Annotated in this window: 55 protein-coding genes and 2 pseudogenes (1 of these 57 only partly in view); 27 read left to right on the top strand and 30 right to left on the bottom strand. The window is 69.7% G+C overall.

Translation table 11 applies throughout. The features are described from left to right. Positions 1 to 864 carry the 3' portion of an amidase gene (locus ACYVF3_RS30140; RefSeq protein ID WP_461157667.1) on the top strand. The gene continues 552 nt to the left of window position 1, outside the view, so only the last 864 of its 1,416 coding nucleotides appear in the window; the start codon falls outside the window, past its left edge; its stop codon occupies positions 862 to 864. A gap of 94 nt (positions 865 to 958) precedes the next feature. Here the strand turns inward: ACYVF3_RS30140 and ACYVF3_RS30135 are convergent, their stop codons facing one another. Then, on the bottom strand, positions 959 to 1,621 hold the full coding sequence (locus ACYVF3_RS30135; protein ID WP_461157666.1) for a hypothetical protein: 663 nt from the start codon (positions 1,619 to 1,621) through the stop codon (positions 959 to 961). Positions 1,622 to 1,892: 271 nt separating this feature from the next. Here ACYVF3_RS30135 and ACYVF3_RS30130 point away from each other — a divergent pair, with 271 nt between their 5' ends. Together ACYVF3_RS30130 and ACYVF3_RS30125 are read left to right on the top strand one after the other, a co-directional pair. Next, positions 1,893 to 3,344, top strand: coding sequence for an MFS transporter (locus ACYVF3_RS30130; RefSeq protein ID WP_461157665.1), 1,452 nt, complete (start codon positions 1,893 to 1,895; stop codon positions 3,342 to 3,344). A 10-nt stretch (positions 3,345 to 3,354) separates the two neighbouring features. Next, positions 3,355 to 3,927: a TetR/AcrR family transcriptional regulator gene (locus tag ACYVF3_RS30125; RefSeq protein ID WP_461157664.1), complete on the top strand. Its 573-nt coding sequence runs from the start codon at positions 3,355 to 3,357 to the stop codon at positions 3,925 to 3,927. Between the two features lie 192 nt (positions 3,928 to 4,119). On the opposite strand, the gene ssuE is transcribed toward ACYVF3_RS30125, so the two are convergent. Continuing rightward, positions 4,120 to 4,680 carry an NADPH-dependent FMN reductase gene (ssuE, locus tag ACYVF3_RS30120; protein ID WP_145735547.1) on the bottom strand — a complete coding sequence of 187 codons (561 nt, stop codon included), beginning with the start codon at positions 4,678 to 4,680 and terminating at the stop codon, positions 4,120 to 4,122. Between the two features lie 314 nt (positions 4,681 to 4,994). On the opposite strand from ssuE, the gene ACYVF3_RS30115 reads away from it, so the two are divergent. From ACYVF3_RS30115 to ACYVF3_RS30095, 5 genes are all read left to right on the top strand, one after another. After that, positions 4,995 to 6,245, top strand: a complete 1,251-nt coding sequence (locus ACYVF3_RS30115; RefSeq protein WP_461157663.1) for an aminotransferase family protein — start codon at positions 4,995 to 4,997, stop codon at positions 6,243 to 6,245. A 393-nt stretch (positions 6,246 to 6,638) separates the two neighbouring features. Beyond that, positions 6,639 to 7,148, top strand: a complete 510-nt coding sequence (locus tag ACYVF3_RS30110; RefSeq protein ID WP_461157662.1) for an ATP-binding protein — start codon at positions 6,639 to 6,641, stop codon at positions 7,146 to 7,148. Positions 7,149 to 7,233: 85 nt separating this feature from the next. After that, entirely contained in the window at positions 7,234 to 7,725 is a 492-nt protein-coding gene (locus ACYVF3_RS30105) for a hypothetical protein (RefSeq protein ID WP_461157661.1), read from the top strand. Positions 7,726 to 7,771: 46 nt separating this feature from the next. Further along, positions 7,772 to 9,592, top strand: a complete 1,821-nt coding sequence (locus ACYVF3_RS30100; RefSeq protein ID WP_461157660.1) for a transketolase — start codon at positions 7,772 to 7,774, stop codon at positions 9,590 to 9,592. Between the two features lie 65 nt (positions 9,593 to 9,657). Further along, a complete protein-coding gene (locus ACYVF3_RS30095) occupies positions 9,658 to 9,855 on the top strand; it encodes a DUF2795 domain-containing protein (RefSeq protein ID WP_461157659.1) in 198 nt (65 codons plus the stop codon). Between the two features lie 15 nt (positions 9,856 to 9,870). On the opposite strand, the gene ACYVF3_RS30090 is transcribed toward ACYVF3_RS30095, so the two are convergent. Together ACYVF3_RS30090 and ACYVF3_RS30085 are read right to left on the bottom strand one after the other, a co-directional pair. Next, positions 9,871 to 10,149, bottom strand: a complete 279-nt coding sequence (locus tag ACYVF3_RS30090; RefSeq protein ID WP_461157658.1) for a DUF3040 domain-containing protein — start codon at positions 10,147 to 10,149, stop codon at positions 9,871 to 9,873. Between the two features lie 177 nt (positions 10,150 to 10,326). Next, positions 10,327 to 11,343, bottom strand: coding sequence for an MBL fold metallo-hydrolase (locus ACYVF3_RS30085; RefSeq protein WP_461157657.1), 1,017 nt, complete (start codon positions 11,341 to 11,343; stop codon positions 10,327 to 10,329). 238 nt (positions 11,344 to 11,581) lie between these two features. On the opposite strand from ACYVF3_RS30085, the gene ACYVF3_RS30080 reads away from it, so the two are divergent. From ACYVF3_RS30080 to ACYVF3_RS30060, 5 genes are all read left to right on the top strand, one after another. Continuing rightward, positions 11,582 to 12,223 (top strand): FadR/GntR family transcriptional regulator, encoded by a 642-nt coding sequence (locus ACYVF3_RS30080; protein ID WP_461157656.1) that lies wholly within the window; start codon positions 11,582 to 11,584, stop codon positions 12,221 to 12,223. 50 nt (positions 12,224 to 12,273) lie between these two features. Beyond that, positions 12,274 to 14,124, top strand: coding sequence for a CocE/NonD family hydrolase (locus ACYVF3_RS30075; RefSeq protein ID WP_461157655.1), 1,851 nt, complete (start codon positions 12,274 to 12,276; stop codon positions 14,122 to 14,124). Beyond that, positions 14,124 to 14,969, top strand: coding sequence for a HalD/BesD family halogenase (locus ACYVF3_RS30070; RefSeq protein ID WP_461157654.1), 846 nt, complete (start codon positions 14,124 to 14,126; stop codon positions 14,967 to 14,969). Before ACYVF3_RS30075 ends, ACYVF3_RS30070 begins: the two co-directional genes overlap by 1 nt. 65 nt (positions 14,970 to 15,034) lie before the next feature. Next, the gene (locus tag ACYVF3_RS30065) at positions 15,035 to 16,795 is read left to right on the top strand and encodes a choline/carnitine O-acyltransferase (RefSeq protein WP_461157653.1); all 1,761 of its coding nucleotides are present in this window, start codon (positions 15,035 to 15,037) and stop codon (positions 16,793 to 16,795) included. Next, positions 16,792 to 17,601: a class I SAM-dependent methyltransferase gene (locus ACYVF3_RS30060; protein WP_461157652.1), complete on the top strand. Its 810-nt coding sequence runs from the start codon at positions 16,792 to 16,794 to the stop codon at positions 17,599 to 17,601. The genes ACYVF3_RS30065 and ACYVF3_RS30060 overlap by 4 nt, the downstream gene beginning before the upstream one ends. A gap of 204 nt (positions 17,602 to 17,805) precedes the next feature. On the opposite strand, the gene ACYVF3_RS30055 is transcribed toward ACYVF3_RS30060, so the two are convergent. The 4 genes from ACYVF3_RS30055 to ACYVF3_RS30040 all read right to left on the bottom strand — a co-directional run bounded on the left by ACYVF3_RS30055 (position 17,806) and on the right by ACYVF3_RS30040 (position 22,921). Continuing rightward, a complete protein-coding gene (locus ACYVF3_RS30055; RefSeq protein WP_461157728.1) occupies positions 17,806 to 19,569 on the bottom strand; it encodes an acetyl/propionyl/methylcrotonyl-CoA carboxylase subunit alpha in 1,764 nt (587 codons plus the stop codon). A gap of 70 nt (positions 19,570 to 19,639) precedes the next feature. Further along, positions 19,640 to 19,879 (bottom strand): acyl-CoA carboxylase subunit epsilon, encoded by a 240-nt coding sequence (locus tag ACYVF3_RS30050; RefSeq protein ID WP_461157651.1) that lies wholly within the window; start codon positions 19,877 to 19,879, stop codon positions 19,640 to 19,642. A gap of 13 nt (positions 19,880 to 19,892) precedes the next feature. Then, positions 19,893 to 21,533, bottom strand: a complete 1,641-nt coding sequence (locus tag ACYVF3_RS30045; RefSeq protein ID WP_461157650.1) for an acyl-CoA carboxylase subunit beta — start codon at positions 21,531 to 21,533, stop codon at positions 19,893 to 19,895. A gap of 206 nt (positions 21,534 to 21,739) precedes the next feature. Then, the gene (locus ACYVF3_RS30040; protein WP_461157649.1) at positions 21,740 to 22,921 is read right to left on the bottom strand and encodes a TetR/AcrR family transcriptional regulator; all 1,182 of its coding nucleotides are present in this window, start codon (positions 22,919 to 22,921) and stop codon (positions 21,740 to 21,742) included. Positions 22,922 to 23,152: 231 nt separating this feature from the next. Here ACYVF3_RS30040 and ACYVF3_RS30035 point away from each other — a divergent pair, with 231 nt between their 5' ends. Beyond that, a complete protein-coding gene (locus ACYVF3_RS30035) occupies positions 23,153 to 24,499 on the top strand; it encodes a DUF2252 domain-containing protein (protein WP_461157648.1) in 1,347 nt (448 codons plus the stop codon). 4 nt (positions 24,500 to 24,503) lie between these two features. Here the strand turns inward: ACYVF3_RS30035 and ACYVF3_RS30030 are convergent, their stop codons facing one another. The 4 genes from ACYVF3_RS30030 to ACYVF3_RS30015 all read right to left on the bottom strand — a co-directional run bounded on the left by ACYVF3_RS30030 (position 24,504) and on the right by ACYVF3_RS30015 (position 28,536). Next, entirely contained in the window at positions 24,504 to 24,857 is a 354-nt protein-coding gene (locus tag ACYVF3_RS30030) for a GNAT family N-acetyltransferase (RefSeq protein WP_461157727.1), read from the bottom strand. Positions 24,858 to 25,256: 399 nt separating this feature from the next. After that, positions 25,257 to 26,633: a type I glutamate--ammonia ligase gene (locus ACYVF3_RS30025; protein WP_461157647.1), complete on the bottom strand. Its 1,377-nt coding sequence runs from the start codon at positions 26,631 to 26,633 to the stop codon at positions 25,257 to 25,259. A gap of 203 nt (positions 26,634 to 26,836) precedes the next feature. Further along, positions 26,837 to 27,439: an FMN reductase gene (locus ACYVF3_RS30020; RefSeq protein ID WP_461157646.1), complete on the bottom strand. Its 603-nt coding sequence runs from the start codon at positions 27,437 to 27,439 to the stop codon at positions 26,837 to 26,839. Then, entirely contained in the window at positions 27,436 to 28,536 is a 1,101-nt protein-coding gene (locus ACYVF3_RS30015; RefSeq protein ID WP_461157645.1) for an LLM class flavin-dependent oxidoreductase, read from the bottom strand. Before ACYVF3_RS30015 ends, ACYVF3_RS30020 begins: the two co-directional genes overlap by 4 nt. A gap of 195 nt (positions 28,537 to 28,731) precedes the next feature. Here ACYVF3_RS30015 and recQ point away from each other — a divergent pair, with 195 nt between their 5' ends. Both recQ and ACYVF3_RS30005 read left to right on the top strand, forming a co-directional pair. Continuing rightward, positions 28,732 to 30,597: a DNA helicase RecQ gene (gene recQ, locus ACYVF3_RS30010; RefSeq protein ID WP_461157644.1), complete on the top strand. Its 1,866-nt coding sequence runs from the start codon at positions 28,732 to 28,734 to the stop codon at positions 30,595 to 30,597. Positions 30,598 to 30,658: 61 nt separating this feature from the next. Beyond that, positions 30,659 to 31,462, top strand: coding sequence for an SAM-dependent methyltransferase (locus tag ACYVF3_RS30005; protein ID WP_461157643.1), 804 nt, complete (start codon positions 30,659 to 30,661; stop codon positions 31,460 to 31,462). 7 nt (positions 31,463 to 31,469) lie between these two features. Here ACYVF3_RS30005 and ACYVF3_RS30000 read toward each other — a convergent pair whose 3' ends face one another. Beyond that, entirely contained in the window at positions 31,470 to 32,459 is a 990-nt protein-coding gene (locus ACYVF3_RS30000; RefSeq protein WP_461157642.1) for an aldo/keto reductase, read from the bottom strand. Positions 32,460 to 32,559: 100 nt separating this feature from the next. Here ACYVF3_RS30000 and ACYVF3_RS29995 point away from each other — a divergent pair, with 100 nt between their 5' ends. Continuing rightward, entirely contained in the window at positions 32,560 to 33,417 is an 858-nt protein-coding gene (locus ACYVF3_RS29995) for a helix-turn-helix transcriptional regulator (RefSeq protein WP_461157641.1), read from the top strand. A gap of 12 nt (positions 33,418 to 33,429) precedes the next feature. Here ACYVF3_RS29995 and ACYVF3_RS29990 read toward each other — a convergent pair whose 3' ends face one another. The 3 genes from ACYVF3_RS29990 to ACYVF3_RS29980 are packed head-to-tail and all read right to left on the bottom strand — an operon-like array spanning position 33,430 to position 35,553. Continuing rightward, positions 33,430 to 34,464, bottom strand: a complete 1,035-nt coding sequence (locus ACYVF3_RS29990; RefSeq protein WP_461157640.1) for a phosphotransferase family protein — start codon at positions 34,462 to 34,464, stop codon at positions 33,430 to 33,432. Further along, complete coding sequence (locus ACYVF3_RS29985) at positions 34,461 to 35,066, bottom strand: LLM class flavin-dependent oxidoreductase (protein ID WP_461157639.1); 606 nt, start codon at positions 35,064 to 35,066, stop codon at positions 34,461 to 34,463. The genes ACYVF3_RS29990 and ACYVF3_RS29985 overlap by 4 nt, the downstream gene beginning before the upstream one ends. 49 nt (positions 35,067 to 35,115) lie before the next feature. After that, positions 35,116 to 35,553 carry an LLM class flavin-dependent oxidoreductase gene (locus tag ACYVF3_RS29980; protein ID WP_461157638.1) on the bottom strand — a complete coding sequence of 146 codons (438 nt, stop codon included), beginning with the start codon at positions 35,551 to 35,553 and terminating at the stop codon, positions 35,116 to 35,118. 500 nt (positions 35,554 to 36,053) lie between these two features. Between ACYVF3_RS29980 and ACYVF3_RS29975 the strand changes: the two genes are divergently transcribed. Further along, positions 36,054 to 36,230 (top strand): hypothetical protein, encoded by a 177-nt coding sequence (locus ACYVF3_RS29975; protein ID WP_461157637.1) that lies wholly within the window; start codon positions 36,054 to 36,056, stop codon positions 36,228 to 36,230. Between the two features lie 66 nt (positions 36,231 to 36,296). Here ACYVF3_RS29975 and ACYVF3_RS29970 read toward each other — a convergent pair whose 3' ends face one another. After that, positions 36,297 to 36,479, bottom strand: coding sequence for a DUF4236 domain-containing protein (locus ACYVF3_RS29970; RefSeq protein WP_461157636.1), 183 nt, complete (start codon positions 36,477 to 36,479; stop codon positions 36,297 to 36,299). A gap of 267 nt (positions 36,480 to 36,746) precedes the next feature. On the opposite strand from ACYVF3_RS29970, the gene ACYVF3_RS29965 reads away from it, so the two are divergent. Then, complete coding sequence (locus ACYVF3_RS29965) at positions 36,747 to 37,364, top strand: acyltransferase (RefSeq protein WP_461157635.1); 618 nt, start codon at positions 36,747 to 36,749, stop codon at positions 37,362 to 37,364. 64 nt (positions 37,365 to 37,428) lie between these two features. Here ACYVF3_RS29965 and ACYVF3_RS29960 read toward each other — a convergent pair whose 3' ends face one another. Both ACYVF3_RS29960 and ACYVF3_RS29955 read right to left on the bottom strand, forming a co-directional pair. Then, positions 37,429 to 38,628, bottom strand: coding sequence for a DUF445 domain-containing protein (locus tag ACYVF3_RS29960; protein WP_461157726.1), 1,200 nt, complete (start codon positions 38,626 to 38,628; stop codon positions 37,429 to 37,431). A 100-nt stretch (positions 38,629 to 38,728) separates the two neighbouring features. After that, entirely contained in the window at positions 38,729 to 39,556 is an 828-nt protein-coding gene (locus ACYVF3_RS29955; RefSeq protein ID WP_461157634.1) for an Abi-alpha family protein, read from the bottom strand. A gap of 198 nt (positions 39,557 to 39,754) precedes the next feature. On the opposite strand from ACYVF3_RS29955, the gene ACYVF3_RS29950 reads away from it, so the two are divergent. Beyond that, positions 39,755 to 40,120: a DUF488 domain-containing protein gene (locus ACYVF3_RS29950; RefSeq protein ID WP_461157633.1), complete on the top strand. Its 366-nt coding sequence runs from the start codon at positions 39,755 to 39,757 to the stop codon at positions 40,118 to 40,120. A 41-nt stretch (positions 40,121 to 40,161) separates the two neighbouring features. On the opposite strand, the gene ACYVF3_RS29945 is transcribed toward ACYVF3_RS29950, so the two are convergent. Then, the gene (locus ACYVF3_RS29945) at positions 40,162 to 40,878 is read right to left on the bottom strand and encodes a helix-turn-helix transcriptional regulator (protein WP_461157632.1); all 717 of its coding nucleotides are present in this window, start codon (positions 40,876 to 40,878) and stop codon (positions 40,162 to 40,164) included. A 118-nt stretch (positions 40,879 to 40,996) separates the two neighbouring features. Here ACYVF3_RS29945 and folE point away from each other — a divergent pair, with 118 nt between their 5' ends. Then, entirely contained in the window at positions 40,997 to 41,596 is a 600-nt protein-coding gene (folE, locus tag ACYVF3_RS29940; protein ID WP_461157631.1) for a GTP cyclohydrolase I FolE, read from the top strand. Between the two features lie 7 nt (positions 41,597 to 41,603). Here the strand turns inward: folE and ACYVF3_RS29935 are convergent, their stop codons facing one another. Beyond that, positions 41,604 to 41,801 (bottom strand): hypothetical protein, encoded by a 198-nt coding sequence (locus tag ACYVF3_RS29935; RefSeq protein ID WP_461157630.1) that lies wholly within the window; start codon positions 41,799 to 41,801, stop codon positions 41,604 to 41,606. A gap of 203 nt (positions 41,802 to 42,004) precedes the next feature. Here ACYVF3_RS29935 and ACYVF3_RS29930 point away from each other — a divergent pair, with 203 nt between their 5' ends. Beyond that, complete coding sequence (locus ACYVF3_RS29930) at positions 42,005 to 42,499, top strand: enoyl-CoA hydratase/isomerase family protein (RefSeq protein WP_461157629.1); 495 nt, start codon at positions 42,005 to 42,007, stop codon at positions 42,497 to 42,499. A 72-nt stretch (positions 42,500 to 42,571) separates the two neighbouring features. On the opposite strand, the gene ACYVF3_RS29925 is transcribed toward ACYVF3_RS29930, so the two are convergent. The 7 genes and pseudogenes from ACYVF3_RS29925 to ACYVF3_RS29895 form a co-directional block, all read right to left on the bottom strand. Continuing rightward, positions 42,572 to 43,330: a TCP-1/cpn60 chaperonin family protein gene (locus ACYVF3_RS29925; protein ID WP_461157628.1), complete on the bottom strand. Its 759-nt coding sequence runs from the start codon at positions 43,328 to 43,330 to the stop codon at positions 42,572 to 42,574. 248 nt (positions 43,331 to 43,578) lie between these two features. Next, positions 43,579 to 44,673: an amidohydrolase family protein gene (locus ACYVF3_RS29920; protein ID WP_461157627.1), complete on the bottom strand. Its 1,095-nt coding sequence runs from the start codon at positions 44,671 to 44,673 to the stop codon at positions 43,579 to 43,581. Between the two features lie 93 nt (positions 44,674 to 44,766). After that, complete coding sequence (mimD, locus tag ACYVF3_RS29915) at positions 44,767 to 45,117, bottom strand: propane 2-monooxygenase effector subunit MimD (protein ID WP_461157626.1); 351 nt, start codon at positions 45,115 to 45,117, stop codon at positions 44,767 to 44,769. Next, a pseudogene (locus tag ACYVF3_RS29910) lies at positions 45,114 to 46,225 on the bottom strand (aromatic/alkene monooxygenase hydroxylase subunit beta). The gene mimD and the pseudogene ACYVF3_RS29910 overlap by 4 nt, the downstream one beginning before the upstream one ends. Before the next feature lie 60 nt (positions 46,226 to 46,285). Beyond that, entirely contained in the window at positions 46,286 to 47,335 is a 1,050-nt protein-coding gene (locus ACYVF3_RS29905) for an FAD-binding oxidoreductase (protein ID WP_461157625.1), read from the bottom strand. Between the two features lie 110 nt (positions 47,336 to 47,445). After that, a complete protein-coding gene (locus ACYVF3_RS29900; protein WP_461157624.1) occupies positions 47,446 to 48,027 on the bottom strand; it encodes a hypothetical protein in 582 nt (193 codons plus the stop codon). Positions 48,028 to 48,072: 45 nt separating this feature from the next. Beyond that, a pseudogene (locus tag ACYVF3_RS29895) lies at positions 48,073 to 48,959 on the bottom strand (ferritin family protein). Here ACYVF3_RS29895 and ACYVF3_RS29890 point away from each other — a divergent pair. Both ACYVF3_RS29890 and ACYVF3_RS29885 read left to right on the top strand, forming a co-directional pair. Next, a complete protein-coding gene (locus ACYVF3_RS29890) occupies positions 48,958 to 49,896 on the top strand; it encodes a GAF domain-containing protein (protein WP_461157623.1) in 939 nt (312 codons plus the stop codon). The pseudogene ACYVF3_RS29895 and the gene ACYVF3_RS29890 sit on opposite strands and share 2 nt — an antisense overlap. A 91-nt stretch (positions 49,897 to 49,987) precedes the next feature. Next, a complete protein-coding gene (locus ACYVF3_RS29885) occupies positions 49,988 to 50,743 on the top strand; it encodes a helix-turn-helix domain-containing protein (protein ID WP_461157725.1) in 756 nt (251 codons plus the stop codon). Between the two features lie 78 nt (positions 50,744 to 50,821). Here the strand turns inward: ACYVF3_RS29885 and ACYVF3_RS29880 are convergent, their stop codons facing one another. Further along, complete coding sequence (locus ACYVF3_RS29880) at positions 50,822 to 52,162, bottom strand: serine hydrolase domain-containing protein (protein WP_461157622.1); 1,341 nt, start codon at positions 52,160 to 52,162, stop codon at positions 50,822 to 50,824. A gap of 19 nt (positions 52,163 to 52,181) precedes the next feature. Here ACYVF3_RS29880 and ACYVF3_RS29875 point away from each other — a divergent pair, with 19 nt between their 5' ends. After that, complete coding sequence (locus tag ACYVF3_RS29875; protein ID WP_461157621.1) at positions 52,182 to 52,883, top strand: TetR/AcrR family transcriptional regulator; 702 nt, start codon at positions 52,182 to 52,184, stop codon at positions 52,881 to 52,883. Further along, complete coding sequence (locus ACYVF3_RS29870) at positions 52,883 to 53,119, top strand: helix-turn-helix domain-containing protein (protein WP_461157620.1); 237 nt, start codon at positions 52,883 to 52,885, stop codon at positions 53,117 to 53,119. Before ACYVF3_RS29875 ends, ACYVF3_RS29870 begins: the two co-directional genes overlap by 1 nt. Positions 53,120 to 53,160: 41 nt before the next feature. Here ACYVF3_RS29870 and ACYVF3_RS29865 read toward each other — a convergent pair whose 3' ends face one another. Further along, on the bottom strand, positions 53,161 to 53,628 hold the full coding sequence (locus ACYVF3_RS29865; protein WP_461157619.1) for a helix-turn-helix domain-containing protein: 468 nt from the start codon (positions 53,626 to 53,628) through the stop codon (positions 53,161 to 53,163). Between the two features lie 259 nt (positions 53,629 to 53,887). Here ACYVF3_RS29865 and ACYVF3_RS29860 point away from each other — a divergent pair, with 259 nt between their 5' ends. Beyond that, positions 53,888 to 55,066: a CoA transferase gene (locus tag ACYVF3_RS29860; RefSeq protein WP_461157618.1), complete on the top strand. Its 1,179-nt coding sequence runs from the start codon at positions 53,888 to 53,890 to the stop codon at positions 55,064 to 55,066. Positions 55,067 to 55,101: the final 35 nt, after the last annotated feature.

Here is a 55,101-nt window from a genome sequence, read left to right as displayed (position 1 = left end):
GCTTCGTTCTGCAACGTCGTGGGGCTGCGCCCGGCTCCGGGCCGGGTGCCCACCTGGCCGGACGTCGCGGCGTGGTCGACGCTGTCGGTCCAGGGCCCGATGGCCCGCACGGTCGCCGACGTGGCGTTGATGCTCTCGGCGATCGCAGGACCCGACGACCGCAGCCCGATCTCGATCACCGAACCCGGCTCGGCGTTCCGGGGATCGCTGGACACCGATCTGTCCGGACTGCGGGTCGCGTTCTCGCTCGACCTCGGCGGAGAGCTGGTCGTGGATCCGCAGGTGCGCGCGGTGCTGGAACCGGCCGCGCAGGTGCTCGCCAACATCGGCGGCCGGGTCGAGGAGACCGCGCCGGACCTGACGGGCGCCGACGAAGTGTTCCGCACGTTGCGCGCCTGGCAGTTCGAGCTGGCCCTCGGCGAGCTCCGCGACGCCCACCCGGAGGAGATCAAGCCGAGCCTCCGCGACAACATCGACGCCGGACGGGCCCTCACCGGTGCCGAGGTGGGCCGCGCGGAGCGGCTGCACACCGAGCTCTACCACCGGGTCCGCGAGTTCTTCACCCATCACGACGTGCTCGCGCTGCCGGTGAGCCAGGTGCCGCCGTTCGACATCGACCTCGAATTCCCGACCGAGATCGGCGGGGTCGCCATGACCTCCTACCTCGACTGGATGCGCTCGGCCTACTGGATCTCGGCGACCGGGTGCCCGGCGATCTCCGTGCCCGCGGGCTTCACCCCGGACGGCCTTCCGGTCGGCCTCCAGCTCGTCGGACCGCACCGAGGCGAGCGGCGCCTGCTCGAGATCGCGCACGCCTTCGAGCAGGCCACCCAGCACGCCCGAACCCTCCCCGCCCTGAGCTGAGGAGGGACCCGAGGTGCGTTTCAGAATGTAGCCGCTGCTTCAGGTGTGGGGCTTAAGCCCGCACCGCCACGCGAACCAGTCCCTGGGACAACCCCTAACCCTCGCGGTCGGGGGCCGTGGCGTGGTCGTAGTAGCCGAGGACGCCGGTGGCGCCGTGCAGCGCGAAGCCGGCCTCGGGAGTCGCGGGGTCGCCCGCGGTGTCGATGATCCGGCGCATCGTGGAGTCGACGAGCTCGTCGAGCGCTCGCCAGCGGCCTGCCGGGTCACCGGCGACCGTCGTCCCCTCGGCGAAGTCCTCGGCGCACCGGTCGAGCCCCTCGCGCAGCAACCTGACCTGCTTGGCGAAGGCGCCGTGGCCCCAGCCGGGCGCGAGGTCGTCGGCGTGCGAGGCGAGAAGCCCGGCCATGTAGGTGATGTCCTCGACGTGGTCGCCGAGCCACTTGCGCCGTCGGTGGATCGATCCCAGCTCCGGCCACCGCTTGCGCGCGGCCTGCCGAGTCCGGCCGGTCACCGCGCTGAGGTCGGCCAGGCTCGCCCCGAGCCACACGCTCTCCGACGCCGCCGATTCCGTCTGCTGCGCGGCAGCCTCCGCCACGAGCTCCTCGGTGTCCAGCGCCGCGCGCAGCCGCTGCAGCGACGCCACCCGCCGCTGCTGCTCATCGCCCACGTCCGAACCCTTGGTGCCGGGATCGGCAACCTGCGGGGTCCGCTCCCCCGCCAGCTGCTCGACGAGTCGTGTCGCGTCTACCGTCGACATGATGCCTCCCTCTGTGTACCTCGGGTTCACAGTATCACTGTAAACCTCCGGTTCACACCCGGATCCGTGGTCCGGGAACCGCGGTCCGCGCTGCTGCGTTGCGCATGGGGCAGCGCCCGAGGAGTTCTCGCTCACGATCCACAGTGGACGACCGTTGCGTGAATTCTCGCGACTGGCATGTGGAATCGGACGGTCGGCGTCTTGCTTCCGGTGGTGAACACAGGTTTACTCACAGGGTGAACACGAGTTCACGTGATGAGTGAGGAGTCTGATGAACCCCGCCGGGTCCGCAATGTCCGCAACGCGCAGTTCGAGATCGGTCATCTTCGTGCTCGCCTCGTGCGGCATCGCGGTATCGCTGATGCAGACCCTGGTCGTTCCGCTCCTCCCCGAGTTCCCCCGCCTGCTCAACACCACCGCGGCCAACGCCGGATGGCTGGTCACCGCACCGCTCGTGGCCGGTGCCGTGTGCGCGCCGGTGACCGGGCGCCTGGGAGACATGTTCGGCAAGCGCCGGATGCTGCTGTTGTCCCTGGCCACGATGGCGCTGGGCAGTGCCGTCGGCGCGGTCAGCGACGACTTCACGGCCGTGCTGATCGGCCGCGTGCTCCAAGGCGCTGCGGTCGGCGTGGTGCCGCTGGGGATCAGCATCATGCGCGACGAGCTGCCCGAGGAGAAGGTGGGTTCCGGCGTGGCGCTGATGAGCGCCACGCTGGGCATCGGCGGCGCGGTCGGCCTGCCGATCACCGGCGTCGTGGCCCAGGAGCTCAACTGGCACTGGCTGTTCGCCGGCGCGATGCTCTTCGCCCTCCTCGAGATCGCCCTGATCCTGCGGGTCGTGCCCGAGTCGTCGTTGCGCACGGGCGGCAAGTTCGACTTCCTCGGCGCGGTGGGGCTCTCGGTCGCGCTGACCTGCCTGCTGCTGGCGATCTCCAAGGGCAACGAGTGGGGCTGGTCGAGCGCGCTGGTGCTCGGACTGCTGGCGGCGGCGGTCGTGGTGCTGCTGCTGTGGGGCACCTACGAGCTGCGGACCGGCGCCCCGCTGGTGGACCTGCGGGTCTCGGCCCGGCCGACCGTGCTGCTGACCAACCTCGCCTCCGTGCTGGTGGGCATCGCGATGTTCACCGGGTTCCTGGTCGGCTCGCAGCTGCTGCAAGCTCCCGCCGAAACCGGCTACGGCTACGACATGTCGCTGGTGGTCGCAGGCCTGGTGCTGCTGCCGATCGGCGCGGCGATGGGCCTGTTCTCCCCGGTTTCGGCCCGGATCTCGCGCCGGTACGGACCGCGCACCACGCTCATCCTCGGTGCCTGCGTCCTGGCGCTGGGGAACCTGGGCGGTTCGCTGATGCACGATCCGCTGCCGGTGGTGGTGATGAACCTGACCGTCGGTTCGATCGGCGGTGCGCTGGCCTACGGCGCGCTCCCGGCGCTGATCATGCGGTCGGTCCCGACCACCGAGACCGCCGCCGCCAACGCGCTCAACAGCCTGGCCCGGTCGATCGGGACCTCCGCGTGCAGCGCGATCGTGGTCGCGCTGACCACGGGTTCCCTGGTGCACGTGGCCGGTGGCACCTACCCGTCGATCAACGCCTACTCGTGGGTGTTCGTGGTCGCGGGCGGAGCGGGACTGCTGGCGGCGGTGATCGCCGCGGCGACGCCGGGACCGCCTCGGTACGAGGCTGTTACCGCGCGGGTGGCCGTTGCGGTGGGGGGCTCGCGCTAGCCTGAGGTGCATGCCCACGGGGTCGATCGAGGAGCAGCGCCGCGACGCGTGCGCCACGCGGGAAACCATCTTGAGAGCCGCGCGGCGCCGGTTCTCCTCGTGCGGTTACGCCGATGTGACGCTGCGGGACATCGCAGCGGACGCCGACGTCAGCGCGGCGCTCGTGGTCAAGTACTTCGGCAGCAAGGAAGATCTCTTCGCGCAGGCCTCGGGATTCGAGCACGACGCCGAGAAGCTGCTGGACTGCGAGTTGCCGAGGTTGGGCGAGCACCTGGTGCGCACCCTGCTGGACTACCACGAGCGCACCCAGGGCGACCCGCTCGTGCGCGCGGTGTTCACCTCGTCCCGGCCGGCGGGCGCGCGCTTCCGCGACAACTTCGAGTCCCAGCTGGTCACCCGCCTCGCCGAGCGGCTGTCGGGCCCGCGCGCGCGGCTGCGCGCCGAACTGGTCTGCAGCCACCTGATGGGCCTGGGCGCCGCGCGGCTGGTGCTGCGCACCAAGGCGATCAGCGCCGAACCCACCGAGGAGCTGGTCGCGCTCACCGCTCCCCTCATCCAGCGCTGGCTCGACGAACCGCTCTAGGAGCTGTCTATGAGTTCTCTTGCGTGGCGGTGCGGGAAGCGGAACCTGAGCGGCGGTGCGGGCTGAGTCCCACACCTGAAACAGCGGCTCCGCCGCAATCCTCAACAACACCTAGCCGGCCGGGCGCGAGAAGACCGCAGCCTCCACGCCTTCGGGAACTGCGGTCCTCGCGTCGGGGGACGCCGGCGGAGGTCAGGCCGAGCGGCCGAGGACCGTGGTGTGCGGGATTCCGTCGAGCGCCTTGGCGAACTGCTCGATGACGTCGGCGAGCGGTCCCGCGCTCTCGTCGTGCACGCTGAGCACCTCGTCGACCAGCGACAGGTGCTTGTCGAGCAGGAAGAAGCTCTGCACGGCGTGGCGAGCGCCGAGCGAGTGCACGACCGGGCGCAGCGCGTAGTCGATGGCCAGCACGTGCGCGACGCTGCCGCCGGTGGCCAGCGGCAGCACGGCCTTGCCCGCGAAGCCGAACTGCGGCAGCAGGTCGAGGAACGACTTGAGCAGGCCCGAGTAGGCCGCCTTGTAGGTGGGCGTGGCCAGCACGATCCCGTCGGCGGCCTCGACCTGGGCGACCGCGGAGGCGATGGCGGGATCGCTGACGTCGGCGCTCAGCAGCGCCTCGGCGGGCAGGGTGCGCACCCGCAGGTGCTCGGTGGTGCGCCCGTCCGCCGCGAGTCGCTGGGCGATGTGCTCGCCGATCTTCTCCGTCTTCGACGTGCGCGACGGACTTCCGGAAATGACCAAAACGGTGGACACGACTGCTCCCTGATCCTGGTCCGCGAGCGGACCGATGCCGGGTTCGGCCGAGGACGGCGTCTCCCCTTCGACGTGCGGTTTCGTCAGGAGCGACAGGCCTGCGTCTTCACGCGCTGGAGGTCGACGTGCATCCGCCTGCTGAGTCTCGGAGAGGTCACGCGGACCATCGTCTTGTCGGCGCGGCGGCGGTGTCAAAGAACGGACACCGGATCCCACCTGGCGGACGCCCGGCGGCGAACCTCCCGGCCGCACCTCTGGCCATCGGGTGCCCGGGAGGCGAAGCTGTCGGGCGAACCACGAAGGAGGATTTCCCCATGTCATCAAGCCAGACCGCGCTGTGGCACCCGTTCGCGGACATGTTCGAGGTCAAGAGCAGCAGCTTCTGCGTCACCAAGGCCGAGGGGGTCTGGATCTACGACGACTCCGGACGCCGCTACCTCGACGGCACAGCCAGCCTCTGGTACGCCAACGCCGGGCACGGCCGCACCGAGATCGTCGAGGCCGCCGCGGCCCAGATGCGCGAGCTGGAGTCCTACTTCGTCTTCAACGACTACACCAACCGGCCCGCCGAGGAGCTGGCCACGCGGTTGTCGGAACTCGCCCCGATGCCGAACGCGAAGATCTTCCTCACCACCGGTGGCGGTGAGTCGATCGATACGGCCGCGAAGCTCGCCCGGCAGTACTGGGCGCAGCGCGGGCAGCCGCAGCGCACCCACATCCTCAGCCGGGGCAACGCCTACCACGGCACCAACGGCATGGGCACCAGCATCGGCGGCATCGAGGCCAACCAGGCCGGGTTCGGCCGACTCGTGCAGGAGACGGGACGGGTGGCCCACGACGACGCCGAGAGCCTCCGCGAATCCATCGACCGCATCGGCGCCGAGAAGATCGCGGCGTTCTTCGCCGAGCCGGTGATGGGAGCCGGCGGCCTCTACCCGCCGGAACCGGGCTACCTGGAAGCCGTGGCCAAGATCTGCTCCGAGCACGGCATCCTGTTCGTCGCCGACTCGGTGATCTGCGGGTTCGGCCGCGTCGGCACCTGGTTCGGCGTCGAGCGCTGGGGCCTGCAACCCGACATGATCACCTTCGCCAAGGGCGTCACCAGCGGTTACCTGCCACTCGGCGGCGTGGTGGTCGCCGAGCACGTGGCCGAACCGTTCTGGGACGAGCCGGGACGGGTGTTCCGCCACGGCGCGACCTACTCGGGGCATCCGACGGTGGCCGCCGCGGGATTGGCCAACCTCGACGTCCTGGAGCGCGAGCAGCTCCTGCGCCGTGCCGACGAGCTGGAACGACCGCTGCACGAGGCGCTCTCAGGCCTCGCCGAACACCCGTCGGTCGCCGAGGTGCGCGGCGGCGTCGGCCTGCTCGGCGCGGTGGAGCTCACCGCCGACGCGCTCGCCGCGGGCGCGCTGCCGAAGCTGCAGAAGAAGATCCGCGAGCTCGGCGTGATCGTCCGCCCGCTCGGCAAGGCGCTGGCGGTCTCGCCGCCGCTGATCATCACCGAGGAGGAGATCGGGATCATCGGCAAGGCCTTCGCCGAAGGTCTGGACGCCGTGGCCTGATCACTGGCGCCTGATCGCCGGGGCGCGTCGGAGCGGTCGCGACACACCGTGATCGCTCCGACGCGCCCGGCGCCCGATCGTCCTTCACCCCCTCGGCTATTACAGCGGCCACCGGCCTGGAACATCCCCGTTGTGGAACCGATACGTCCGGAGGTGGTCCCGACCACCTTTCGTCACGTACGTTTTTCACCAGATCGAGCGTCATCGCAGCTGGAGAAGGCTGTCGGTGTCGTTGGCGATGTTCGCTTCAGCCCACCGAATCCGGGGGCTGAGGAGCGGATTGCAAGGCCGTGAGCAAAAGGGGCCCCTGCGCACCAGCCACCCAGTAGAGTTGGCAAAATACGGCTTCCGGGTGATCGCGCAGTGTGGGGGCGGACGGAGGAACTCAACCAGGTGAACACTCAGACCGCACAAGTCGACGACCTTCGACTGATCGCGCTGCCCAGCGCGGTGAACTGCACCGAGATGTTCGTGCGGTTCTCGCTGGCCGAGTGGAGTCTGCGCGAGATGACCGACATCGCCACGCAGCTCACCGGCGCCCTGGTCACCGCCGCCGTGGACGCGGCGGACCAGAAGAACCCCGGGTTCATCACCGTCCGCCTGCGCCTGAGCGGCGAGAGCCTCGTCGCCGAGGTCCAGGACGAGCAGGCCACGGTTCCCCCGCAGCTCGCGCCCGGGTTCGCCGACGGCCGCTGCGGAGCGACGGCGCTGCGCACCGGTGGCACGCTGGTGTGGTGCGAGATGCCGCTGCCCAGCGGGGTGAAGGCCGACTCGGTTCCGCTGCCCCGGCGTTCCCGCAAGAAGAACGCCATGGCGCCGCAGACCCCCGAGGAGACGGCGGAGGTCGACCCGGAGGTCATCAAGCGCCTGCTCTCCGGCCTGAGCAACGGCGGCCTCGACTAGCCCTGGAGCAGCGATTCCGTGGAACGTGAGGTCGGCGGCACGCTTGGGGGCGGTCGACGACTTCCTGGAGCGGTACGAACCGTCGATGGCGACCGAGTGGACCGACAGCACGGGCCAGCCCCTGCTGCACTGCGTGCTGGCGAACAAGGACGTCTCGACGCGGGTCGCGCTGGCCAACCGCGTGCTGGATGACGGGGCGGACGCCTCGGCCCTGACCAGCGATGGGCGGACGACTGCCCATGTGCTGTTGGAGCAGAAGCGGCACGATCCCCCGGCGGAAGCACCGCTGCTGGAGCGCTTGTTCGACGAGGGCTCAGACGTCAACCACGTCGTGACAACCGGGCAGATCGGAACGCCCTTGCACTCGCTGGCGAAGCAGTTCCAGTTCACCGACGAGTTCTTCGCCCCCTACTACGACGTCTTCTTCGCTCGACCCGACCTCGATCTGACGAAGCCGACGTTCGGAAGTCCCGTAATCTGGATCTTCCGCAGTTGGTGGGATCGCCGGTCGAACCTCGTCCGACGCGCTGACCACTACCTGTTGACCGTTGTCGGCATCCATCCCAATCACGTGTGACCTGCACCTTGTTTCGCCGGGCCGCGCTCCGGGCACCTTCCGGGACATGGACCAGGCAATGTTCCGATCCGAACTGGCACAACAGCTGCGGGTGGACTCGGTGCGGTCCAGCACCGCCGCCGGATCCGGGCACCCCACCTCGTCGATGTCCGCGGCCGATTTGCTGGCCGTGCTGCTCGACGGGCATCTGCGTCTGGATTTCGACCGTCCCGACGATCCCGCCAACGATCACCTCATCTTCTCCAAGGGTCACGCCTCGCCGCTGCAGTACGCCGTCCTCAAGGCCGTCGGTGCCATCGAGGACGAGGAGATGCTGACCTTCCGCAAGTTCGGCAGCAGGCTCGAAGGGCACCCGACCCCGGTTCTGCCGTGGGTCGACGTGGCGACCGGTTCGCTCGGCCAGGGCTTGCCGATCGGGGTCGGCCTGGCGCTCGCGGCCAAGCGGCTCGACCGCCTCCCCTACCGGGTGTGGGTGCTCTGCGGTGACAGCGAGATGGCCGAGGGCTCGGTCTGGGAAGCCCTGGAGCACGCGGGCCACGAGCAGCTGGACAACCTCGTCGCGCTGATCGACGTCAACCGGCTCGGCCAGACCGGGCCGACCATGCACGGCTGGGACCTGGGCTCCTACGCCGCACGCGCGCAGGCCGCCGGCTGGCACACGTGCGAGATCGACGGCCACGACCTCGACGAGATCGAGACCGCCCTGTCCGCGGCGGAGAACGGCGACGGACGGCCCGTCGCGATCCTCGCCGCCACGCAGAAGGGCAAGGGCGTCTCGGAAGTCGCCGACAAGCCCGGTTTCCACGGCAAGCCGCTGAGCCACGCCGAGGAGGCCATCGCCGAGCTCGGCGGGCAGCGCGATCTCCGGGTCAAGCCCGACAAGCCCGAGCAGGGCCTCACCCCGCACGTGTTCGACACCGGCTCCAGCGGGCTCCCGGCCTTCGAGGAGGGCACCGAGCTGGCCACCCGCAAGGCCTACGGGCAGGCGCTGGCGGCGCTGGGCGACCGGCGCGGGGACGTGGTGGCGCTGGACGGCGAGGTGTCGAACTCGACGTTCAGCGAGCTGTTCCGCGACAGCCACCCGGATCGCTACTTCGAGATGTACATCGCGGAGCAGCAGATGGTGGCCGCTGCGGTGGGCATGCAGGTGCGCGGGTGGTGCGCGTTCGCCTCGACCTTCGCGGCGTTCCTCTCCCGCGCCTACGACTTCGTCCGGATGGCCGCGATCAGCAGGGCCGATCTGCGGCTCATGGGTTCGCACGCCGGCGTGGCCATCGGCGAGGACGGCCCCTCCCAGATGGCGTTGGAGGACCTGGCCGCGTTCCGCGCGGTGCACGGCAGCACGGTGCTCTACCCGTGCGATGCCAACCAGACCGTGCAGCTGGTCGCGGCGATGGCCGACCTGACCGGGATCAGCTACCTGCGCACCAGCCGCGGGGCGATGCCGGTGATCTACCCGCCGGACGAGCGGTTCCCGGTCGGCGGTTCGAAGGTGGTCCGGGACGGAGCGGACGTGACGCTGGTCGGCGCCGGGGTCACCCTGCACGAAGCGCTCAAGGCCGCCGACGTCCTGGACAAGGAGGGCATCGGCGCGCGGGTGATCGACCTGTACTCGGTCAAGCCCGTCGACACCGCGACGCTGCGCAGGGCCGCGACCGAGACGGCGGGGATCGTCACCGCCGAGGACCACTGGCCCGAGGGCGGCCTCGGCGAGGCGGTGCTCAGCGCGCTGACCGATCGGCCGACGCAGGTGCGCACGCTCGCCGTGCGCGAGATGCCCGGCTCCGGCACACCCGCCGAGCTGCTCGGGCAGGCGCACATCGACGCCACCGCCATCGCCGACAAGGCGCGCGAACTCGTGCGATGAGGGTTCCCGGCAGCGCGGACGGGGTAGGCGTAGGTGAGTGAGCGCGCAGGGCAGGAGGTGTTGTCGTGCTGGCCGATCGCGCGGACATGCTGCGGGTGCTCAGCCACGTGCATTTCCCGGCGACCAGGCGGGAGATCGTGCGGCAGTGCGAGGAGCTCGGTGCCGGGCCGGAGCAGATGGATCGACTCGACGAGCTGCCCGAGGGCACCTACGTCGAGGCCGACACGGTGCTGCAGGCCCTCCCCCACCCGTTGCACGAGTGAGTCCGCACCGGACTTTCAGGTCTCCCGGTGCTGTCGCTGGCCGAAGCACGCGGCGATCAAGCCCGCCGTGGTGATCAGCGCGAGCGCGGAAGCGGTCCACACCAACCCGCTCAGCAGGGACAGCAAGGAGACCATCGCCGTCAGGGCGAGTGCGGTGAACACCAGCACCTGACGCAGCAGGCTCCAGCCGCTGTCGCCTTCGAAGCGCTCGAACTTCTCCGCCAGTTCGGGCTCTGCGGCTTCCAGCGCCGACTCGATCTCGGCGAGCCTGTCCCGCTCGTGCTTGCTCAACATGACGAGCTCCTAGTGACGTCCCCTTTGACCCCAACGAGGTACTCGCTCCCCTGTTGCCGCAGGCGGCCCGTGGAGCCCGTCCAGGCTCGCACGTCATCACCCGTCGCCCCTACGCTGCAGTCGGGTGATTTCGAAGCGCCGAACACCAACCCGATGATCACCGAGAGTGTTCACCGACTACGAGTAGTGCAAAACGCCTTCGGTCCGCTGCGAGCTCAGCTCGTCCTGGAGCACCAGGACGTCCAGGTGCGCGGCGGTTTCCAGCACCGCCATCATCTGGTTGAACACGTCCAGGTCGTCGAAGGCGCGTTCGCGGCGGGTCCAGGTCAGCGCCCGCGCGGCCTCGTAGGCCGTGCTCGCCCCGGCTGCGACGACCGCGGCGGTGGCGACCAGCCGCCCGTCGTGGTGCGCCAGCAGCTCGTCGACGCGGGCGTGGACGCTGTCGGTGACCGGGCCGTGCGCCGGGAGCAGCCGCATGTCGGGCATCCCGCGCACCAGCCGCAGCGAAGCGAGGTAGTCGCGCAGCGGGCTGGCGGTGGGCGCCTGCTCGAACCCGATCGACGGGGTGATGTGCGGCAGCACGTGGTCCCCGGCGAACATCAGCCCGGCCTGCTCCTCCAGGAACACCAGGTGCCCCCGAGTGTGGCCCGGCGTGGGCACCGCGCGCAGCTGCCGGTCGGTGAGCCCGAGGTCGGTGGTGGCGTTGATCCACGTGTCCGGCAGTTCCCACACGTGATGGTTCGATCCGCTGCTGCGCACGTTCAGCAGTTCGTCGCGGACCGGTTTGGCGCCGTGCTCGGCGAGCATCTCCAGCTGCCGGTCCATCGACCGGTGGTCCGGCGACATCAGGCGTTGCAGGGTGTGCCGCTCCTCCTCGCCGAGCAGCACCTCGGAGCCGTGCTCCCGGCGCAAGGTCAGGGCTTGGGTGTAGTGGTCGCGGTGGGCGTGGGTGACCAGGAACCGGGTGATGTCACCCGGGCCTGCACCGAGCTGCGCGAGCGCGGAGGTCAGCTGCTCGCGGGATTCCTCCAGCGCCCAGCCGCCGTCGACCAGGGTCAGCGAGTTGCCGTCGGCGATGGCGTAGACGTTGACCGCGCGCAGCCCGTCGCTGGGCAGCGGGAGCGGGATCCGGTGCACGCCGGGAGCCACCTCGAAGGCCCCCGGCTCCATCCACTCGTACCGCGACTCGCCCATGGCGACACCTCCAGAAACCCGATCCACCAGCTCTACCACACATACCAACCGGTTGGTGTGTGTTGGCGCTCACGCACGTGCAGTAGACTCCCGGGACCCGGGAGACCAGTCGTCCACTGTGGACTTCGACGGCGAATTCCGGCCGGAACGCCCCACCTCCGGGGGTCCGGGTTGACCGCGTGGCCGCGAGAGCCCCTGGTTCTCGCGGCCTTCCAGATCGCGAACGGGCGGAGACCGCGTGTCGTTGCCGGACGAGCTCGCCGAGCAGCTCCTCGGGTCGATCATCGACGGCACCTACCCACCCGGCGGGGCGCTGCCGTCCGAACCCGAGCTCGCGGAGCTGTTCTCGATGAGCAGGTTGACCGTTCGCGAAGCGGTCGCGACGTTGCGGGCGCAGAACGTCGTGCGCGTCGAACGAGGTCGCGGCACCTACGTCAACCCGCCGGCCGAGTGGACCTCGCTGCACTCCATGATCCGCGCCGCGACCTCCCCTGGTGCCGACCCCGATGTCGCCGACGGCGCGCACGTGGCGCGGCGGGCGCTGGAAGGCGGGATCGCCGAGCTCGCCGCCCTCCACCGCACCGACGCCGACCTGGAGCGGCTGCGGGAGCACCTGCGGACCATGCGCGAGAACGACGATCCCGACGCCCACGTCGCCTTCCACCAGGCGATCGTGCGCGCCACCGGCAACGCCTTCGTCCGGCTGCTGTTCGAACCGTTCACCCAGCTGCTCGCCGAGCCGCCCGCTGAGACCGACCGCGACTCGCTCGCGCGGCACGAGCGGCTGCTGGCCGCCATCGAGGCTCGCGACCCCGTCGCGGCGCGCCGGTTCGTGGCCGCTCACCTGCGTTCTCACGACGACTCCGCACGATCCGCGTAACCGCGGGCACGCCCGGTCGTTGATCTCCCCGGGAATCCCGGGAGGTCTGGATGCGTCGCTCATTGCTGGCCCTGATCCTCGCACTGCTGACCGGCCTCACCGGTCTGACCGCGGCCCACGCCGCCCCCGCGCCCGAGTGGACCGCGCGCGCCGAGGACCACCCGCGCGCGGCGGTCCAGAACGACGTCCCGGTGCGGATGTCCGACGGCACGGTGCTGCGCGCGGACGTGCGCCTGCCCGCCGACGCCGAGGGACGGGTGGTGCCCGGCCGGTTCCCGGTGCTGCTGACCGTCATCGCCTACAACAAGTCGCTCATGAGCGGTCCGGGGGCGAGCGTCCTCGGCAGCGAGCCGGACTACTTCGCCAAGCGCGGCTACGCCCACGTCTCCGTCGACGCGCGGGGCACCGGTTCCTCCGGCGGTGACTGGCAGGCGTTCAGCGCGCGCGAGAACGCCGACTCCGGCGAGATCGTCAACTGGGCGGCCTCTGCCGAACGCCCGTGGAGCAACGGCTCGGTCGGCATGCACGGCGCCTCCTACATGGGCATCAACCAGCTGTTCGCGGCGGGACACCGGCCACCGGGGCTCAAGGCGATCTTCCCGCAGGTCCCGGCGATGGACACCTACCGCGACGTGGTCGCCTCCGGTGGCGCCCTCGACGTCGGGTTCATCCCGCTGTGGATGGGGCTGGTCACCGGCGCCGGGCTGATCCCGCCCGCTTTCGGCGCCCGGGAGCCGGACACCGCGCTGCAGACCTACCTCGACCGCGTTCAGGGCGCGACGAGCTTCACCGCACCGACCCTCCTGGAGGCCACGCTCGGGCTCAACGCGGCCTTCGACGGCCCCTTCTACGCCGAGCGCTCCCCCGCCAGCGTTGTCGACCGCATCGACGTGCCGACCTTCCTGGTCGGCGGCGAGTACGACCTGTTCCAGCGCGGGACCCCGATGGTGTTCGACGCGCTCCGCCGGCGCGGCGTGCCGGTCAAGATGATCTACGGGCCGTGGGACCACGTGCAGGGAGCCGGTGACCGCCTCGCCGACGCCGGTCACGGCACGTTGCAGGAGCTCCAGCTGCGCTGGTTCGACCACTACGTGCGCGGGCAGGCCGATCCTGCGCTCGACACCGACATCCCGCCGCTGTCCTACCACGAGATCGGCTCCGGGCAGTGGGTCTCCGCCGACCAGTGGATCGGCGAGCAGCGGGCCCGCAGCTTCCAGCTCTCCGGCACCTCGCTGCCGGGACTGCCGGGTGAGCTGGTGGATTCCGCGCCACGACCGGGCCGGAGCACGGTGGCGCCGGTCCCGGTCTCCGGGCTGTGCACGCGTTCGACCAACCAGTGGACCGCCGGTCTGCCCAACGCCGTCGGCGTCGCGCAGCTCTGCGGCGACAACAGGTGGAACGACCTGTCCGGGACGGTCTTCGAAACCGGCCCGATGACCGAGGCGGTGCGGATGCGGGGGCCGATCAACGCCCACCTCAACGCCTCGACGCCCACCGGGAACGGGATGCTGTCGGTGTCGGTGTCCTCGGTCGCGCCCGACGGGTCGGTCGACCGGCTCACCGGGGGCTGGCAAGTGCTCTCGCACCGCGCGCTCGACGAGTCCCGCTCGCGCTACCTCGACGGGAAGCTGATCCAGCCGTTCCACCCGTTCACCCGGGAAGCGCAGAGCACCATGCGGCCCGGTGTCGCCGAGCCCGTCGACGTCGAGGTGTTCCCGACCGGAGCGGTGATCCCGCCCGGTCACCGGCTGCGGATCGCGGTCCAGGCCTTCGACGTTCCCCACCTGCTGCCCACGGTGCGCGACCTGCCTGCGGCGCTGTCGCCGGTCACCCTCCACACGTCTCCGGAGAGCCCTTCGGAGATCACGCTGCCCGTCGTCCCGGCCTCGGAAGGAATCTGATGACCGCTGCGGTGACCGACATCGTCGACACCGACCGCTACCCGCTCAACAACCCCGGCGGCCCCGAGTGGGTCCGGGCCGTGGAGTCGGTGCGCGCGGACCTGCGCGGCTCCGGCTGCAGCGTGCTGCGCGACTTCGTGGCCGCCGAGCACCGCGAAGCGCTGAGAGCCGAGTGCGCGGGCATCGCCGACCGCGCCTACTACGAAGAGCAGACCGTCAACGTCTACAACACCGCGCCGGACGCGAGCCTGCCCGACGGGCACCCGGGCAAGCGAACGACGTTGCGCGGCAACGCGTTCGTGGCACGCGAGGACATCCCGGCGGAACACCTCATCCACCGGCTCTACACCGACGAGCTGTTCCAGCGATTCCTCGCCGACTGCCTGCAGAAGCCCCGGATCCACCCGCTGGAGGACCCGCTCGCCGGGCTCGTGGTCAACATCGTCAACCCGGGCAAGGAGCACCCCTGGCACTTCGACACCAACGAGTTCGCGGTCAGCATGGTCACCCAGCAGCCCGAGGGCGGCGGGGTCTTCGAGTACTGGCCGCACATCCGCTCGGCGGAGTCGGAGAACTTCGCCGACGTCGGTGCGGTGCTCGACGGCGACGGCGGCGATCAGGTGCGGAAACTGCCGCTGCGCCCCGGCGATCTGCAGCTGTTCCACGGCCGCTACTCACTGCACCGGGTGAGCGCGGTCGAGGGGGAAGTGGCCCGTCACTCGGCGATCTTCGCCTACAGTGATCGTCCAGGGGTGGTGGGAACCGCGGAACGCACCCGGCAGCTGTTCGGCCGGGTCACCGCGGCTCACGGGACCACCGCCCGGACCGACGACCTGCTCGACTGAGGAATGTCCACCGGCGGCTCACGCCGCGCTTTTGAGTAACAGACCTAAAGACGAACGAGGTTGCTTTGCGCACCAGCACTTTCGGCAACGAGGACGCGCTGCCCCGCATCCCGCTGCCCACGCTCGAAGACAGCGGATCCCGGTTCCTGCAGTGGTGCGCGCCGCTGCTGACCGACGAGGAGCTGTCGACCACCCGGCAGGCCGTTTCGGAGTTCCTCGACTCCGAGACCGCCAAGGAGCTGCACGCTTCGCTCACGGCCTACACCGGTCAGGACGACGTGCACAGCTGGCTGGACGAGTTCTGGCGGGACCGCTACCTGGGCCGCCGGGACCGGATCGCGCTCAACGCGAACTTCTTCTTCCTGTTCAACGACACCGACGACGACCAGATCAGCCGCGCCGTGCGGCTCATCGCGGCGTCGGTGGACCACAAGCTGGCGCTGGACGCCGAGACCGTGCCGCCCACGACGCGCCGCGGCCAGCCGCTGTCCATGCAGCAGCACCGGTACCTGTTCTCCACCACCCGCATCCCGCGCGCTGAGCGCGACGGCGTGCGGGCCCCCAACACGCCCGGGCAGCCCGGCCCGAGCCAGGCCCGGCACATCGTGGTTTTCTTCCGGGGCCACGCGTTCCGGCTCGACGTGATCGGCCAGGGCGGGGTCCCGCACACCCTCGACGAGCTCGCCGAAGCGCTGCGCGAGATCACCGCCACCGCCGACCGCGGACCCGGGGTCGGCGCTCTGACCAGCAACGACCGCGTCACCTGGGCGGCCAACAGGGAGGCGCTGCTGCTGGACAACACCGGCTCGGTCGACGTGATCGAGACGGCGCTGTTCTGCCTGGCCCTGGAGCACGAGCTCCCCTCCGACACCGGCGGCAAGTGCAAGCAGCTGCTGGCCGGGGACCCGACCGACCGCTGGTTCGACAAGGGCATCACGCTGATCGTGTTCCCCGACGGGGCGGCCGGTGTCAACGGGGAGCACTGCCTGCTCGACGGCACGACCATCGTCGAGTACGTCGACTCGCTGCTGACCGGGACCGCCGAGTCGCACTCGCAGGCATCGGGAGCCGCACCGCAGGGCGCGCCGAAGCCCTCCGCGCTGGAATTCCGCCTCACGCCCGAGCTCTCGGGTGAGATCGAGGCGGCGGCCAAGGACTACCAGGCCTACTCCGACGCGACCGCGACCCGCACCGTGAGCCTCGACTTCGGCTCGGAACGCGCCAAGTCGCTCGGCGTGTCCCCGGACGCGTTCGTGCAGATGGCCTTCCAGCTGGCGCACCGCCGGTCGAAGGGCTTCACCGGAGCGACCTACGAGTCCATCGCGACGCGGACGTTCCACCACGGACGCACCGAGGCGATGCGCGTGGTCACCCCGGAGATCATCGACTTCGTCGCCGCGATGGAGGACCCGGGCGCCGACCGCGCCACCCGCACCGAAGCCTTCCGCCGCGCGGCCGATGCGCACGTCACGCGCGCCAAGGAGTGCCAGTCGGGCGACGCGCCCGAGCAGCACCTGTGGGAGCTGCAGCTGATCGCCGCCCGCCGCGGTCAGGAGTTCTCCCCTGCGCTCTACAGCTCGCCGGGGTGGCTGAAGATGCGCGACGACTACCTGAGCACCAGCGCCGCGCCGTCGGTGAACATCCAGTACTTCGGCTTCGGAGCCACCAGCGAGCACTGCATCGGCGTGGCCTACCTGCTGCTGCCGCAGAGCTTCAACGTGCACCTGAGCACGCCGCTGACCGTCGGCGAGCAGATGACCGGGTTCGCCGACCAGCTGACGGCGGCGATCGAGGAGCTCACCGAACTCCTCGGCACCGAGTCATGAGCCTGACCGGCGAGCACAAGGCCGACTTCAGCGACATCTACGTCCAACCGGATCCGCGGGCGTACGTCTCGACGCTGGAGCGGTTCGAGTACCAGATCCCGCAGCGCGCCACCCCGATCTTCCGCGAGGTGATCGGGGCGGCGCGTCCCGCGCGCGTCCTGGACGTCTGCTGCTCCTACGGCATCAACTCGGCCCTGCTGAAGTCCGCCGCGGACCCCTCCGGCGTCCTCGCCCGCTACGCGGATCCGGGCATCGCGAGCCTGTCCTCGGCGGAGCTGGCCGATCGGGACCGCGAGCGGTACGGCGGCGGGCTGGAGATCGTCGGGCTGGACGTCTCCGCACCAGCGATCGACTACGGCCGCCGCTCGGGGCTACTCACCGACGGCTGGGCCGAGGACCTCGAAAGCGCCGATCCGACAGCGGAACTCACCAAGGGGGTCGCCGACACCGACCTCGTCATCTCCACCGGAGGTGTCGGGTACGTCGGCGTCGCCACGTTCGAGCGGTTGTTGACGGCGATCAACCGGCCGGGCGATCTGTGGCTGGCGATCTTCGTGCTCCGGGTCTTCGACTACTCGGAGATCACCGACCTGCTCGCGGCACACGGCCTGGTCACCGAACGCTTGCCGGGAACCTTCCCGCAGCGCCGTTTCGCCGACGACGAGGAGCAGCGGGCCGCTGTCCACGACGTGCAGCTCCAGGGCCACGACCCCGAGGGCAGGGAATCAGCGGGCTGGTACCACGCCCACTGCTACCTCACCCGCCCGAAGGGCACCGAGCTCCCGCTCACCCTCACCCTCACCTGACAGGGAAACCCGGCCTGACCGGGAACCCCGGCCAGGCGCGCACCGCACCATCCCAATTTCGCGCGAAATTGGGATGCTCCCCCGCGCTCGGGCGTGTAGTGCCTGGTCGGGAGGATGGCTTCCCATTTCGCGCGAAATTGGAATCGCCTGGAACACGTCGCCGGCCCCGGGGCGATGCCTCGGGGCCGGCGGCGTGCGTCAGGACTACTTGATCTCGCAGAGGGTGGTGCCCTGGGTGACGGAGTCGCCGGGCTTCGCGTCGAGCCCGGTGACCGTGCCCGCCTTGTGCGCGGTCACGGGGTTCTCCATCTTCATGGCCTCCAGGACGGCGATCTGGTCACCTTCGGCGACCTCCTGTCCGTCCTCGACCGCGACCTTGACGATCGTGCCCTGCATCGGCGCGGCGACGGCGTCACCGGAGGCGGCACCCCCGGCCTTGCCACCGGCGCGCTTGCGGGGCTTGGCCTTGGCCGCCGGAGCCGCCGAGGTCGCGGCGAACGCGGCCGGCAGCGAGACCTCCAGGCGGCGACCGCCGACCTCGACGATGACCGTCTGCCGCTCCTCCGCTTCCTCGGCCGCGTCGGTACCGCCGGTGTGGGGCTCGATGGTGTTGTCGAACTCGGTCTCGATCCACCGGGTGTGCACGGTGAAGCCGTCGGTGCCGACGAAAGCCGGATCGCGCACGATCGCGCGGTGGAACGGCAGGACCGTGGCCATGCCCTCCACCTGCATCTCGTCGAGGACGCGGCGGGCGCGCTGCAACGCCTGCTGCCGGTCGGCACCGGTGACGATGACCTTGGCCAGCAGCGAGTCGAACTGGCCGCCGATGACGCTGCCGGTCTCCACGCCCGCGTCGACGCGCACGCCCGGGCCCTGCGGGGCGACGAACTTCGTCACCGTGCCGGGGGCGGGCAGGAAGTTGCGGCCGGCGTCCTCACCGTTGATGCGGAACTCGATGGAGTGGCCGCGCGGTTCCGGGTCGGCCCCGAGGTGGAGCTTCTCGCCGGAGGCGATGCGGAACTGCTCGCGGACCAGGTCGATGCCGGTGGTCTCCTCGGAGACCGGGTGCTCGACCTGCAGCCGGGTGTTGACCTCCAGGAACGAGATCGTGCCGTCCTGGCCGACCAGGAACTCCACCGTGCCCGCGCCGTAGTAACCGGCTTCCGCGCAGATCGAGCGCGCGGCTTCGTGGATCCGGCTGTGCTGGTCGTCGCTGAGGAACGGGGCCGGGGCCTCTTCGACGAGTTTCTGGTGGCGGCGCTGCAGCGAGCAGTCGCGGGTGCCGACGACCACGACGTTGCCGTGCTGGTCGGCGACCACCTGGGCCTCGACGTGGCGCGGGCGGTCCAGGTACCGCTCCACGAAGCACTCACCCCGGCCGAAGGCCGTCTCCGCCTCGCGGACGGCGGAGGCGAACAGCTCGGGGATCTCCTCGACGCTGCGGGCGACCTTCAGGCCGCGACCGCCACCGCCGAACGCGGCCTTGATGGCCACCGGCAGTCCGTGCTCCTGGGCGAAGGCCACGACCTCGTCGGCACTCGGGACCGGGTCCTTGGTGCCGGGCACCAGCGGCGCCCCCGCTCGGGTGGCGATGTGCCGGGCGGTGACCTTGTCGCCGAGGTCGCGGATGGCCTGCGGCGACGGGCCGATCCAGATCAGCCCGGCGTCGAGCACCGCCTGGGCGAAGTCGGCGTTCTCCGACAGGAAGCCGTACCCGGGGTGCACGGCGTCGGCTTCGGCGCGCTTGGCGGCGTCGATGATCTTGTCGATGTTCAGGTACGACTCGCCGGGCGTGGAACCGCCCAGCGCGAAGGCCTCGTCGGCCAGCCGCACGTGGGCGGCGTCGGCGTCGGGCTCGGCGTAGACCGCGACGGAGGCGATGGCCTCGTCCTGGCAGGCGCGGATGACCCGCACCGCGATCTCACCGCGGTTGGCGATCAGGACCTTGCTGATCGGCGTCACGTCCACAGTGGTCAACTCCTCATTTTCCCGGCGCGACGCCGGAGCAGGCGGAAAACATCAAGTCTGGCAACGGACTTCAGCCCGGCATGCCCGAGGCGCGCCACGCGTGCGGGCCGGGCCGGAGCGGGCGGCGACCCGCCGGGTGGCGCACCGCCGAGACCGGGTCGCCCCACAGCGACAGCGGCTTCGACTCCTCCTCGGGAGTCCGCGCGGCGGAAGCACCGGCCAGGGCGGCGGTCAGCGCGGCGATCTCGACGTCGTCGGGCTCGCCGCGCACGATGCGCAGCACCGGGCGCTGCGGCGTCTCTTCGCTCATCGGAGAACTCCCATCACAGCGGGATGTTGCCGTGCTTCTTGGCGGGCAGGCTCGCACGCTTGTCGCGCAGCATGCGCAGCGAACGGGCCACGTAGCCGCGGGTGTGCGACGGCGGGATGACCGAGTCCACGTAACCGCGCTCGGCGGCGGTGTAGGGGTTGCAGAGGGTGTCCTCGTACTCCTGCTGCAACCGCGCGCGCAGGGCCTCGACGTCCTCGCCGGCCGCGGCGGCGTCACCGAGCTGCCGCCGGTAGAGGATGTTGGCCGCACCCTGAGCACCCATGACCGCGATCTGCGCGGTCGGCCAGGCCAGGTTGATGTCGGCGCCGAGGTGCTTGGAGCCCATCACGTCGTAGGCACCGCCGTAGGCCTTGCGCGTGATCACCGTGACCAGCGGGACGGTGGCTTCGGCGTAGGCGTAGAGCAGCTTCGCGCCGCGCCGGATGATGCCGTTCCACTCCTGGTCGGTGCCGGGCAGGAAGCCGGGCACGTCGACGAAGGTCAGCACCGGGATGTTGAAGGCGTCGCAGGTTCGCACGAAGCGCGCGGCCTTCTCGCTCGCGCCGATGTCCAGCGTTCCGGCGAACTGGGTGGGCTGGTTGGCCACGATGCCGACCGGCTGGCCCTCGACGCGCCCGTAGCCGGTGACGATGTTGGGCGCGAACAGCGAGGAGACCTCCAGGAACTCCTCGTCGTCGACGACCGCGGCGATCACCCGGTGCATGTCGTAGGGCTGGTTGGGCGAGTCGGGCACGAGCGTGTCCAGCTCGCGGTCGGAGTCGGTGATCGAGTCCGCGATCGCCCCGGCACCGGTGTCGGCACCCTCGAAGACCGGCGCCTCGGAGAGGTTGTTGCTCGGCAGGAACGACAGCAGTTCCTTGACGTAGCCGACGGCGTCGTCCTCGTCGGAGGCGAGGTAGTGCGCGTTGCCGGAGCGCGAGTTGTGCGTGTGCGCGCCGCCCAGGTCCTCGAAGGTCACGTCCTCGCCGGTGACGGTCTTGATGACGTCCGGACCGGTGATGAACATGTGCGAGGTCTTGTCGACCATCACCGTGAAGTCGGTGATGGCGGGCGAGTACACGGCACCGCCGGCGCAGGGTCCCATGATCAGCGAGATCTGCGGGATGACGCCGGAGGCGTGGGTGTTGCGCTTGAAGATCTCGGCGTAGAGGCCCAGCGCCGCCACGCCCTCCTGGATGCGCGCGCCGCCGGAGTCGTTGATGCCGATCAGCGGGCACCCGGTCTTGAGCGCCAGGTCCATGACCTTCACGATCTTCTCGCCGAAGACCTCGCCCAGCGAACCGCCGAAAACGGTGAAGTCCTGGGAGAACACGCACACCTTGCGGCCGTCGACGGTGCCGTACCCGGTCACCACGCCGTCGCCGTAGGGGCGGTTGGCCTCCATGCCGAAGTTCGTGGAGCGGTGTCGCGCGTGCTCGTCGAGCTCGACGAACGAGCCCTCGTCCAGCAGCATGTCGATGCGTTCGCGGGCGGTCTTCTTGCCCTTCTCGTGCTGCTTGGCCACCGCGCGCGCCGAGCCGGCGTGCACCGCCTCGTCGTTCCGCCGGTACAGATCCGCAAGCTTGCCTGCGGTCGTGTGGATGTCCGGCACGTCAACCGGCGGCTGACCCACCGGCTCCGTCGCGCTGCTCATGCAACCAACCTGTCCTCGTTACCTGCTCGGTTCCAGTATCCGCGGGTCTGCGCGGTTCGGCGGGCGGATCTGTCCTGGTGGAGATTAGTTGCCGCGGGTTGATCGAGTCAAACGCTCAAGTGACCCGCCAGTAGTCGCTGCCAGACGCTGCAGCGGAGGTCTCCTGGCGATTTCCTCGCTAAGTGAACGACGGGTAGCGCACAGGTTCACCCCTCGACCGGCGTTTCGAGCATCAGCGCCGAGCCCAGCCGCAGCACGGTCCTGGCGTCGCGGATCGGGCCGGTGCGCGCCATGTCGTTGGCCGCGGTCAGCGCCGCCTGCACCAGGATCCGGGAGCGCACCGGATCCAGCTCGGGACGCGCCTCGCACAGCAGCCCGACCCACTCGGCGACGTAGGAGTGCTGGGTCTGGCGCGCGCGGTGGCGTTCGGCGGCGGGCAAGTGGCCGACCTCGCTGACCAGGATGTCGATGAACCCGCCGTGGTCGAAGGCGAAGCGGATGTAGGAGCGCAGCAACGCGCGCAGCGCCTCGGCCGGATCGGTCTTGGTGGCCAGGGTGCGTTCCAGCTCCACCTCCAGCCAGGCGTTGCCGCGGGTGATCACCGCGCTGAGCAGCTCCTGCTTGCTGGCGAAGTAGTTGTACAGGCTCGGCCCGGCGATCCCGGCCGCGGCGCCGACGTCCTCGGTGGTGACCTTGCTGTAGCCGGCGTCGGCGAACAGCCGGGTGGCCGCGGCCAGCAGCAACCGGCGGCGCGAGGACCGCCCGGCGAAGCGTTCGAGCTGGTCGGCGCCGGCCTCCGGGCGCGGCGCGAGCTCTTGGGGCGGGCGGTGGCCGATGATCACGACCATTTCGCCGAGCAGCCCCTCGAACTCCCGCCGCGACAGCTGCACCTGGTGGTAGGACGGACTGGTCAGCACGCTGAACATGCACCAGGCGCGGAAGCGCGCGTCGGCGTCGTCGAGGCCCGCTTGGAAGGCGTGCGCGAGCCGGGTCAGACCGCGCGCGACCTCCCGCAGCTCGCCGCGCAGCACGTCGCGGCGTTCGTCCGGCAGCCGCCGGGACTCCCGCTGCCAGAGCACGCCGAGCTGCCGGTGGTCGAGCGCGGCGGCCGCGAGCCGGGCCACCACCTGCTCGACGTCATCGGTGTCGGCGGTGATCTCGGTGAACGGGTGCAGCTCGTCGAGCACGACGTGGGTCAGCAGCTGCTGCTTGCCCGCGAAGTGCCGGTACAGCGCCGAGGATCCGACCCCGACCGCCTCGGCGATGTCGCTCATGCCGACCTGGTCGAACCCGTCGCGGTAGAACAGCTCGGCCGCCGCGGCGGTGATCAGGGCACGCCGGTTCCGGGGCCGCGTGTTGCGCGCGGGCGGACTTCCCACCTCGACCATCACCACCTCCACTCACTGCACGCACCGTATCCGGCCGAGGCTATTTCCCCACGCCACCGCGAACAACCTCACTCCTGCCGCCCGACCGCCGCCACCGGCGGCCGCGGGAGACCGGTTGCGCGCCGGACGTCCCGTTCGTCCCGGGTGGACAACGCTTCGCCTCGGGACGAACGGCTTTCGGCTAGGCTGGCACCGCCACGTCGTCACCACAGTTCACAGTGGACGGAAATCATGTCCGAGCTCGCTCGCTCCCTCGGTGCCACCGACACCGACGCCCGCCGCGGTTGGATCGCCGACATCCTCGTCGACGCCTTCTCCGAACTCATGGAGCGCGATCCCGCGGCGTTCCGCACCAAGTTCCGCAAGATGGCGGCCGATCCGTTCGCCTTCTACCGGGGCAGCGCATGCTTGTTCTACGCCGATGTCAACCGGCTCCCCGACCCGTGGGCGGACGAGCGCACGAGCAGGGTGTGGATCCAGGGCGACCTGCACGCGCAGAACTTCGGCACCTACATGAACGCCTCCGGGGTGCTGGTCTTCGACGTCAACGACTTCGACGAGGCCTACCTCGGGCATTTCACCTGGGACCTCCAGCGCTTCGCGGCCAGCCTGGCACTGCTCGCGTGGAGCAAGGCGCTGCCGGACTCCGACATCGTGTCGTTCGTGCGGCGGGCCGCGACGTCCTACCTGGACCAGGTCCGCTCCTTCGCCACCGAGGAGGGTGACTCCGACTACTCGCTGCGGCTGTCGACCACCGACGGCACGATCCACGACCTGCTGCAGCAGACCCGGCTGCGCAGCCGCACCGAGCTGCTCGGCAGGCTCACCGAGGCCGAGGGCTACGACCGGCGGATGCGGCGCGGCCCGAACATCCGGCAGCTCGACGACGCCGAGCGCGGCCGCGTCGAGCAGGCCTTCCAGCGCTACCTGGAGACCATCCCGCAGGAGAACCGGATGCGGGAGGTCGCCTACACGATCAAGGACATCGTGGGTTCCAGCGGTTTCGGCATCGGCAGCGCCGGACTGCCCGCCTACAACGTGCTCATCGAGGGCCCGACCGAGGCGCTAGAGAACGACGTGGTGCTGTCGATGAAGCAGGGCAACGTGGCGGCTCCGTCGCGGGTGGTCACCGACGAGCGGATCCGCAGCCGCTTCGAGCACCACGGGCACCGCACCGCTCTGTCGCAGCGCGCGCTGCAGGCGCACGCCGATCCCATGCTCGGCCACACCGAGATCGGCGGCATCGGCTACCTCGTCGACGAGCTCTCGCCCTACGAAGCTGACCTGGACTGGGACGACCTCACCGAGCCGAGCGACATCCTGCCGGTGCTGGACTACCTCGGCCGGGCCGTGGCGAAGATCCACTGCGTGTCGGACGCGCAGTCGGACACCGAGCTGGTCGACTTCCAGGTGGAGGAGGCGATCCTCGCCGTCATCGGTGATCGCGAGAAGGAGTTCGTCGACTGGCTCGTCGACTTCGCCCTGCACTACGCCCAGGTCGTCCGCGACGACCACCGCCTGTTCGTCGACGCCTTCCGCAACGGAGAGATCGGCGGAGTCACGGCAACCGCGGGCTGAGCGCTCAGGCCGCGGGGGCCTTCAGGGCTTGGAAGATCGGGCGGTTGTGGATCCGGAAGCCCATCCGCTCGTAGAGGGCGATGGCGCCGGTGTTGGTGGCCACCGCGTGCAGGAACGGCTGCTCGTCGCGGGCTCGGATGTCGGCGACCAGCGCCCGGACCAGGCGGGACGCCAGTCCTCGGCCGCGGAAGGCGGGATCGGTGCACACGGCGCTGATCTCGGTCCAGCCCTGCAGGCGCATCCGCTCGCCGGCCATCGCGATGAGCGCTCCGCCGCTGCGGATTCCCAGGTAGGTGCCGAGTTCAACGGTGCGGTCCTCGAAGGGGCCCGGTTGGGTGCGCTTGACCAGCTCGCGCATCTCGGGAACGTCGGCGGCGGTCAGCGGAACGGCTTCCGGCTCGGGCGCTCCGGTCACGCCGTCGTCGACCATCTGGACTCCGGGCAGTTCCTCGGAGGCGTGCCAGCCGGGCGGCGGGGTGCGCACGGGCCCGGTGATGACCATGAACCCGCCCGGTCCGACGAGCTTCGCCGCGTCGCGCCACGCCCCGGCCCCGGGTTCGGCGGGCAGCGCCAGGAAGGGCGAGATGGACGGCCCGTAGCGCACGGCGTCCCCGGATCGTTCGGCGAAGCGCGCGTGCGCGCCGTTCAGCGAGTGCCACACCGGGTTGTCCAGCTGTCCCATGCCGTTCGACACGCTTGTCCCCCATTCCTCGGTTCTGGCCGGTGGTGCACAACCGCACGCGCGACGACGTTGTTCCTACCAGGTCCAGCGCGTGGCGGAGGCCACGTCTTCAGCGGAGGCCTCGGCGAAGCGCTCAGCCTCTCCCCTGCGGACGGTGAGGATCGCGTCGTGCAGCTCGGGTTCCAGCGCCTCGGCCAGCACCTCCGATGAGGCCAGCGCATCGGCCGCCTCGTCCGGACCGGCCGGGAGCCGTTCGATCCCGGCCTCGGCGCGCGCCGATTCGCTCAGCAGCGCCGGGTCTCCGGTGATCTCGTCGGGCAGGGTCAGCTCCTCTCGCACCCCTGCCGTTCCCGCGGCGATCACCGCCCCCACGACGAGGTACGGGTTCGCGGTGGCGTCGAAGCACTTGATCTCCGCGTTGGCGGCCCAGGACTGGGTGCCTTCGGTCCCGGTGATCAGGCGCAGCGCGGCCTCCCGGGCTTCCCTGCCCCAGACCTGCCAGATGCCCGCCCAGCGGGACGGGCCGAGACGCAGGAAGCTCGCCGGGTTGCCTGCTCCGATGGCCACCAGCGCGGGAAGTTCGCGCAGCACACCGGCGAGGAAGGACTCGCCCCGTGCTTGCAGCCCGTGCCGTCCCGGCCCGTCGGCCAGCAGGTTCCCCCGCGAGTCGTGGACCGACAGGTGCAGGTGCGCACCGGAGCCCGCTCCGCCCGGTACGAGGCCGGGGGCGAAGCTCGCGCGCCAGCCGTGGTTGCGGGTGACCGCGCGAACGGTGTGCCGGACGAGCACCGCGTCGTCGGCCGCGCCCACCGGTGACGCCGGCGCCACCGACAGCTCCACCTGCCCGTGCGCGTACTCGGGGTGGAACTGCAGCACGTCCACGCCTTGCTCGCGCATGCTGCGGGTGAGCGCGAGACCGTAGTCGGCGAGCGCTTCCAGCCGGACCTGCCCGTAGCCGGGCCCGCTGATCGCGGGCACGAAGTCGTCCCGCTGCTCGGCCACGACCCACTCGTGCTCGAAGGCGGCGGACACCGACAGGCCCGCGCCGGCCGCCGCGTCGACCTGCCGCGCGGCGAAGGCGCGCTGGCACGCGACGAAGCGCGGACCGTCCTGGGTGTACTTGTCCGCGGGAGCCCAGGCCCAGCCGGGCATGGCCGCCAGCCGGGTCAGCCGGGAGAGGTCCGGGATGAGCCGCAGGTCGCCGTCCGGGCCGCCCAGATGGGCCCCGCGCAGCATCACGTCGTCGAAGGTGAAGGTCTCGAAGCACGGGGAGGCGCCGAGCCCGTAGCGGCAGAGCTCCGGCAGCCGGTCCAGCGGCGCGGTCTTGACCCGCGTGATCCCCGCGTTGTCCACGAACGACAGCTCCACGAGCTCCACGCCCTCGGCGCGCAACCGCGCCGAGGCGGGCACCAGTTCGGCAGGCTCCTCAGCCGGGATCCGATCGCCGCTCATTCGCCCACGGTAGTCGCCACCAGCACCGAATCCGCGCGAAGCGACCCCCGCCCACCCCCACGGCAGCCGAGAACGGGCCAGGGGGATTCGAGTTTCGCGCGGGATCCTGCTGGCTCGGACGTCGGAACGACCGGGGGAGTCCCGCTTCGTGCGAAGTGGGACTCCCCCGGTCGGGTGGCTTCAGTCGTTGTGGTGGCGGAGCCTCAGTTCCGCTGTTGTGCCAGGAGTTGCTCGAAGGGCACCGGCTCCTCGAACGGGTCGGGAGCCCGAACCGCCGGACGCTGCTCGACGAGCGCGGCCAGCTCACCGGCCGCCCGTTCGACGCGGTCGGCCAGCGTGCTGTCCCCACCGGTCGCCCAGTCCTCCGAAGCCGCGTAGACCGAGGTCGGCGCGACGACGGCGTGCAGGTAGGCGAACATCGGCCGCATCGCGTGCTCCAGCGCCAAGGAGTGCCTGGCCGAACCACCGGTCGCGCCGATCACCACGGGCTTGCCCGCCAGCGCTTCCTTGTCCAGCACGTCGAAGAAGGACTTGAACAGGCCGCTGTAGGACGCCTGGAAGATCGGGGTGATCGCGATCAGCCCGTCCGCCCGGCGCACCGCCTCCAGCACTTCCTCCAGCTCCGGCGAGGGGAAGCCGGTGACGAAGTTGTTGGCGATGTCCTTGGCGTGCTCCCGCAGCTCGACGACCCGGATGTTGACCTGGGCGTTGCGGGACGTGGCCGCGGCCAGCCGGTCGGCCAGCATCCGCGTCGAGGACGGGTTGCTCAGCCCCGCCGAGACCACGACGATGTCGCGCTCGCTCATTTCGCGACCTCCTCCTCGCGCTCCGCCTGCTTCGCGGCCAGCAGGGACTCGTGGGTCGGGGCATCGGGCACGTGCGCGGGCTTGAGCTTGGCGAACTCCTCGCGCAGCACCGGGACGACCTCCTCGCCGAGGAGGTCCAGCTGCTCCAGCACCGTCTTGAGCGGCAGGCCCGCGTGGTCCATCAGGAACAGCTGGCGCTGGTAGTCCCCGACGTTCTCGCGGAAGCTCAGCGTGCGGTCGATGACCTCCTGCGGGCTGCCGACCGTGAGCGGGGTGGCCTGGCTGAAATCCTCCAGCGACGGCCCGCCGCCGTAGACCGGTGCGTTGTCGAAGTAGGGCCGGAACTCGCGCACGGCGTCCTGGGAGTTCTTGCGCATGAACACCTGACCGCCGAGGCCGACGACGGCCTGGTCGGCCTTGCCGTGCCCGTAGTGCTCGAAGCGCTGCCGGTACAGCCGCACCATGCGCTTGGTGTGCTCGGCGGGCCAGAAGATGTTGTTGTGGAAGAAGCCGTCGCCGTAGTAGGCCGCCTGCTCGGCGATCTCGGGCGAGCGGATCGACCCGTGCCAGACGAACGGCGCGACACCGTCGAGCGGGCGCGGGGTCGCGGTGAACGACTGCAGCGGGGTGCGGAACCTGCCCTCCCAGTCGACCACGTCCTCCCGCCACAACCGGCGCAGCAGCCCGTAGTTCTCGATGGCCAGCGGGATGCCCTGCCGGATGTCCTGGCCGAACCACGGGTAGACCGGTCCGGTGTTGCCGCGGCCCATCATCACGTCCACGCGCCCGCCCGCGAGGTGCTGCAGCATCGCGAAGTCCTCGGCGATCTTCACCGGGTCGTTCGTGGTGATCAGCGTGGTGGAGGTGGACAGGATGAGCTTCTCGGTCTGCGCCGCGATGTAGCCCAGCATCGTCGTCGGCGAGGAGGCCACGAACGGCGGGTTGTGGTGCTCGCCGGTGGCGAAGACGTCGAGTCCGACCTCTTCGGCCTTGAGCGCGATCCGCACCATCGCCTGAATCCGCTCGGCCTCGGTCGGAGTCCGTCCGTTGGTCGGGTCAGTCGTCACGTCACTGACCGAGAAGATCCCGAACTGCATTGTGAACTCCCTGCTCGACCCGAGCCCGCTCATTTTGTACGAGCTTCAACTACTCGCGGGAACGAGTCTTCCTTACGAAGTATTCCCGGCGCCCGCACCACACCTCGAAGGAGACCCAGGTCACCATTCGCCTTGGTCCCGGCCCGACTCACCGAGGCGTGCGGGCACCCGAGGACGTCCGGCCCGCTGCGTAAGATGCCCGCCGTGGCGTCTCCCGAAACCGCGACCGAACAGACCGCCGAACCCCTCCAGGTCCTGCGACGGGTCTTCGGATACGACTCGTTCCGAGGCACCCAGCAGGAGATCATCGACCACGTCGTCTCCGGTGGCGACGCCCTGGTGCTGATGCCGACGGGTGGCGGCAAGTCGCTGTGCTACCAGATCCCGGCGCTGGTCCGGCCCGGTGTCGGCATCGTGGTCTCGCCGCTGATCGCGCTGATGCAGGACCAGGTGGACGCGCTGGCGGCGCTGGGCGTGCGCGCGGGGTTCCTCAACTCCACGCAGAGCTACCAGCAGCGCCGCGAGACCGAGGACGCCTACCTCAGCGGCGAGATCGACCTGCTGTACCTGGCCCCCGAACGCCTCCGGCTCGACTCGACGCTGGAGCTGCTCGCGCGCGGCGAGGTCGCGGTGTTCGCCATCGACGAAGCGCACTGCGTGGCCCAGTGGGGCCACGACTTCCGCCCGGACTACCTGGCGCTGTCGGTGCTGCACGAGCGCTGGCCCGACGTGCCGCGCGTCGCCCTGACCGCCACCGCCACGCCCGCGACCCGGCAGGAGATCGCCACCCGCCTGCAGCTGACCGACGCGCGGCACTTCGTCTCCAACTTCGACCGGCCCAACATCCAGTACCGGATCGCGCCGAAGAGCGACGCCCGCAGGCAGCTGCTGCAGCTGCTGCAGACCGAGCACCCGGGCGAGTCCGGCATCGTCTACCGGCTCTCCCGCGCCGAGGTGGAGCGGACCGCCGAGTTCCTGACCACCAACGGCGTCACCGCGCTGCCCTACCACGCCGGCCTGGACAAGGAGGTGCGCGCCAAGCACCAAGCCCGGTTCCTGCGCGAGGAGGGGCTGGTCATGGTCGCGACCATCGCCTTCGGCATGGGCATCGACAAACCCGACGTGCGGTTCGTGGCGCACCTGGACCTGCCCAAGTCGATCGAGGGCTATTACCAGGAAACGGGTCGCGCGGGCCGCGACGGACTGCCCTCGACCGCCTGGATGGCCTACGGCCTCCAGGACGTGGTCCAGCAGCGCAAGCTGATCGACAACTCCGACGGCGACGAGGCGCACCGCCGCACCCAGAGCAGGCACCTGGACGCGATGCTGGCCCTGTGCGAAACGGTCCGGTGCCGCCGCTCCCAGCTGCTCGACTACTTCGGCCAGCAGGCGGAAGACCGGTGCGGCAACTGCGACACCTGCCTCAACCCCCCGGAGTCCTGGGAAGGAACGGTCGCCGCGCAGAAGCTCCTGTCGACGGTCGTGCGGTTGCAGCGCGAGCGCAACCAGAAGTTCGGCGCCGGCCAGATCATCGACATCCTGCGCGGCAAGAAGACGCAGAAGGTGGAGCAGTTCCGGCACGACGAGCTCAGCGTCTTCGGCGTGGGCTCCGACATCAGCGACAACGAGTGGCGCGGCGTGATCCGCCAGCTGCTGGCCCAGGGACTGCTCGCCGTCGAAGGCGACTACGGCACGCTGGTGCTCACCGACAGCAGTTCCGAGGTGCTGCGCCGGGAGGAACCGCGCGAGGTGTGGTTGCGCACCGAGCCGAAGCGGACCCCGGCGGCCAAGGCGAAGGCCCGCGACTCCAAGCGGGCACCGCAGGACATGCCGCCGGAGGCCGAGCCGGTCTTCGAGAAGCTGCGAGCGTGGCGGATGGGGGTCGCGCGCGAGGAGGGCAAGGCGCCGTTCATCATCTTCCACGACTCGACGCTGCGACAGATCGCCACCGTCCAACCGTCCACGTTGGACGAACTCGCGACGATCAGCGGGATCGGCGAGGGCAAGCTCAACCGCTACGGCCAGGGCGTGCTCGACGCCCTCGCCGCTCCAGACGCCTGACTCCGGCAAGTCGGGCGTTTAGACTCCGCTCGAAGGCGGGGCGTCGAGGGAAGCGAAGCTGATGAGCGAATGGACGAGCGGCACGCCGTTGCGCGGTGTGAACACCACGGTGGCGCACAACGCGCGGGTGTGGAACTTCTGGCTGGAGGGCAAGGACCACTACGCCGTCGACCGCCAGGTCGGCGAGCACATCCAGCAGATGTTCCCGCTGATCGCCGACGTGGCCCGCGCCGACCGGGCGTTCCTCAAGCGCGCGGTCGCCCACCTCGCCGGTGAGGTCGGCATCCGCCAGTTCCTCGACATCGGAACCGGGTTGCCGACCGCCGACAACACCCACCAGGTCGCGCAGCAGATCGCTCCGGAGTCCGGCGTCGTCTACGTCGACAACGATCCGCTGGTGCTCACCCACGCCCGCGCGCTGCTGACCAGCTCGCGGCCGGGCCGCACGGACTACGTCGAAGCCGATGCGCGGCACACCGACGAGATCCTTCAGGCGGCCTCACGCACGCTGAACTTCGAGCAGCCGGTCGCGGTGATGCTGCTCGGGATCCTCAACTTCATCCCCGAAACCGCCCAGGCCGCCGAGATCGTCCACCGGCTGGTCCAGGCGATCCCGTCCGGCAGCTACGTGGTGATCAGCCACCCGACCACCGAGCTCGACGGCGAGGCCAACCGCGAGGCGATGGCCTTCTGGAACGAGAACGCCACGCCCCCGATCACCGCCAGGAGCGGCGAGGAGGTCGCGGCGTTCGCCGAGGGGCTGGAGCTCGTCGAACCGGGGCTCGTCTCCTGCGCGCGGTGGCGCAACCCCGATACCGCCGAGCCCAGCGTCCCGCAGTACGGCCTGATCGCCCGGAAGTCCTGACGCCCGGTCACCTCTCGCTGTCGAGATCGGCCATCAGCGGGGTCGGGTAGCGGTCGCCGCGCACTGCGTCGCGCGGGACGAGCTCGTCGAGCCGGGCGAGGTCGCCGGTGTCGAGCGAGACGGCGTTGCCGGCGATCATCGACTCAATCTGCTCCGGGCGGCGCGCACCGATGACGGGCAGGACGTCCTCGCCCTGCGCGGCGACCCAGGCGATGGCCAGCTGAGCGACGGTCGCCCCCTTCTCCGCCGCGATCTCCCGCACGCGCGCGACGAGCGCTTCGTTGTGCTCGAGGTTGCCCTCCTGGAAGCGCGGCATCATCGGCAGCGACCCTCCCCTCGCGCCGCTGCCACCGATGAGCCCGCGCGAGAGCACGCTGTAGGCCGTGATGCCGATGCCGAGCTCGCGGCAGGTCGGCAGGATCTCGTCCTCGATCGTGCGGGTCAGCAGCGAGTACTCGATCTGCAGGTCGCTGATCGGTGCTACCGCGGCAGCGCGCCGGATCGTCTCCGCACCGACCTCGCTGAGCCCGATGTGGCGGACGTAGCCCTTCTCGACCATCTCGGCGATGGCGCCGACGGTGTCCTCGATGGGCACGGCCGGGTCGAGCCGGGCGGGGCGGTAGACGTCGACGTGATCGACGCCGAGGCGCTGCAGGGAGTAGGTCAGGAAGTTCTGCATCGCGGCAGGTCGCGCGTCGAAGCCGACGGGCGTACCGCCGGGGCCGCGCAGGGCACCGAACTTCACCGAGAGCACGACCTCGTCGCGGTCGCGGTCCCCGAGGGCCCGTCCGATGAGCGCTTCGTTGTGGCCGCTGCCGTAGAAGTCGCCCGTGTCGAGGAGGTTCCCTCCTGCGTCCAGGTAGGAGTGGATGAGACGGACGCTCTGGTCGTCGTCGGTCGGTCCGTAAGCGCCCGACAGGCCCATGCAGCCCAGGCCGGGCGAGCTGACGGAGGGACCGGTGGCGCCGAGGCGGCGGGTGGTGAGCTGAGCTGTCATGCCACCACGGTGCGCGCCCCGGCGGAGCGCGACCAGGCCCGGCACATCCAGGGACTGGTCCTCCCTGGCTGACCGGCGCGGAGGGGTCGATGATGGGGGTGTGATCGACCGTCCGGGACTCGCCGACTTCCTTCGCCGCCGACGGGAGCTGCTGCGCCCGTCCGACGTGGGCCTGCCCGAAGGGCTGCGCCGCCGCACGCCCGGGCTGCGTCGGGACGAGGTCGCCCAGCTCGCCGGGATCTCCACCGACTACTACACGCGGCTGGAGCAGCGCCGCGGTTCGCACCCGTCCGAGCCGGTGGTGGCCGGACTGGCCCGTGCGCTGCGCTTCAGCCTGGACGAACGCGACCACCTGTTCCACCTGGCCGGGATGACCCCGCCCCCGCGCCGGGCCGGTGGGCACATCCGGCCGAGCCTGATCAGCCTCGCCGACCGGCTCACCGACGTGCCGGTCACCATCTGCACCGATCTCAACGAGGTGCTCTGGCAGAACGCGCTGTCGATCGCGCTGGTGGGCGACCGCAAGCAGCCGGGCGCGCGGCACGGCAGCTTCGTGTGGCGGTGGTTCACCGAGCCGGGGATGCGGGACGGGATCCCGGAAGAGGATTGGGCGCACCACTCGGCGGCCCACGTCAGCGACCTGCGCGCCACCTACTCTCGCCGCGCCGGGGAGCGCGACATCACCGGTCTCGTCGAGGACCTGCTGGAGCGCAGCGACGAGTTCCGCGAGCTGTGGGAGCGCCACGAGGTCGGCGTCCGCCACATGGACCGGAAGCGCTTCCGGCACCCGGAGGTCGGTTTGGTGGAGGTCAACTGCGAAACGCTGCTCACCCCGGAAGCGGATCTGAAGTTCCTCGCCTACTTCCCCGCCGAGGGCACCGATGCCAGGGAGAAGCTGGACCTCCTGCGGGTCATCGGCATCCAGGACCTGCGCCCGAGTCCTGACACACCTGCGTGACGGACTGCGGCGTCAGGCGATGAGGTCGAGGGTGCGGTGCTCTTCCATTGCGGCGCAGCCCCTTTCGACCATGGTGGCGAACATGCGGTCACCGCGATCGGTGCGGGTGCCGTAGGCGCATCCGAGGACGGGGACCAGAACCGCTTGCACCATCGCGAGGCGGTAGTCGCGCCAGCAGGTGTCGAGATCGTGGTCGCTGACGCCGTGCGCTCGCAGCCCGCGGTGGTAGGCCACGACGACGTCGCGCTCGTGACGACGCCGGTTCTCCGGAGTCATGCCGGTGCTGATCAGGTAGGCGATGTCGCGGGCGGGCAGGCCCAGGCCGAGGGTTTGCCAATCGACCGCGCGCACCTCACCGGTTGCGGGGTGCGCGGTCAGGTTGTCCAGCCGGTAATCGCCGTGCAGGAGCGCGAAGCGCTCGGGTTCGGCCAGCGACCAGTCGGCCACGACATCCACCGTCCGCTCCAGCGCGTCGATCGCAGGTGCGCTGAGCAGGTCTTCGAGATCCGCGACGAACGTGCCGACAGCGGAGGCGTAGACCTCGGCGAGCACGCGCGCGTCGGCGTCGGTGTGCGGGAGGAGCCAACCGGTGTCCAGCAGGGTCGGATCGCACCAGCGAGGACCGTGCAGCCCGGCCAGGTTCACCGCTGCCGAGCGGATGCGGGCCGCGTCCCAGCCCTCGATCTGGTCGCCCGGCGCGGCCGGCGCGAGGTCTTCCAGCACCAGCGCGAACCTGCCGTCCGGTTCCACGTCGGTGGCCGCGTGGCAGCGCGGGACGGCGACGGCCACGGTGCTCGCCAGTTCCCGGTAGAAGTTGACCTCGCTGCGGTAGGCACCGACCAGCATCGCCCGCGTGCCCGCGTCGGTGGTCGGCAGCTTCACCACCACTCGCGGCGGCACGCCGAGACCCGTGATCTCGCAGCGGAAGCACGAGCCGATCTGGCCGGAACCGATGCGCCGCACCTCGACGGCCGAGACCTCTCCGCCCAGCGCCCTCCCCAGCCAGTCGGCGGTGATCTCGGCCGCGGTGTCGATCGGTTCGATCACGCGATCCTCCCGGGGTTGACCGGCAGCGAGCGCAACTCCCGCGCCGTCCGGATCTCCCGCCACTCGGCGAGGACGCCGGACAGCTCGGCGGGCGTGGCTCCGTGCAGCACGACGCCGTCGGCCCCGGCGGCGAGTTGGTCGGCGATCCGCTGGGCGCAGCGCCGAGGAGTCCCGACCGCCGAGGCCGCCAGCCACTCCTCCGGGATCAGCTCGTCCCTCAGGTGCGCCAGCTGCTCTGCGGTGGCCACGGCGTCGAACGCACCGGGGAACCCCTCGACCAGCGGGTCTTCCCGGAACTTGCGCAGCACCCCGGGGTCCCAGCCGTTGGCGCGCACGAGGACGTCACCGTAGCCCTGCAGGTAGGTCGCCAGGCGTCCGGTCAGCTTGCGCAGCACCTGCTCGTCCGACGCGGGTTCGGGCACCACGGCCAGGACCGACCACACCCGCACCGAGGCAGGGTCGCGGCCCGCGCGCTCGGCCGCCGACCGGATCAGGGCGACGGCGCGGGCGAGGGTGTCGTCGGTGAAGAAGGTGTGCAGCACGACGCCGTCGGCGATCTCGCCGGCGAGCTGCAGGGTCCGGTCGCCGATCGCCGCCAGCATCACCGGGATGCGCTCGTCGAAGGCCGGGTCCAGCTGCAGGTAGGGGAACTCACCCCCTGGGTCCGCGGTGGTCCAGCACGGCCTCGCCCCGCCACAACCTGCGGTAGAGGTCCACGACGTCGCGCAGCTGGGCGCCGGTCACCTTCGGCAGGCCCATCACGTCGAACAGCGCTCCGAACCCACGTCCGAGCCCGAGCGCGTAGCGGCCGCCGGAGAGCCGGTGCGCGGTGGCGGCCATCGTCGCGGTCACCAGGGGGTGCCGGGTGTTGTGGTTGGTGGCCGCGGTCCCGATCCCGATCGAGCGGGAGGCCGCGGCGACCGCTCCGGCCAGAACTTCGGCGTCTTTGACGTTGAAGCGCTTCGACAGCAGCATCGAGCCGATGCCCAGCCGTTCGGCGAGCAGCACCTCGTCGAGCACGTCGCGCGGCGACTCGCTGTGGCCGGCCAAGCCGTAGCAGGCGAGCTCGGGGAACTCCTGACCGCTCATCCGGCGCCTGCCACCCTCCGCGACCGAAGCGGACCACTGACTGGACAGTTGTCGAATCTAGGGTCCAGCACAGCGCGCGCCCAATACCAGACGGCGGGAACCACCGGTTCGTCCCAGCCCCGGAAGGCGCTCGTCGAACACGAACTCGACCCCGAAATCGGGCTTTGACCAGGGACTTCTGGTCCCTGTGCGCGACGTCACGCCGGGGAATCCGCAGGGCCGTTTTCGCTGGTCGTCCATGAACACCGACGATTACTCTCCGCAATCGATCAGGGTTCGCAGGCCTGGGTATCCCCTGTTCGGGCGATGGCATCTTGAAGCCACGACTACCCGTCGTTACCTTCGATGAGGCGAGTTCGGAGCGGTCACGGCGTCAGCCGTCCCCCGACGCAGCCGGACCCCCGCCGGTTGTGACCGTCCCCGACTCGCACCCCCCGACATCCGCTCCGCGCCCCCGAGAGGAAGCCGTGCTCCGCCAGCGTTTTCCGAAGCTGTTCCCGGTGTCCGACCCCGAGACCACCACTCGCCTGACGCATCGTCTGGCCGCCGCCGCGGTCCTGGCCATGGCGACGATCGCCCCGACAGCGCAGGCGCTCCCAGCTCCCGCCCCCGAACCGGCGCCTGCCGTCGCCCCCGCGGCAGCGTCCACCGTCTCGCCCGGACCGCAGGCGCCGTAAGAACCCCCACGAACTGAGGTGGGCCGGAATGTTCCCCCCTTCCGGCCCACCTCTTCCCACGTCAGCTCATCGACGCCGCTTGCCGCGGAACGTGTAGTGGCCCGGACCAGGGGTGTCGATGGTCGTCTTGCCGTGCGTCATGTTCCGGCTGAACCGGCCCAGCTTGAAGCCCCACGACGTGACGCGCGTGTTGTGGATGTTGAGGTAGAGCGGACCTAACCTGACCCGCCGGTGCAGGTGAAATCCCATTTCTGACACCTTCCGCAGAACGTCGCTTCAGCCCGCGCGAGTCGCCCCCGCCGGCCGGGCACACCTCTCAGCACATCACAGATCGGACATTCCTAGCCACGATCCCGATCACCCCCCGGGGACCTCGCGATCCGCAGCAGCTGAGCGGTGACGAGCACGCGGGAGGCGTCGAGGCCGGGGCGGGAGGCGGGTTACAGTACCTTTCCTACCGCCGGGTAGGGCCCGTTGCGCGGGTACGTCGCACACGCCGTCGTTCGAGGTCGACAGATGAACCGTTGGTTAGGCCGACTGACCCGGGCTTGGTGGCAGTGGGCGCGCAACGGTGCTGCGATCACCGCGCGGACCCGGGAAGGCCGCGGCTTCGGCGCCCTGGGAGCACGCAGCCACCTCGCGTTCCCGCAAGGCGCGCTGACCGGCGCGGAACGCATCCACGTCGGCTCCGACTGCATCATCAACGAGCACACGGTGCTCTCGGCCGGACTTCCCGGTGCCGTTCTCGGCGACGGCGAACCGATGATCGTGCTGGGCGATCGCTGCGTGCTCGGGCGCAACTCCGAGATCCTCGCGATGTCCTCGGTCGTGCTCGGCGACGACGTGTGGACCTCCAGCCGAGTCACGATCGTCGACCACCACCACCGGCACGACCTCACCGACGTGCCCGTCGCGTCGCAGTGGCCGCTGCCCGTCCGGCCGGTGATCATCGGGTCGGGGACCGTGATCAGCACCGGATCGGTCATCCTCGCCGGTGCGCAGATCGGCGAGAACTCGATCGTCGCCTCCGGGGCCCAGGTGACGGCAGGCGTCTACCCGCCGAACAGCGTGCTCGCAGGGGTGCCGGCCCGGGTCATCCGCACCCACTCCCCCGTCGAGGCCGACGCCGTCTAGGGGCTCCGGCTGGTGGGTGGTGGGGAAGTTTTCATGAAAACTTCCCCACCGACAGGACGCGCGGTCAGGTGGCGAGGAATTCCAGGGCGAGGACCTGGGCCTCGCCGACACCGAAGCCCAGCAGCGCACCGGTGGCGATGAGCATCCACTCCTCCTCGCGGAAGGCGGGACGCAGCAGCTCCTCGAACTCCTCGGCGTCCAGCTCCTTCATCTTGCTGACCAGGGTGTTGCGGATGTCCATCGCGTCGGCGGCGTAGTCCTCGACGTAGCTCATGGTCTCCGGGAGCCTGCCCATCACCATCTCGGCGATGCGGTTCTTGAGGTCCTGGTAGCGGCGCCCGCCGACGGCGAAGACCACCAGCGGTTTGGCGATGCTGGTGCGGCGGCTGAGCTCCTCGTCGACCTTGCGGGTCACCAGCGCCAGCACCTTGTCCGACAGCGGCCCGCGCATGACCTCCTCGATGACGTTGCGCGGGGTGATGATCTCCCGCGCGATCAGCTCGCCGTAGGCCTCCGAGACCTCCTCGCGGCGCTTGAGGAACAGCCCCTGCCACTCGAAGAGTCCTAAGTAGGTCGTGGGCTGCCGCGGCCGGAAGATCATCTTCAGCGCGAGCCAGTCGGTGAACCAGCCGGTGAACAGGCCGAACAGCGGCATCAGGATCGGGGCCTTGAACACCACCCACGCCGACATCTGCACCAGGCCGATGACGAAGCCGAACACGGCACCGGAGCGGCGGATGAACTGGAACTCCTTGCCGCCCGCTTCCAGGAAGATCCGGTTCAGCAGCTCCTTGTCCCGCACCAGCGCGGTGACGACCATGGACTTGAGGTCGAAGACGTTGTCCACATCGGACTTGATCTCGTCCATGATCTCCGACAGCATCCGCGGCGCGTCGTTCTGCACCCGCTGGATCATGGCCCGCCGCACGATCTTCGGCATCGCCTCCCAGACCGCGGGCTGGTAGGTGGAGCCGACCTCCTCGACGATCTCCTCGATCGCGTGCCGCAACGGCTTCTCGACCTCGGCGACGATGCGCTCAGGGTCGAGCCGCTCCACGACCTCCTGCGGGCTCAGCAGCTGCTCGGTGAGCGTGTCGCAGGCGATCCCGGCCATCTTCGCCGCGTGCTTCGGGACGATCCCCTGCCAGCCCAGCCACGGCTTCTTCCCGCGGAAGTCCACGGGGTAGAACATCATCTTGATCGCGAGGATCTTGGTGACGTAACCGATCAAGGCGGCCACGAGCGGGATCGAGAGGTAGAGCATCCAGTGCTCGCTGAAGTCCTGGAGAATCGCTCCCAACCCGCACCTCTCACCCGAAAACCCCTGAACACCTGCGCAACGGCTGCGACCCTACCTCGCGCCCTCACCCGTCCAGGGTGTCGCCGGGGGCAGCGAGCACGGTCGGATCGCACCGCTTCCAGAACCGGGTGCCGAGATCGGACAGCCGTACGCTGCGGCGCACCGCCCTCGTCGACTTCGCCGAGCGCAGCGCTTCCCGGATCCGCGCCTCGGTCTGCAGGATCTCGTACTGGTCGTCCATGTTCTCCAGCTCGGGACCGATCTCGACCAGCCCCAGCGCGTGCAGCCGCGTCAGGTAGTGCGGGACCTCGTCGTGCAGCGCCACTCCCACCGCCCGGCCGACGGTGGATCCGTTGCGCATCACGAACTTGCCGTTGCCACCGATGCCCGCCCGCTCGGCGACGTGCACCACGGGGTACGCCGCGCCGTCACCGAGACCCGCCAGGATCCGGGCCTCGTCGGGCGTGATCAGGCGCAGGATCGCGGCGTAGAAGTACTCGCGGGCCTCGGCCTTGCTCGCGGTCGCCGAGCGGAACAGCAGCTCGGACATGGCCTCCCGCAGCCCGTCCTGGCTCTCGGCGTCCTCGTCGGCTTCCTCCTGCGCCGCACCACCGGGGAGGTCGTCGCCCTGGTCCTCGCGATCGCGCTCGTCGACCGAGTCGAGCCAGACGCGCACCCCCGAGGCCACGACCTTCTCGACGGCCTGCACCTGGCGTTGCACCTCGACACCACCGGGCAGTTCCCTGACCAGGTCGATCCCGGTGCGCGCGACGTCGCGGCCGACCCGGCCCGCCAAGCCGAGCAGACCGCCGATCACGTTCGACCCGGTCTGCTCCTCCTCGACGGCGTGCGGTTCCTCGACCGTCCGGCTGAGCTCGATCTCCCCTGCCACGCGACCCCCTACCGTTGCCCCGACTGCTCGCGATCCCCGCTGAGGCGATCAGCGATCTGCCGAGTATCGCCCGACCGGTTCCGCCCGGAACAGGTCGGGGTGGCTCCCGGCGACGACTCCGCACGCGGCGTCGTTTCAGCGCACGGCGGAGCGGGCATGGCTGTGCGTGGAGCAGCGGACCGACATCGAGGAGGCACGGTGGCCAACGACGAACCCGACGTCCAGGTGCGCAGAGTCTACGAGGAGCCGACCGACCGGGACGGCAGCCGCGTGCTCGTCGACCGCGTCTGGCCTCGGGGGTTGAGCAAGGACGCGGCCTCCCTCACCGAGTGGTGCAAGCAGGTCGCCCCCTCCACGGAACTGCGCAAGTGGTACGGCCACGATCCGGAGAAGTTCGCGGAGTTCGACCGCCGCTACCGGGCCGAGCTCGACGAGCCGGAACGGGCCGAGGCGGTCGAGCACTTGCGCGCTCTGGCCAGGCGCGACCGCCTCACGCTGCTGACCGGCACCAAGGCCCCGGACATCAGCCAAGCCGCGGTCCTGGTCGACGTCCTGACCGGCTGACGTGCGGGAGGAGACGCCGCGCGGCTGAGCGCTCGCCACCGTCAGCCGGTGCGCTCGGACCGGTGCAGCTGGACGCAGCACTCGCCGGATCGAGGTTCGAGGACGGCTTCGGTGCCGGTGGCGCGCAGCCCGGTGAGGAAGCCGGCGAGGAAGGCGTGGTTGATGCCGCAGACCACGTCCGGGGATCGGGCCGCGAGCGGGTGGAAGGGACAGTTGAGCAGCCGCACGCACCCGGGTGACCGGCGGGAGGGCTCGAAACCGTGCTGGGCCAGCACCTCCTCGGCGAGGGTGAGGGCGCGTTCGGCGCCGAGCCTGCCCGGCCGGGACCGCTCGCGCTCGGCGGCGCCGACCTGCTGACCCCGTTCGCGAGCGGTGCGCAGCGCGGCGTGCCGCGCGGTTTCGCCCTCGCCCTCGGTGACCACTGCCTGCAGCAGGATGTCGGCGAGCAGGTCGTGCTGCCGGGGCGGGATGGAGATCCGGATGTCGACGTCCGCCGGCTCGTAGACCTTCGGGGCCCGCCCGACCTTGCCGACCCCGCCGCCCGGCTGCGAGCGGGCGACCAGCAGCCCGGCGTCGACCAGCTTGTCGAGGTGGAAGGCGGCGAGCTTGCGGGAGATCCCGACCTCGGCGGCCGCTTCGTCACGGGTCACCGGCCGCCGGGCCCGGCGGGTGAACTCGTACATCCCCCGCCGCAGCTCGTCGTCCAGGACGGCCACGGCCGCGATCGGAAGCTCTGGGGCGTCACCGCTTGCGCTCACCTCACCAGCATAGCGTGATTTGTCCAACACAAGTGGGTCGAACCCCGGATCTCGCAGGACACTTGCCTTCGATCCGCAATAAAACTAAGGTTTTTTGGCGAAAAGGGAGGACCTGTACATGACCCCCAGCACCGCACTGCGCGTCGTGCACGAGCCCGACACCGGCATCGACCTGGAAGCAGCCGAACGTGCCGCCGGGCAGCTCCTGCGGGCGTTGGGGATCTCCACCGACTCCGAGAGCCTCTCGGGGACCCCCGGCCGGATCGTCCGCGCCTACGCGGAGCTGTTCACCCCGAGGCCGTTCGACCTGACCACCTTCCCCAATGACGAGGGCTACGACGAGATGGTGCTCGCCCGCTCCATCCCGGTGCGCTCCGTCTGCGAGCACCACCTGCTGCCGTTCGTCGGAGTCGCCCACGTCGGCTACCTGCCCGGCGAGCGCATCCTCGGACTGTCCAAGCTGGCCAGGATCGTCGAGCACTTCGCCTGCCGCCCGCAGGTTCAGGAGCGGTTGACCAAGCAGGTCGCCGAATGGTTGTCCGAACACCTGCAGCCGAAGGGCGTGGGTGTGGTGATCGAAGCCGAGCACACCTGCATGACCCTGCGCGGGGCCCGCGCCACCGGGTCCAGCACCGTGACCTCGACGCTGCTGGGCACCCTGCGCGACGACGCCCGCTCGCGGCAGGAGTTCTTCTCCCTGACCGGCGCGCACCGCTGACCGGCCGCTACCGATCCACCTCGTGGACCGCTACGCCTCGTGCGGTCACCTCGGTGATGAAGTCGATGCGCCAACCGGCTTCGATCAGGGCGGGCACCGCCCTCTCCAGGCACTCGCGATGCTTCTCCCCCGGCGGAGCCGAATCCGGCCTGGTCTTCGCGGGATCGAGGTTCCTCCGGTCCGGGGCGTGATCGCTGTCCACCACTTCGGTTCCTCCCAACAGACGTGGCACGAATCCGACCGAAACCGCGCCGCACGAGGTGCGTTCGCAGGTCCAGGACTACCGCCTCGCCGTGAGCTGGACGGTCTCAATGTGAGACAAGGCTTCGAGGCCGGAATCCGTACGCTCGACACCGAGGACCGCTCTCGTGCGGGCCAGGTGGTTCGGCGATCGATCGGGGAGGACGCATGCTCGACCTGGAACACCGCAGCGCGGCCGCGCTGGTGCGGCTGCGGTCGGCAGCTCGGCGAACCCTGACCGCGGACGTGCTGGACGGCCTGGCCGAAGCCATCGTCTACATCGGACCGCAGCGACCCATCGTCCTCACCGGAGCGCACCGCGACTTCGCGCCCGACCTCGACCCGACTGCGGGCCCGGAGCGGGATGCGGCGTTGAAGCCGCTCGCGGACGTGCTCGACGCCCTGCGCGCTCACCCGCTGCCCGTCGTCGCCGCGATCAACGGTGACGCGCTCGGAGCGGGCTACGCCCTGGCGGAGGCCGCCGACGTTCGCATCATGTCCGCGGGAACGGTCCGGCCCTCCTCGTGGCGCGGAACGGGGTGCCGCGCTGCGGCAGCCCTCGAACTCGGGCTGGTCGATCGCCGCTGCTCCCGGGCGGATTTGATTCGCCTGGCTCTGCACGAAGCCGGCGCCCTCCGGCGGCACCCGGCTCTCCCGGGCTGAGCACCCCGCCCATCATCGAGAGCGTTGCGCCCACCGTCGGGACAGCGGTGGGCGCAACGGGTGCTACCTCGTCTAGTAGATGTTCGACGGGCGCACCATTCCTTCGGCCAGGTCACCGGTCCCGGGGGCGATGATCGAGCCCGGGTTGACCACCACCTCCTCGACGATCGCGGTCTCGGTGGTGATCAGCAGCGCCGCGATGGACGCCGCGCTCTCCAACGCGGACCGGGTCACCTTGAGCGGGTCGACGACCCCGGCCGCGAAGAGATCGCCGTACTCGCCGGTCAACGCGTCGAAACCGCCGCCGTTCTCGAACTCGGCGACGCGGGTCACGACCTCCCCGCCGTCGTAACCAGCGTTGTTGGCGATCCACCGCAGCGGCTCGCCGAGGGCCCGGAGCACGATGTCCCGCCCTTGCGCCGCGTCGCCGTCCAGGTCGACGAGCTCGACGCACCCCGCGGCCCGCGCCAGCGGCGCACCGCCACCGGCCACCACGCCCTCTTCGAGCGCGGCTCGGGCCGCTGCCAGCGAGTCCTCCACCCGGAGCATCCGCTCCTTGAGCTCGACGCTGGTCGCGGCACCGACGCTCACGACGGAGATCCGGCCGGACAACCTCGCGATGCGCAGCCACAGGCTGTCCTGATCGTGCTCGATCCGGGCCCGCTGGAGCTGCTTCTCCAGCTGGCCGATCCGCGCCCGCACGGCCGATTCGTCGCCGGCGCCCGCGGTGATCGTCGTGGAGTCCTCGGTGATGGTGATGGCAGCACCGCTCCATCGACGCCAGGTGGGCCTTGCGCTGGAACGTGCGGCGCAGCTCCGCGAGCCCCTCATCCGCTTCGGACCCGAACGTCCCGACGTAGCCGAGTCCCGCGTCGATGCCGTTGTTGATCTTGTCGGAGTCGTGGTGGTCGTCCAGCAGCACGCGGACCCGGCCGACCTCCGGCACCCCGGCCAGCGCGTCGTGGGCGTCGGCCACCATCAGGTACGCGAAGTTGGGGGCGCAGAACGAGGTCGGCAGACGCAGGTGCACCTCGACCCCGCGTCGTCGATGCCCACCGAGCGCACGAAACCCAGCTCGGTCACGGGTTCGTCCAGCTCGGGTCGATCACCGTCCCCAGCGCGGCCAGGACCTCCTCCTCCAGGGATCGCAGCGTCGTGGTCATGGCGAATCCGCCCCCCGAGGCCGCGACCTCCGGCACCCGGAACTCCCGGGGGACGTCGATGTCGTACAACGCGGCGGCGTTGAGGCCGAGGATCTTCTTCTTCTGCTGCGTGGTGATCTGCCCGTACTCGGTCATGTCCGCCGGGAACTGGAAGTCGACGAACTTCTCCACCAGCCAGCCCGGCGTCCACAGCGCGTAGTCGCTGGCGAACAGGATCCGGTCCTCCCCGATCCAGTAGAGGAGCTCGCCGATGATCTGCGCGAAGTACCGGGGCCGCGCGTGGATGAACGGCATCGCGACCGCGAGCCCGCCGTAGACGTTGGGCTCCTGGGTGGCGATCCAGCAGAAGTCCTCCAGCCGCGGCAGACCGACGTGCTCGACGACGAAGTTCAGGTCGGTGTAGTCGGTGGCGACCTTGTCCACGTCGGCCACGTCGAAGGCGTCCCGGTCCAGCGGCCGGATCGTCGGTCCCTTGTGGACGTGGACGTTCTTGATGCCGAGTTCGAGGCATTCCTCCAGGTACCGGCGCGACCACCGCTCGTCGAGCTTGTACCCGCGCGAATCCCCGTTCCACTCCGCGGTGTAGAGCTTGATGCCCTGGAGGTTCATCCGCTCCGCGTCGCGGCGCAGCTGCTCCAGTCCGGCCTCCCCGTTGCGGGGATCGTAGGAGTGGTTGTAGGTGAGCTTGCCCGGATGCCGCTGCGTGAGCCCGAAGGCCTCCTCGGTCTGCCCGAACCCGGTCTTGTAGAAGTCGTTGAGCAACGTCGCCTGGAAGATCGCGTGGTCGACGTACCCGTCCTCGAAGATGTCCTTCATGAACCGGTCGGAGCCGTAGTAGGTGTAGGTGTCGTAGTCCCAGACGTGCTCTTCCGGGCTGAGATTGCGGTGGTATTCGTAGAAGCAGTCGATGAACTGCTTGCCGTGGATGTTCTTGAGGTTCGACTCGCGCGCGTCCCAGATGTGGACGTGCCCGTCGACCACGTAGTACTTCTCGCCGTCCTTCTCGTACATCGAGGTCCCACCCTTCAGTCCTGCGCTGTGGAGCCGCGGCGGCGGAGCACTCCGGTTCAGCGCTCCGCCACCGCGGGGTTCGGGTCGCCTTCGTCAGTCCTGCGCGAGCAGGTCGAAGCCGATGTACTCGGCCGCGTCCTCCGGGTTGGCGAACAGGATCGTGCGGTCGTCGAGGTGCACCATCCGGCCGTAGTGGGTGGAGCTGACCTCCTCGAAGACCGACCCGTCGAAGGGCTCGCCGAGCGCGTCGGTGAGCTCGTCGTAGTCGAATTCCAGGAGCTTGGTGCCGTCCACCCGGATCATCGACGGGTACTCCACGAGGTCGATGCCGTCCTTGCCCGCCATCACGTCGGCGACCACGCGTCCCACCGGGGTGTTCATCAACGTGACGCCGCACATGTTCGACGAACCGGCCTGCGAACCGAATTGCATGCTGTCGCTCACTGGTCCGACTCCTTCGGGACGTCGAGCCCGATCTCCTCGAGCAGTTCGCTGAACTTCGCTTCGTCGCGTTGAGCGACTCGTCGAAGGTGCGCGTCTTGTCGGCCGGCTGCGACCAGATGGGCTGCAGGGCGTGCGCGGCCTCCAGGCACGGCGGGACCCACTTCGCCAGCCACTGCCCGAACAGCTCGCGGTTGCGGGCGCCGTGCTCCTCGTCGCGGGTGAGCAACCGGAACAGCGCCCGCGTGTAGCCGAGGTCGCGGTTGTAGTCGTTCTCGCCGGTGCCCACGATGGTCGGCGTGACGTAGTCGCCGTTCTTCGCCGAGATCTGCATGACCAGCTCCGAGCGGAACAGCTGGCCGACCAGCTGCTCGAAGACGACGTTGGTGCCGAACAGCAGCTCCGCCCAGTCGCCGACTGCGGTGAGCTCCTCGACGACCTTGCGGGTGGGCTGCCACTCCGGCGCCGAGTGCCACACGTCGTGGTGGACCGAACCTTCGAAGCTCTCCAGGGATTCGGACAGGTCCAGGTTGAACAGCGCGAGGTCCTGGGCGAAGCGCATCTTGTGCGCCGCGTTGACCGCCACCGCGGTGTTGATCATGTTCGTGGGTCCGGAGCGCTGGATCGAGGTGAACACGTGCAGCGCCATCCCGTTCTCGGCGTGCATCCAGGCACCGAGGTTGCGGGCGATGAACTTCTGCCAGGCCGTGTTCCACCCGCCGTAGGCGTTGGCCCGCTTGGCGTTCTCCAGACCCAGCGAGACCTGCCGCACCACCGCCGCGTTGTTGCGGTAGATGGTCTGCTCCCACTCCTCGTTGGGATCCAGGAACGCGTGCCAGTCCGACGATTTCGCCGCCGTCCACTCCACCGGGTACCCGCCCGGCCCATCACCGAAGCCGTAGATCCAGCCCTGGCTCAGGTACCGCTCCGGGTCCGGCTGCACGTCCACGGTGACGTCCTCGTACACCGTGGCCCGCAGCTTCGCCGGCTCGAAGTAGCTGTACCTGCGACTCCGGGAACTGGGGAACTCCAGCGCTCCGGCCTCTGAATCGGTGAACTCGATCTTCGGGAAGCTGCGCACCTTGTGCGCAGGCGTTGAACTGCTCGCCATCTGATATCTCCTTTGACATCTCCGCTGGAGCACCGGGCTTTGCGAGAGGTGCGATCCGGGCTACTCGCCGGGCTGGACCGCTGTCGTGAACTTGTCGTAGAAGACCTGGTCGTCCGGCACGCCCTGGCGCTCGGCGAGAACCAGGGAGGCGTCGACCATCGGCGGCGGCCCGCACAGGTAGACCTCGGTCCGGTGCAGCTCGGGTTCCCTGCGCTCGACGACGTCGGTGACCATGCCCGCTTCGGCGGTGACACCGAGCTCGCCCGCACCGTCGTCGGATTCCGACAGCGCCACGACGAACTCGAAGTCCGCCAGCTGCTCGCCCAGCGCGCGGATCTCGTCGAGGTAGAACAGGTCCGCGACCGTGCGGGCCCCGTAGTAGAAGCGGATCCGGCGGGTGTCGCCGGTCTCGCTGAGGTGCCGCAGCAGCCCGAGGACGGGCGCCATGCCCGCGCCACCGGCCATCAGCACCAGCGGCAGCACGTGTCCGTTCTTCAAGGTGAAGTTGCCGTAGGGCCCGGTCAGGGTGATCGCGTCGCCGACCGCGATCCCCTCGTCCAGCAACGAGGAGCACTTGCCACCGGGGTACTTCTTGATGACGAACTCCACGTGGTCGGACGTCGACGGCGTTGTGGCCATCGAGAACGACCGGTGCTCATCGGTGCCCGGGATGGTCAGGTCGGCGTACTGGCCTGCCTTGAACTCGTACGCAGCCGGCTCGACCGGCTTGAGCTTGAGACCCACGATGTCGTGCGTGTGCGCGACGACTTCCAGGACCTCGGTGCTGATCTCCTGCAACGGCGCGGAGTTGAGCAGCTCCTCCTCGTCGAAGTTGAGCAGCTCGATCGTGCAGTCGCTGAAGGCGTGCGCGCGGCAGAGCAGGACGTACCCCTCTTCGACCTCGGAATCGTTGCAGGCGAAGGTCGAGTAGCGCTCCATCTGGATCTCGCCGTCCAGGACGTAGGACTTGCACGCTGAGCACTGCCCCTCGCGGCAGCCGTGCATCAGGTGGACGCCCTGGCGGAACGCGGCGTCGAGGATCTTCTCGTCCTCTCCGACCTCCATCTCGATGTCGACCGGCTCGAAGGAGATTCGGTGCTTGTCGGCCATGTGAATCTCGATTCTCAGCTCGGCGTCCGCGGTGGGAACGCCAGTTACCCAGCACGGTGGAGGGGCCGCGGACGGCTCGTGGTCCGTCACCGCCCGCGGACCTCCGGTCATCAGGAGGTGGTCACGTTGGGGTTGGCGCGGTACGCCGCGGCCCACTCCTCGCGCTCCTGATCGGTCATCTGGTTGAGCGTCACGTTCGGGCTGGCGAACTGGATGCCCCGCAGGTCGTCGAGCGTCCACAACTTCTTGGGGTCGTCCAGGTCCAGGTGCGGCTGCGGGATGAGGGTCTTGCCGTCATCCCGGACGTAACCGAGGTCGGATACGATGTCGGCCAGGTCCCGGTCGTGGTGCAGGGTTTCCCACTCGCGGTGCCCGATGAGCCGGCCCATGTTCGGGGTGTCCCGGCCCTCGTACTCCCCGCGGAAGGCGACCGTGTCGGTCCAGGCGCAGGGCTCCGAGCAGTAGGTCCGCCACTGGTCGTCGACCTTGTCGACCACCATGTCTTCGCGCACCAGGCAGGGCTCCATGCAGGTCCAGCAGCGGTGCGGGTACTCGTAGCCGACGTCCTCGAACGCGATCGGCTTGTTGCGACCCGGGTAGCGCAGCCGGTTGTAGGCCTCCCACCACTTGCCGAACTGGTTGTACCAGCCGGGGTACTTCTCCTCGAACCACTCGAAGTCGGTGTCGGTCATGGGATCGATGCGCCAGTAGTTCCATGGGATCGATGCGCCAGTAGTTCACCGGCCAGCCGGTGGCGAAGAACTGCGCCACGCGGTGCACGTAAACTTGTTGGTGATCCGGTTCCACGCCTCCTCGACCAGGTCGTGCGGGATGGTCAACCCGTATTTCTCCAGCGGGAGGAGGTAGCTGCGGTAGTAGTCGTCGTAGATCCACCGGCGCCACATCTCGGCGTAGGACTCGCGGTCCTTGCGTCGGTCCTTCGTCCCGTACTCGATGAAGGTGCCGATGGCGGCGTCGACCACGCAGTGGTTGTTCCACCAGGCGTAGCGCAGGTCGCGCTCCAGCAGCGGGCGGTTCCGCTCGTCGGCCAGAGCCATCAGCAGGATCGAGTACCCGTTGCTGATGTGCCGGGACTCGTCGGACTGCACCGAGTGGAAGACGGTCGGCAGCAGGTAGTCGCCGTTGGCGGCCGCCTCATCGGGCATCGCGACGAAAAGCGTGTTCGTGAAGGCCGTTTCGGCCACCACCGTGAGGTAGATGTTGGCCGCGGTGATCGCGTCGCCGGTGATGAAGCCCTCGCCGAACTGGCGGCCGATGGTGCCCGCGTAGTTGTTGGCGAACGCCTTCTCGGTGATGTCGTCGAGTGCCGGACCTCGTCGATCATCTGCACCGCCATCCCGTTGTGGATCTCCGGGTTGGGCACGGCGTCGATGGCCATCGGCATCGCACGCGCGGCGGAGATCTCCGGGAACGGGATGATGGACAGCCGGCTGGATCGCGACCGCCGGCGGTCGTCGCTTGCAGGGGCAAGTGTGTTGCGGATCGCATGCGACTTCTGTCTCAATGTGAGATCACGGCTCCCGTGAGTAATCGTCACGATGAGCTTCGGAAAGTCGAAACAGCGCAGTGGACCCAGCGCGTTGACGTCAAAGGAGACGCTCATGCCGACGCACGGAATCCGGTCGAATGCGCAGATCAGCACCTTGCGTGAGCAGTTCCTCGCTCGCCCCTTGGCCGACCACTCGGGGGTTCGGGGGATCATCTCCGCGTCCTGGCGGCGCGCGCTCGAGCACGACATCGATGCGGACGAGCCGGATCCGCTCTTCGTCCCCGATCGCGACGAGGAGAGCCTCCTGGTCCGCAGCGCCACGCCGGTCCTGGAGAACCTGGCGACCGAGCTGGCCCAGCAGCCGGTCGCCATCCTGCTCACCGACGCCGACGGCCTGGTCGTGCACCGGTCGAGCGCCGACCGCACTCTCGACGCCGGTCTGGACAGCATCTGCCTCGCACCCGGTTACAGCTACGCCGAGGACTCCATCGGGACCAACGGGATCGGCACCACCCTCGAATGCCAAGAGCCCGTGCTGGTCTCGGGGTTCGAGCACTTCAAGAGCCGACTCGCCCAGTTCGAATGCGCTGGGACTCCGATCTTCCACCCGGTGCGCGGTCACCTGGTCGGCGTACTCGACCTGACCTCGTGGCAGGGAACGCCCGGGCCGCTGCTGCTGACCCTCGCGCGGCGGACGGCGAACCAGATCGAGGACGCGATCCTCGCCGGTATCGGCAGCCGGGAGTTGGCCCTGTTCCGCGAGTACCTCTCCGCCTGCAAGGGGGTCGGGGGCCGTTCTCGCGGTGAGCGACGACGTCGTGATGGTCAACAGCCATGCCCAGGACCTCTACGACGCCGCCGACCGGGCAACGCTGATCACCCACACGGCCGACATCGCAGGATCGCCCAAGCCCGCCACGATCCTGGCCGACCTGCCCTCGGGCGTGGTCGCGCGCATCGAGTACCGGCCGGTCCACTGCGGCACGGCGCTCGCCGGCGGCGTGTTCCGCGTGAAGAGCCAGACCGCCGCGCGGCAGGTGCCCCGCCCTGACCTGCTTCTCCCGGGTCTCGTCGGCGCCACCTCCGCCTGGCGGCAGACGTGCGCCGCAGCCAACACCAGCTACACGTCCGGGAACTGGCTGATGCTCAAGGGCGAGCGCGGCACCGGGAAGACCGCCCTCGCGCAGGCGGTCGCCCGCCATCACGCACCGAGCGGGCACCTCGTCGTGCGGGACTGCGAGAACGTGGACGACTACGAGGCCTGGGCGGGCGCGCTGGCCGATCACGTCGCGGGCGAGAACTCGCCGGTGGTCGTCCTCCGGCATGCCGATGCACTCACCACCGACGGCGTGCGGCAGCTCACCGACCTGTTCACGGCGTGGCAGGCCGGTTCACCGGAGGAGGCCCCGGCCTGGGTCGCGGTGACGCTGCACGACGAGCCTGGCGATCCGGACGCGGCGGGGTGGCTGATGCCGTTCTTCGCGCACACGGTCGAGGTTCCGCCCCTGCGCCACCGGACCGACGACCTGCGCCACCTGGTTCCGCACCTGCTGCTCAGGCACTCGCGCGGCCGGCAGCTGAACCCCTCCGACGCGTGCCTCCGCCAGCTCATGCGGCTGCCATGGACGGGCAACGTCGCGCACCTGGAACGCGTGCTCACCGAGGTGTCGAACCGGGTGCGGTCCGGTCCGATCGAGGTCGGCGACCTCCCCGCCGAATGCCGAACCGTCGCACGGCGTCAGCTCACCCAGATGGAATCGATCGAACGTGACGCCATCGTCCGCAGTCTCGCAGCCAACCACGGCAACAAGGGTGAAGCCGCAGCAGATCTCGGCATGTCACGCGCCACGATCTACCGCAAAATCCGCACCTTCGTCACCAGCAGCTGCTCGGACTAGCCGGAGCACTGAAGCGTCCGCCGCACCCGAGCGGGTGCGGCGGACGCTTCAGTGGGTGGCCGGTCCCAGCACAGCGGCTCAGTCCTGGGTCGTTCCCCGGGGCACGGGCCTGCTGCCGCAGGCAACCTGGGTGCATCCGGCCGGCACGTTCAGGCCGACCCCCAACGAACGCAGCGTGATGGCGGGGTCGATGAGCTGCCCGGGCTGGACATCGAAGTTGAACGTCTGCCGGTACGGCCCGGGATCGGGCAGCCGGGGTTGCACGAAGGCCTGGCTGAGCAGGCGCAGGAACTCGTGGTAGAGCTCGCTGTTCGGACTGGCGCTGAGCAACGTCTGCGGGTCGGCGCTCACGTCACCCAGCGCGCCGGTCCAGGTAACCACCAGGTTCAGGCTGGGCACGACGAAGTTGTTCTGCTGCAGGAAGCCGATCATCGCGTACGCGTCGTCGGGCATGCCCACGAGTGGCGCGGCGGGGAAGACCTTGCGCGAGGGCAGCGAAGGACCGACGCACGGTGCGCGGTTCACCCAGACCAGATGCCCGTAGCAGGCATTGGTCGGCGACGGGGCGCGGAGCTGGTCGAGGTACGAGGTGGACACGACCCGGCGGTCGTTCCAGTTGCCGCCGTTGACGAGCAGGAGGCCCAACCGGGCCAGGTCGTCAGGCGGCAGGTAGAGGTTGGCGAATCCGTAGGTGTGGCCGGCTCGGTCGCGCAGCCAGAGGTGATCCTGTGCGCCGATGCCGATCGGGTCGAACAAGTTCCGCTGCGCGAATGCCTGGAAGTCCTCGCCGACCGCGCGCTCGACCACGTACGCCAACAGGTCAGGACCGCGCTGGCTGTATTCGAAGTAGGTACCCGGGGGATGGACGATCGGAGCCGCCATCGCCTGGGCGACGACGTCCGCGTCGGCGCCGGCAACGGACGCACCGATGTCGGAGACGATCGCCTGCTTCAGCCCGGACGTCTGAGTCAGCAGGTCGTTCACCGTGATCGCGCGGTGAGCGGCGTCCCCGACGCCTTCGGGCAGATACCGCCCGATCGGCGCTGCCAGGTCGAGCCTGCCCTGGTCACGCGCGATACCGGCGACCAGCGCCACGACGCTCTTGGTCGAGCTCCAGATGTTCCACGGGACGCCGCCCGTGAGCGGGTTCAGCCTGCCCGCCGCGACGAGGCAGTTGTTGCGGTGCACCTGGACGTTCAGCCGCAGGCGCGACTGCGCGAAGTCCATCGCCCGCGCCAGCTTGGCCGGGTCGAATCCCTGGGCAGCGGGCGAAGCCGAGTCCGTGGGCGCACCGGCATCCGGCAAGGCGCACTCCGGCATCGCTTCGGTGGCACCGGCCGGAGCGGCCCCCGCCCCGGTAAGCGTGCCTGCGGCGCACATCGCCGCCAACAGGACCGACAAGCTGCGCCACCATCGCATCAGGGCCTCCTTGCCCGGGGTGATCAACCAATTGTTTGACTCGAAGTTAAACACTGGGTGCGGCATGATGACAAGCGTGGCTTCCTTCGATTCTCGAACCAGGCGACGCAGCAGAGGCTCCCGTCCCTCCGACGAACAACTGCTCGACGGGGCGTGCGCGGTGTTCGCCGACCGCGGGTACGCGGCGGCTGGAATGGACGCCATTGCCGAAGCCGCCGACTGCACGAAGCCGACCCTCTACGCGCACTTCGCGTCGAAACAAGCCATCTACGTCGCCTCGCTGCGCCGAGAGGCCGAGCAGTTGAAGCACTGGCTCTTCGCCGCCTACGACAAGGCCGAAGGGCGGCCGAGCCACGAGCAGATGCGGGCCGGAATGGCCGCGATCTTCGACTACGCCAAGGTCCACCCGAACGGGTTCCAACTGGTCATGGCCACCGAAGGCGAGGGACATCTGGCCGTGTGGCGGCAATTCACCGACGACGTCACCGACCGCGTCGCCGCTCTGATTCGCACGAACCTCGCCCGCCACGGCGACAAGTCCGGCCCCGAGGTGGCGCCGCTGGCCGCGATGACGGTCGGGACCGCGATCTTCGCGATCCTGCACGCGTACCGGAACCATCCCGGCGATCCAGAGTTCGTCCTCGCTCTCACCACCGAATACGCCGAACGCGGCCTCCGACAGTTGGTCGACCCTCTTGGCACAGGGCAAGCCACCCGATAATGGCACTTCTGCGGTCCGGTCCGATCGAGGTCGGCGATCTCCCCGCCGAATGCCGAACCGTCGCACGGCGCCAGCTCACCCAGATGGAATCGATCGAACGCGACGCCATCGTCCGCAGTCTCGCGGCCAACCACGGCAACAAGGGGGAAGCGGCAGCAGATCTCAGCATGTCACGCGCCACGATCTACCGCAAAATCCGCACCTTCGGCATCGTCACCAGCAGCTGCTCGGACTAGCCGAATCCCGCGTCGCTCTCAGCCGGAGACGGCCTTGCTCCTCAACACGTTCTTCTGCAGCTTGCCGGTGGAGGTCTTCGGCAGGTCTCCGAAGACGATCTTCTTCGGCGCCTTGAACGCGGCGTGTGTTCGTCGGTGACTCGTTGGACGCGCTCGGGCGCGCGGGGCCCGGCATGATCGAGGTAAAGGACTTCCCTGCCGACCAGCGCCGCGAGTGCGATCGGTGCACGAGCAACCTTGCTGAGCACTTCCAGTTCCTCGTGGTGCAGACCGGCCGGCGTGAGCGTGCCGCCAAGCAGCCCTAGGACGTAGGGGCGCAATCCGAGGCGATAGCGGCGATTCAGTGCCACCAGGTAGCCGTAGACTCGGAGTTGCCGGACAAGGTCCTGTGTGGAGCTGATCGGCGCACCGACTGCAGCGGCGATCTCGGTCAGCGTCATTGGTACAGGGGAACGGCCGACGACATCGAGAATGCGGTCAACCCGCGCGACGGCCCGGTGCTCCGGCATGGCCACATTCTACGGATATCCGCAAGATCATGCTCCTTCACCGAGTTCGGTGCCACGGTAACGATATGAACCGTGAAGCACCTCAGACCAGTGAACAGATCGCCACCGCACTTTCCGCTGCGCTCGGGTGCGATTAGGCTCCGCCGCGGATCGACGGCGCCGATCCGCTGACCCCCTCGGTACACCGGCTAGGCGATGCCTCAGCCGCCGCGATCGCGTGCTTCGGTCAGCAGATCGCAGGTCTGGCCGGGCACCGGATGTGCGCGTCCGCACCGCCGACGCCATCGACCAGCTCCGGGCGGCGTATCTGACGACCATCAACGGCCATCCGGCACACCGGCTAGCCGAGGCCCCTTCTTCCTTGGGCAACAACGACTTCTATCGCGCACGTGACGGGCGCTGGATCTTCTTGATGACGACGTACCCACATCTACGTGACGCGGTCTGCCGGGTGCTGAACTGCCCGCCACTGCATGAACGGATCGTCGAGGCTACGAAGCACTGGGACGCGTTCGCGTTGGAAGACGCGGTGTGCGCGGCAGGCGGCGCGTGCGCAGCCGTACGTAGCGCCGACGAGTGGCGCCAACTGCCTGCCGGTCGCGAGAACCTACGCCACCCAGTGGTGCGAATCGAACGAATTGGAGACGCGCCCGCACGTCCGGTGCCGGGCAGCGCAGACTGGCCACCACTCAGCGGGCTGCGCGTGCTCGACCTGACCCATGTCATCGCCGGTCCGGTCGCGGCGAAGCTCCTGGCCACCTTCGGCGCGAACGTGCTGCATGTCGGCCGCCATGATCTGCCCGACCCGAACAGCATGGTGGCGCTGACCGGGGGCGGGAAACGAAACGCCCACTGCGACTTGCGGGAACCGGACCAGGCCGCCCGGCTACACGAGCTGGCGACGGGTGCGGACGTGTTCAACGACGCCTATCGAGGCATGGGGAAACGCGGGTTCGGCATCGAGGTGCTGACCGCACGCAATCCCGGCCTGGTCACGCTCGAATACCACTGCTGGGGCGCCGACGGACCATGGGCCGCTCGCGGCGGTTTCGACCAACTAGCCTGCTCCGCAACCGGTTTCGCGATGGAAGAAAACATCAACGAAAAGCCTTCGCTGCCACCGACATACCTGCTCAACGACTACCTCGCCGCATACCTCGGAACGGCGGGAACGCTCGCAGCGTTGAGGAGGCGCGCGACCGAGGGAGGTTCCTGGCGGGTACGGATCGAGCTGGCACGGGTATGCACCTGGGTGCAGCAGCTCGGACTCTTCCCGGTCGAGCGGACCCGCGATCTACCCCAGCCCGGCACCCCCACGATCGCCACACACACCGTGCACGGCGCCGCATTCGGCAGCATTGTCGAACCAGCTGTCCCGCTGGTTTTCGACGGTTTCACCACACCACCGCACGGACGGGTCTGCCCAGGGTTTGGTTGACACCTGATGTGTGAGGCTTCGGCCTCGCTTGGAAG

Source organism: Saccharopolyspora tripterygii (assembly GCF_054778355.1).
The sequence above is the reverse complement of the archived record's forward strand: the minus strand, read 5'-3'. Positions and strand labels throughout refer to the sequence as shown.

Bases quoted from the DNA above. Each gene is read 5' to 3' on its own strand.
- ACYVF3_RS30135 (WP_461157666.1), bottom strand. From the start codon at position 1,621: ATGTCGACGGTAGACGCGACACGACTCGTCGAGCAGCTGGCGGGGGAG.
- ACYVF3_RS30130 (WP_461157665.1), top strand. From the start codon at position 1,893: ATGAACCCCGCCGGGTCCGCAATGTCCGCAACGCGCAGTTCGAGATCG.
- ACYVF3_RS30125 (WP_461157664.1), top strand. From the start codon at position 3,355: ATGCCCACGGGGTCGATCGAGGAGCAGCGCCGCGACGCGTGCGCCACG.
- ACYVF3_RS30115 (WP_461157663.1), top strand. From the start codon at position 4,995: ATGTCATCAAGCCAGACCGCGCTGTGGCACCCGTTCGCGGACATGTTC.
- ACYVF3_RS30105 (WP_461157661.1), top strand. From the start codon at position 7,234: ATGGCGACCGAGTGGACCGACAGCACGGGCCAGCCCCTGCTGCACTGC.
- ACYVF3_RS30100 (WP_461157660.1), top strand. From the start codon at position 7,772: ATGGACCAGGCAATGTTCCGATCCGAACTGGCACAACAGCTGCGGGTG.
- ACYVF3_RS30090 (WP_461157658.1), bottom strand. From the start codon at position 10,149: ATGTTGAGCAAGCACGAGCGGGACAGGCTCGCCGAGATCGAGTCGGCG.
- ACYVF3_RS30085 (WP_461157657.1), bottom strand. From the start codon at position 11,343: ATGGGCGAGTCGCGGTACGAGTGGATGGAGCCGGGGGCCTTCGAGGTG.
- ACYVF3_RS30075 (WP_461157655.1), top strand. From the start codon at position 12,274: ATGCGTCGCTCATTGCTGGCCCTGATCCTCGCACTGCTGACCGGCCTC.
- ACYVF3_RS30070 (WP_461157654.1), top strand. From the start codon at position 14,124: ATGACCGCTGCGGTGACCGACATCGTCGACACCGACCGCTACCCGCTC.
- ACYVF3_RS30060 (WP_461157652.1), top strand. From the start codon at position 16,792: ATGAGCCTGACCGGCGAGCACAAGGCCGACTTCAGCGACATCTACGTC.
- ACYVF3_RS30050 (WP_461157651.1), bottom strand. From the start codon at position 19,879: ATGAGCGAAGAGACGCCGCAGCGCCCGGTGCTGCGCATCGTGCGCGGC.
- ACYVF3_RS30045 (WP_461157650.1), bottom strand. From the start codon at position 21,533: ATGAGCAGCGCGACGGAGCCGGTGGGTCAGCCGCCGGTTGACGTGCCG.
- ACYVF3_RS30040 (WP_461157649.1), bottom strand. From the start codon at position 22,921: ATGGTCGAGGTGGGAAGTCCGCCCGCGCGCAACACGCGGCCCCGGAAC.
- ACYVF3_RS30035 (WP_461157648.1), top strand. From the start codon at position 23,153: ATGTCCGAGCTCGCTCGCTCCCTCGGTGCCACCGACACCGACGCCCGC.
- ACYVF3_RS30030 (WP_461157727.1), bottom strand. From the start codon at position 24,857: ATGCGCGAGCTGGTCAAGCGCACCCAACCGGGCCCCTTCGAGGACCGC.
- ACYVF3_RS30025 (WP_461157647.1), bottom strand. From the start codon at position 26,633: ATGAGCGGCGATCGGATCCCGGCTGAGGAGCCTGCCGAACTGGTGCCC.
- ACYVF3_RS30020 (WP_461157646.1), bottom strand. From the start codon at position 27,439: ATGAGCGAGCGCGACATCGTCGTGGTCTCGGCGGGGCTGAGCAACCCG.
- ACYVF3_RS30015 (WP_461157645.1), bottom strand. From the start codon at position 28,536: ATGCAGTTCGGGATCTTCTCGGTCAGTGACGTGACGACTGACCCGACC.
- recQ (WP_461157644.1), top strand. From the start codon at position 28,732: ATGCCCGCCGTGGCGTCTCCCGAAACCGCGACCGAACAGACCGCCGAA.
- ACYVF3_RS30005 (WP_461157643.1), top strand. From the start codon at position 30,659: ATGAGCGAATGGACGAGCGGCACGCCGTTGCGCGGTGTGAACACCACG.
- ACYVF3_RS30000 (WP_461157642.1), bottom strand. From the start codon at position 32,459: ATGACAGCTCAGCTCACCACCCGCCGCCTCGGCGCCACCGGTCCCTCC.
- ACYVF3_RS29985 (WP_461157639.1), bottom strand. From the start codon at position 35,066: ATGCTGGCGGCGATCGGCGACCGGACCCTGCAGCTCGCCGGCGAGATC.
- ACYVF3_RS29980 (WP_461157638.1), bottom strand. From the start codon at position 35,553: ATGAGCGGTCAGGAGTTCCCCGAGCTCGCCTGCTACGGCTTGGCCGGC.
- ACYVF3_RS29970 (WP_461157636.1), bottom strand. From the start codon at position 36,479: ATGGGATTTCACCTGCACCGGCGGGTCAGGTTAGGTCCGCTCTACCTC.
- ACYVF3_RS29965 (WP_461157635.1), top strand. From the start codon at position 36,747: ATGAACCGTTGGTTAGGCCGACTGACCCGGGCTTGGTGGCAGTGGGCG.
- ACYVF3_RS29960 (WP_461157726.1), bottom strand. From the start codon at position 38,628: ATGCTCTACCTCTCGATCCCGCTCGTGGCCGCCTTGATCGGTTACGTC.
- folE (WP_461157631.1), top strand. From the start codon at position 40,997: ATGACCCCCAGCACCGCACTGCGCGTCGTGCACGAGCCCGACACCGGC.
- ACYVF3_RS29930 (WP_461157629.1), top strand. From the start codon at position 42,005: ATGCTCGACCTGGAACACCGCAGCGCGGCCGCGCTGGTGCGGCTGCGG.
- ACYVF3_RS29925 (WP_461157628.1), bottom strand. From the start codon at position 43,330: ATGAGGGGCTCGCGGAGCTGCGCCGCACGTTCCAGCGCAAGGCCCACC.
- ACYVF3_RS29920 (WP_461157627.1), bottom strand. From the start codon at position 44,673: ATGTACGAGAAGGACGGCGAGAAGTACTACGTGGTCGACGGGCACGTC.
- ACYVF3_RS29905 (WP_461157625.1), bottom strand. From the start codon at position 47,335: ATGGCCGACAAGCACCGAATCTCCTTCGAGCCGGTCGACATCGAGATG.
- ACYVF3_RS29900 (WP_461157624.1), bottom strand. From the start codon at position 48,027: ATGACCGACACCGACTTCGAGTGGTTCGAGGAGAAGTACCCCGGCTGG.
- ACYVF3_RS29890 (WP_461157623.1), top strand. From the start codon at position 48,958: ATGCCGACGCACGGAATCCGGTCGAATGCGCAGATCAGCACCTTGCGT.
- ACYVF3_RS29885 (WP_461157725.1), top strand. From the start codon at position 49,988: ATGCTCAAGGGCGAGCGCGGCACCGGGAAGACCGCCCTCGCGCAGGCG.
- ACYVF3_RS29880 (WP_461157622.1), bottom strand. From the start codon at position 52,162: ATGCGATGGTGGCGCAGCTTGTCGGTCCTGTTGGCGGCGATGTGCGCC.
- ACYVF3_RS29870 (WP_461157620.1), top strand. From the start codon at position 52,883: ATGGCACTTCTGCGGTCCGGTCCGATCGAGGTCGGCGATCTCCCCGCC.
- ACYVF3_RS29865 (WP_461157619.1), bottom strand. From the start codon at position 53,628: ATGCCGGAGCACCGGGCCGTCGCGCGGGTTGACCGCATTCTCGATGTC.